We start from the raw sequence: 55,987 nt of genomic DNA on the forward strand, positions 1-55,987 counted from the left end.
GGAGAAGGATTCGAACCTTCGAAGGCAGAGCCGTCAGATTTACAGTCTGATCCCTTTGGCCGCTCGGGAACCCCTCCGTTACGTCAATGTCACAACGGTAATTCTGCTTGCACCCGTTGATTTGTCGCTTTTGCTGGGCAAATAGACGACAGACATCTAAGCGTCGCGCATTTTATGGTAAGGATTTTGGGGATGCAACCATTGCGCCTTGCAAAATGTGCATTATTGCCAGGAACCAGGCAAAAAAGGACTCACTCTCCGCTCGAAACCGTCGCTTCTCTTGTCGCTCCCGCCCCCCTTGGTGTATGGTCGCCCTGCCCAAGAAACAGTGACGACACCATGACGACAGAGCATAACCCCTATCTGCAATTCACCCGCGAACAATGGGCGTTATTGCGCGACTCGGTCCCTTTGACCCTGACCGAGCACGATCTGCAGACCCTGCGCGGGATCAACGAGAAGGTGTCATTGCAGGAGGTGGAAGAGATCTATCTGCCCCTCTCCCGTCTGCTCAATCTCTACGTCAAGGCCAAGCAGCGCCGCAGCCGGGTGCTGGAACAGTTCCTCGGTCAGTCTCGCGGCAAGGGCACCTACATCATCAGCATCGCCGGCAGTGTGGCAGGCGGCAAGAGCACCACGGCGCGCATCATGCAGGCGCTGCTGGAGCGCTGGCCGGAGCACCCGCGGGTGGAGCTGGTCACCACCGACGGCTTTCTCTACCCCAACAAGGTGCTGGAAGAGCGCGGCCTGATGCGCCGCAAGGGGTTCCCGGAGTCCTACGACATCCGCCATCTGGTGGAGTTTGTCGCCAACATCCGCGCCGGCCACGAGAAAGTCGAGGCCCCCGTTTACTCCCATCTCATCTACGACATCATTCCGGATGAGAAGAAGGTGGTGGAGCAGCCGGACATCCTGATCCTGGAAGGGCTCAATGTGCTGCAAAGCGGCATGGACTACCCGCAGGATCCGCACCGCGTCTTCGTATCGGACTTCGTCGACTTCTCCATCTATGTGGATGCCGACGCCGAACTGCTGCGCACCTGGTATATCGAGCGTTTCCTCAAGTTTCGCAGCGGCGCCTTCTCGGATCCGGACTCCTACTTCCACCACTACGCCAAGCTGGCCGAGAGCGAGGCGACCAAGATCGCCAGCAACATCTGGCAAGATATCAACTATCTGAATTTGAAAGAGAACATCCTGCCTACCCGGGAGCGGGCCAACCTGATCCTGACCAAGGGCAACGAGCACGCCATCGAGCAGATCAAGCTGCGCAAGTAACGGCGGCAGCTCACGCATCAATGAAGAGGGGGCCCGCAGGCCCTCTCTTCATTGGGTGACGGTCAGCGCCGTCATCAGTCGCCCCGACGCAGGGAGATCTCCCCGCCCAGATAGAACTTGATCCCCTCCTCCGTCTCCAGCCGCAGCGCACCGCGATCATCTATGCCGCGCGCCACGCCGCGGATCTCCTGCTCGCCCATCAGCAGTCGTACCGGCCGGCCGGCGAAATGGTCGAGTCGGTTCCAGTCCGCCACGAAGCTGGCGAGCCCCTCCTGTTCGAAGGTGAGCATGGCCTGCTGCAGATGTTCAATCACCCGGCCGCCCAGCAGATTGCGATCCACCAGTTCCGGCTGGATGTGGCGCAATTCGGACCAGGCCTGATCGATCCGCTCCGCCTCCCGGCTCGGCATCGCCAGGTTGAGGCCGACCCCGATCACCAGGTGGCAGCTGGCGCCGGCACTACCGCTCATCTCCACCAGGATCCCCGCCAGCTTGCGGCCCTGATAGTAGAGATCGTTGGGCCACTTGAGCTCAACGCCCGGATAACCGAGGGACTCCAGCGTCTGCACCACGGCCACCCCGACCGCCAGACTCAGCCCCATGGCGGCCGCCATGCCCTGCTCCAGCCGCCAGTACATGCTCAAGATCAGCTGGCAGCCGAAGGGAGAAACCCAGGGCTTGCCGCGCCGGCCGCGCCCGGCGGTCTGGCACTCGGCCAGGCAGCTCTCGCCCGACTGCAGCTGGTTGACCCGCTCCAGCAGGTACTGGTTGGTGGAGTCGATGACCGGGAAGCAGTGCACCGGTGCCATGGGCGCCAGCGCCTGCAGCTGCTCTTCGTCATAGAGCGCCATCGGCACCGCCAGCCGGTACCCCTTGCCGGTCAGGCTGAAGAGATCCAGCCCCAGCTCCTTGAGAGCCGCCATGTGCTTGCTGACCGCCGCCCGACTGATGCCGAGCTGCTCGCCAAGCTGCTCACCGGAGTGGAACTGCCCGTCGCTGAGCAGGGAGATCAGAGTTTGCCGGATGGGAGTCAGGGTCATGCCAGTACCTCGTCGAGCCAAGTTTCACCACGGCGGCCCATGAAGCGCACTTCGTGCTCCAGCACCACCCCGAATTTCTGCTCCACGCTGTCACGCACGTGGGCCGCCAGCGCGATCAGCTCCATGGCGCTGGCGCCGCCCAGATTGACCAGCACCAGCGCCTGCTCCTGATGGACGGCGGCGCGGCCGATGGCAAAGCCCTTGAGGCCGCACTGGTCGATGAGCCAGCCCGCGGCCAGCTTGGCCAGCCCTTCACCAGCCGGATAGAGCGGCATCTGGGGATATTTCAGCTTGAGCGACGTCGCCAGCGCGGCAGGCACCACCGGGTTCTTGAAGAAGCTGCCCGCGTTGCCGAGCACGGCCGGATCCGGCAGCTTGGCCATGCGGGTGGCGCAGACGGTGTCGAAGATGGCCTGTGCCGAGGGCTGTTCGCCCAGTGCGGCCAGCGGACCATAGCCCTGGCTTGGTTGCCAGGCCTTGGCCAGTTGCAGACCGACCGCAGTGATGAAGTGGCTGTCCTGATAGTCGTGCTTGAAGATGCTGTCGCGATAGCCGAAGCGGCAGTCAGCCGCGGCGAGGCGCTCCATCTCGCCGCTCTGCCAGTTGAACGCCTCGACGTAGGCACAGACGCTGGCCAGTTCGACCCCGTAGGCACCGATGTTCTGCACCGGCGCCGCCCCGACCGTGCCGGGGATGAGCGCCAGGTTTTCGAGACCGTACCAGCCCTGCTGCAGGGTGTGGCACACCAGCTCGTGCCAGTTCTCGCCGGCGGCCACGTGCAGCAGCCAGTGATCCCCCTCGTCGTGCAGCGCTATCCCCTTGAGCCGGTTGAGCACCACCACCCCGGCGAAGTCATCGCAAAACAGCACGTTGCTGCCACCGCCCAGCACCAGCCGCGGCAAGCCGGCCAGCTCGGCGTTGGCAACCAGCTGCGGCAGGTCGTCGGTTTGCTCCACTTCGGCCAGCCAGTGGCAGTGGGCATCGAGGGCGAGGGTGTTGAGCGTCAACAGGGAGGCGTGCGGGGTGAGTTTCATCTGCGTGTTCCGACAATGGCAAGCGGGCAGTCTACCTTATATTGCCGCCGGACGAAAAATCCCGCCCTCTTTTCGGACTCATATAGCTGGAGTAGAGTATCCCGCTCCGACTCTTGAGGAAGTACTCATGAACAACCAATTTGCCGTCATCGGCCTGGGGCTGTTTGGCAGCGCGCTGTGTGAAGAGCTGCAGCGCCAGGATGCCGAGGTGCTGGCGATTGACATCGACGAGAGCAAGACCCGCCAGATCGCCACCCTCTGCAACCACGTCATCGTGGCCGACGCCACCGACGAGGCCACCGTCGCCGAGCTGGGCCTGGCCGACTTCGACATCGTCTTCGTCGCCATCGGTGACAACCTCGAGACCAGCATACTCACCACCCTCGTCCTCAAGGAGGCGGGGGTGAAGAAGGTCTGGGTCAAGGCGCGCGACAAGTTCCACGCCAAGATCCTGCAAAAGGTGGGTGCCGACAAGGTGATCAACCCGGAGTGGGACATGGGTCGTCGGGTCGCCCAGAGCATGCTGGATAACCGGCTGTTCGACTATCTGGAGCTGGGTCACGACATGGTGCTGACCGAGTTCGTCATCGGCCTGCAGTTGAACGGTCGGGCCCTCAGCGACTTCCATCTGCTGCAGCAGAGCGAATTCCAGCTGCTCGCCATCAAGCGTGGCGAAACCCTGCACAACGTGCTGACCGGCAAGATGGAGCTGCAGCTGGGTGACATCCTGATCCTGGCCGGCAACAAGCACGCCATCGACCACTGGCTGGAAACCCTATGACCCGCTGGCGCAGCAGCTACGCCTTTGCCCTGCAGCGGGAAGATGAGTCCCGCTGGAGTGAAGCCAAGCTGATCCTCGGCAGTTTTCTGGTCATCCTGCTGATCGGCACCCTGTTTCTGGTGCAGCCTTCCAGCCACAACGGCCAGGTGAGCTTCATCAATGCCCTGTTCACCGCCACCTCGGCCATCAGCGTGACCGGGCTCGGGGTGGTGGACACCGGTACCGCCTTCACCCTGCAGGGGCAGATCTTCCTGCTGATGCTGATGGAGATTGGCGGCCTGGGCCAGATGACCATGACCCTGCTGCTCATCGCCATGTTCAGCAAACGGGTCGGCCTGCGCCAGCAGGTGCTGGCCAAGGAGGCGCTGGGCCAGGAGGGCTCGGTCAACATCATTCAGCTGGTGAAGCGCATCGTGCTGTTCGCCTTCATCGCCCAGCTCATCGGCACCGCCCTGATGGCCATTCGCTGGGTGCCCGAGATGGGGTGGGAGCGCGGCCTCTACGTCAGTTTCTTCCACGCGGTATCGGCCTTCAACAACGCCGGCTTCTCGCTGTTTGCCAACAATCTCATGGACTACCGGGACGACCCCGTCATCAGCCTGACCATCGCCGGTCTGCTGATCCTCGGCGGGATCGGCTTTACCGTCATCGTCGATCTGGTGCGCAACCGCCGCTGGCGCAAGCTCAAGCTGCACAGCAAGCTGATGCTGATCATGACCCCGGGCCTGCTGCTGCTGGGAACCCTGATGTTCTGGCTGCTGGAGCACAACAACCCTGGCACCCTCGGCAAGGTCTCCTTTGGCGGCCAGTGGCTGGCGGCCTTCTTCCAGTCTGCCAGCGCCCGTACCGCGGGTTTCAACACCATCGACATCGGCCTGATGACCCCGGCCGCCCTGCTGTTTCTGATGATGCTGATGTTCATCGGGGCGGGTGCCACCTCCACCGGTGGCGGTATCAAGGTGACCACCTTCGCGGTGGTGCTGCTGGCGACCAAGGCGTTTCTGACCAAGCGCCCCCACGTCACCGCCTTTGGCCGCACCCTCTCGTCCCAGATAGTGACCCGATCGCTGGCCATCATCATGGTCAGCACCATGGTGCTGATGCTGGCCATGTTCCTGCTGATGCTCACCGAGCAGTTGCCCTTCGACAAGATCATGTTCGAGACCATCTCGGCGTTTGCCACCGTGGGGCTCTCCACCGGCATCACCGCCACCCTGAGCGAGCCTGGCAAGCTCATCCTGGTGCTGTTGATGATCTGCGGTCGTCTCGGCCCGCTCACTCTGGCCTTCATGCTGGCTCGCCCGGTCGAAACCCGCATCAAGTACCCGGAAGAGACAGTCTACACCGGCTGATGACACCGGGGCCCGTCGCGGCCCCGGTCACTCGCGCTGCCGCGCCTTGAGCCAGCGCCCCGGGCTCATGCCAAACTCCCGCTCGAACGCCCGCCCGAAGGCGGTGCCCCCGCTGTACCCCGCCCCCAGCGCCACCTGGGTAATGGACTCCCCCGCCAGCAGTTGCTGACTGGCCAGCACCATCCGCCAGCGCGTCAGATAGTCCAGCGGCGTCTGCCCGGTCAGCGCCTGAAAATGAGCGGCGAAGCGGGCGCGCGACATGCCCGCCTCCCGCGCCAGGGTCGCCACCGTCCAGGGCTCGTCCCCGCGCTGATGCATGACCGCGATGGCCCGTGCCAGTCGCGGGTCGGAGAGACCGGCCAACATCCCCTGCCGACAGATCCCCTGTTCCACCAGATGGCGCAGCAAGAGGATCAGCAGCACTTCCAGCAGACGGGAGAGGATCGGCGGCTGACCGTAACGCTCGGCGAAGGCCTCCTCGAACAGCAGGGTCAGTACCGGCGCAATGGCCGGGATCGTCTGCAACGGCAGCACCAAGGTATCCGGCAACGCCAGCTGCAGTGGTGAGTCTCCTGCCGGCCCGAACGACACGCTGGCACACACCAGGTCGCAGCCCGCCAGCTGGCGGGGTTCGAGCCTGTGAGCCTGCCCCCTGGCGTAGAGGATCAGGGTCGGCTCGGTCAGCAACAGGGGTTCACCCCCCTCTTCGCGCAGCAGCAGTTCGCCACGGCGCAACAAGTGCAGATGGCCGCCGGCGGGATAGTCGCTGCTGTGAGAGTGCTGACACAGGTTGCCGGCGAAAAAGAGACTGGCCTGGGGAGCGGCATGGGCCAGCAATATCGAGAGTGGATCCATATTTGAGACGCCTGGTAGTCAATGATGGACTCTGGGTGATAAACCGTACCATTAAAACCGGCATAGTGTCTCCCGTACCCAACCCAAATAGGAGCACATCATGAGTCGCATTCACGCCGTCGTGCAGCCCAAACCGGCAGCCGCCCCCACCTTCGCCGCTCTTAAAAGCAGCCTGGGCATGGTCCCCAACCTCTACGCAACCCTGGCCCACTCACCGGCCCTGCTCAACGGTCTGCTCGGCTTTGCCGACGCGCTGGGCAAGGGGCGGCTCAGCGCCCGCCAGCGGGAGCTGCTGGCACTGGCCATCGGTCAGGCCAACGCCTGCCAGTACTGCCTGTCGGCCCACACCCTGCTGGCTGGCCGGGCCGGTTTCGATGACGACGCCATCCGGGCTGCCCGTCTCGCCCAGGCGACGGATCCGCTCGATCACGCCCTGTTGCAGCTAGCGGTCGCCCTGGTCACCCAGCGCGGCGTCATCAGCGATGCGCAACTGGCCGCCGCCCGGGCGGCGGGCGTGGATGATGAGCTGATGATGGAGGTGCTGGGGCAGGTGGTCATCAATACCCTGACCAACTACGGCAATCATCTGGCGGAAACCGACATCGACTTTCCGCCCGTCACGCTCACCCCCTGACAGAGGAGCAGAAATGGAACGCCATGACCGAGGTTTTCTGATCGCCCTCGCGGGGGTGGTACTGACCCTGCTCTGGATCGGCGTGTTCAAGTTCACACCGACCGAGGCGGCGGCCATCCGGCCGCTGGTGGCAAGCCACCCGCTGATGAGCTGGCTCTATGCCGTGCTCTCGGAGCAGGCGGTCTCCAATCTGATCGGGCTGGTCGAGATCCTGATCGCCTGCGGCCTGATTGTCGGCCTGTGGCGGCCACGTCTGGGCTACTGGAGCAGCCTGGGGGCCATCCTGACCTTCCTCGTGACCCTCAGCTTTCTGCTGACCCTGCCGGGCGTCTGGAAGCTGGTCGACGGAGTGCCGGTCACCGAGTTTTTCATTTTCAAGGATCTGGTGCTGCTCGGCGTTGCCTGGCACTACCTGAATTTGAGTCGCGCCAGACTGGCCGACGCCTGACGACAATGCCTTTTTGCGCCCCGACAGGGGCGTTTTTTTATCAGGCGGCCCGGGCTGGCCGCTTGCTCCCCCGCTTGCCTGCCCCCGTCGTGCCACCACTCTCCGGGCTGCGCTTGCGTTTGGTGACGCGACGCTTGTCGGCCCCGGGCGCCGCCTTGGGCAGGGCGCTGAAGCTGGCCCCCGAATCCTGCCTGGCGCCGTCGATCAAACCGTTCAACTGCTCGGTGAGCGGCCCCATGAACTGCTGATAGCTCGCCTGCCGCTCGGCAATCCGGCCGAGGTGCTGCTCCCACAGCGCCGTCATGTCCGGGGTGGTGGCCGTGGCCGGCAGGGCCTGGATCAATGCCCGCCCGGTCGGGGTCGCCTTGATGCTCTTGCCCTGGCGCACCAGAAAGCGGCGCTTGAACAGCAAGTCGATGATGCCGGCCCGGGTCGCCTCGGTGCCGAGGCCGTCGGTTTCGCGCAGGGTCTTGCGGATCTCGGGATCCTGCACGTAGCAGGCGATGCCGGTCATGGCGGCCAGCAGGGTGGCATCGGTGAACGACTTGGGGGGCTGGGTCATCTTCTCCAGCAACTCCCCCCGCTCGCACAGCAGCTGCTCGCCCTGACGCAGGGCAGGCAGGGTTCCCGCCTCCTCCTCGTCATCTTCCTCCACCCCCAGCAGCGCCTTCCAGCCCGCCTTGAGGATCCGCCGCGCCTTGGCCTGAAACTGCCCGCCGGCGATGCGCAGCAGCACCTTGCTGTCGTTGTACTCGAACGGCGGGTAGAACTGCAGCAGATACTGGCGGGCAATCAGGCCATACAGCCTGGCTTCATCGCCACTCAGGCTCCCCTCGTTGCCGTGCTTCTCGGTGGGGATGATGGCGTGGTGGGCATCCACCTTGCTGTCGTTCCACGCCTTGCTGCGGATCTTGCCGTCCGCTTCGCTTACCGCCCTGGCCAGCGCCGGCGCCGTGCTGGCGATGGCCTCCCGCACCTGGCCGGCCCGATTGAAGTGCTCGCTCGGCAGATGGCGGCTGTCGGATCTGGGGTAGGTGATGAGCTTGTGCCGTTCATAGAGGCTCTGGCAGACGTCCAGCACCCGCTTGGCGTCCATGCCGAACCGCTTGGCGGCATCGATCTGCAGGCTGGAGAGGTTGTAGGGCAGCGGCGCCGCCTGCTTGCGGGCCTGCTCCTCCACCTCTTCCACCAGTGCGGGTTGACCCTGGATCCGCTCCACCACCTTGGCGGCCAGTGCCCGGCTGAGCACCCGCCCCTCCTCGTCCTGCCAGGGCAGGCAGGCCTCGGAAGGCAGCCACTTGGCGCTGAAACGCTCGTTGCCTTCGGTCTGTAGATGGGCCAGCACCTCGAAGAAGGGTTTGGGCACGAAGGCTTCTATCTCGAGATCCCGCCTTACCACCAGCCCCAGTAGCGGTGTCTGTACCCGGCCGACCGAGAGCAGCTCGCTGCAGCCCCCCTTGCGACCAAGCAGGGTATAGGCGCGGGTCATGTTGATGCCGTAGAGCCAGTCGGCCCGGCTGCGGGCCAGCGCCGATACCGCCAGCGGCACGAACTCCTTGTTGTCTCTGAGCTTGTCGAGGGCGCGGCGCACTGCCGGCGGGTTGAGATCGCTGATGAGACAGCGCAGCACCGGCCGGGTTTTGCCATAGCCGAGAAAATCGATCACCTCGTCCACTAGCAGCTGCCCCTCCCGGTCCGGGTCACCGGCGTTGACCACGCAGTCGGCCTGCTTGAGCAGGCGCTTGATGACGGTGAGCTGGGTCTTGGTCTTCGGCTTGGCCACCAGTTGCCACTGGCTCGGGATGATGGGAAGGGATTCCATGCGCCACTGCTTGTAGGCGGCATCGTAGGCATCGGGCTCGGCCTGCTCCAGCAGGTGGCCGATGCACCAGGTCACTACATCCCCCTGCGCGGTTTCGATGAAGCCCTCCCCCTTCTTGTGGGGTTTGGGCAGCACGTCGGCAATGGCGCGCCCCAGACTGGGCTTCTCGGCGATAAAGAGTCGCATGGCAAACACCTGAACACTGTATATTCGAACAGTATATACCGGGCCCAGGGCAAAGCCCAAGCCCCTGCCAGGCCCGAGACGACAGGCTACTGCACAGGCGCAGGGAGTCATGGCCCAACGATAAAAAGTGGAGAGAAAGTGGCGCAGCGGCATCAATTACGCCTCAAACGAGGAGCAAAAAGACGGTAAAATCGCAGGATGTTAAATTAAATTCAGTTAAATGATAAATAACAAAATAATAATTGCATTTAAAATAACAATACAAAATATAAATCATGATAGAGGTCAATCAACTACCTCTCCATGGATACTACTATATTGGTAATATTTGAACGTAGGAAAACGCCGTCATGCTTGGAAAACTGTTGAGAAAAACCTGGTTCTGGCTACTGCTGCTCGGAGCCCTCTTGGGCGTTGCAGCGCTGGGGGTCACGGTGACCGTCATGCACAAGACCAGTTCCACCGAGTTCTGCGTCTCCTGCCACTCCATGCAGACCCCGCTGGCCGAGTATCAGGGCAGCGTCCACTTCCTGAACGTGAAGGGCATCCGCGCCGAGTGCGCCGACTGCCATATTCCGGGTGATCCCACCTCCTATCTGTGGACCAAGATCCGCGCCGTGAAAGACATCTATCACGAGGCGATCGGCACCCTCGACACGCCGGAGAAATACGAGGCCCACAAGCTGCGCATGGCGCAGTCGGTGTGGGACGAGCTGAAGGCCAACGACTCCGCTACCTGCCGCAGCTGCCACAGCTACGCGGCGATGGACATCCTGGCTCAGCGCCCCAACGCCCGCGCAGAGCACCCGGTCGCCATCAAGGAGGGCCAGACCTGCATCGACTGCCACCGCGGCGTCGCCCACATCATGCCCGACATGAGCGGCCTGGCCGCCGCCGGTGCCAGCGAGCTGGCGCAAGCCGCCGCCCAGACCCCGGCCAACGTCACCACCCGTTACGCCATCGCCACCACCCCGCTCTATCTGGATGCCGGCGCCAAGACTGACGAAGGCACCCTGATGCCCTCCACCCAGGTGGAAGTGCTGGCCAACGACAACGGCCGTGCCCAGGTGCGCATCGACGGCTGGCAGCAGGACGGGGTTAGCGAGGTGTTCTACGCCGCCCCCGGCAAGCGCATCCTGAGCACCCTGCTCGGCGACAAGGCCAAGGCGCAGCTCACCACCGGCAAGAGCGAAACCGACAGCGCCACCAACCTCACCTGGCATCAGGTCAGCCTGACCGCCTGGGTGGATCAGAGCCAGCTCATCGGCGATCAGGGCAAGCTGTGGCAGTACGCCTCCACCCTGATGTCCAACAACTGTACCGGCTGCCACGGCCTCACCGCACTGGATCATTTCAACGCCAACCAGTGGATCGGCGTCATCAAGGGGATGGAATCACGCACCTCCCTGACCCCGGAACAGGCACGCATGTTGACCCAATACGTCCAGAAACATGCCAGTGACATGAACGCGGCGCACTAAGGCTGGCACAGAGGAAATCGTCATGACTTTTTTTACCGATAAGCAAACCAATCTCTCCCGCCGCAACCTGCTCAAGGGGCTGGGCGCCTGCGCCGCCCTGCCGCTGCTGGCCGGCGTCTTCCCGAAGAGTGCGCTGGCCCAGGCCATCAGTACGGCCCTTGAACAGTTCCCGACCCTGGTGCCCGCCCAGAAAGGCATCCTCACCGGTGCCCACTGGGGGGCTTTCGAGGCCATCGTCGAAGAGGGCCGCATGGTGCGGGTCCAGCCGGTGGCCGATGATCCGGCCCCCAACGATCTCATCGACATGGCGCCGTTCCAGGTCCACGCCAAGAACCGCATCAAGTACCCCATGGTGCGCAAGAGCTGGCTGGAGCAGGGCCCGGGAGCCAAACCCGAGCTGCGCGGCGCCGACGAGTGGGTGCGGGTAAGCTGGGAGAAGGCCATCGCCCTGGTGGCCGGCGAAATCAGCCGGGTGCAGAGCGACTTCGGCCCGCAGGCGATCCACGCCGGTTCCTACGGCTGGAAGAGTGTCGGCATGTTCCACAACAGCCGCACCCTGCTGCACCGCCTGATGAACCTGGCGGGCGGCTTCACCGGCTATGCCGGCGACTACTCCGCCGGCGCCGCCCAGGTGATCATGTCCCACGTGATGGGTTCAATCGAGGTATATGAGCAGCAGACCGCCTGGCCCAACGTCATCGAGCACGCCGAACTGGTGGTGCTGTGGGGGGTCAACGCCCAGGTCACCCTGAAGAACAGCTGGAACATGCCGGATCACGAGGGTCAGGCCGGCTTCAAGGCGCTGAAAGATAAAGGCACCCGCATCATCAGCATCGACCCTGTCTACAACGAAACCGCCAAGCTGGCGGGGGCCGAGTGGATTGCGCCGAACGCCTACACAGACGTAGCCATGATGCTGGGGGTGGCCCACACCCTCTACAGCGAGCAGAAGCACGATCAAGCCTTCCTCGACCGCTACACCACCGGCTTCGACAAGTTCCTGACCTATCTGCTCGGCAAGGAAGACGGCCAGCCGAAGAGCGCCGAGTGGGCGAGCACCATCTGCGGCGTCGATGCCAAGGTGATCCGCCAACTGGCCCTCGACATGGCGTCCAAGCGCACCATGATCATGGCGGGCTGGGGCATGCAGCGGCAGCAGCACGGCGAGCAACCCAACTGGATGCTGGTCACCCTGGCCGCTATGCTGGGCCAGATCGGCCTGCCGGGCGGCGGTTACGGCTTCAGCTACCACTACTCTTCCGGTGGCAGCCCCACCGCCAAGGGCGGCATCCTGGCGGGCATCTCCGCCGGCAATGCACCGAAGAACGGGCCGGCGCCGATCCCGGTGGCCCGCATCGCCGACTGTCTGGCCAACCCCGGCAAGACCATCGACTTCAACGGCCGCAAGGTGACCTACCCGGACATCAAGCTGGTCTACGTGGCGGGCGGCAACCCCTTCCACCACCACCAGGACACCAACAACCTGGTCAAGGCCTGGCGCAAGCCGCAGACCGTGATCGTGCACGAGCCCTACTGGACCGCCACCGCCAAGCACGCCGACATCGTCCTGCCGGCCACCACCAGCTACGAGCGCAACGATCTGGAGATGGGCGGCGACTACTCCCAGCGCTACGTCTTCCCGATGCACCAGTGCGTGCCGCCCCAGTTCGAGGCGCGCAACGACTTCGACATCTTCCGCGACGTGGCCGCCAAGCTGGGCCTGCAGGAGCAGTACACCGAAGGCAAGGACGAGATGCTGTGGCTCAAGCAGATGTACGACGGCATGGCCGCCCAGGCCCGCGGCGCCCGGGTGGCGCTGCCGCCGTTCAACATGTTCTGGGAGTCCAACAACTACATCCGCTTCCCGGTGCCCGAGGCGAACCGCCAGTGGATCCGTCACGCCGATTTCCGTGAGAACCCGCTGCTCAACCCGCTCGGGACCCCGTCCGGCAAGATCGAGATCTTCTCCAGCACGGTGGCCGGCATGGGCTATGCCGACTGCGCCGGCCATCCCAAGTGGTATGAACCCAAGGAGTGGATCAAGAGCAAGGAGGCGACCCGCTATCCACTGTCGCTCAACACCTCCCACCCGACCCAGCGGCTGCACTCCCAGCTCGACAACACCCCGCTGCGGGACAAGTTCGCCATCGCCGATCGCGAGGCGATCCTGATCCACCCGGACGACGCCAAGGCGCGCGGCATCCAGGATGGCGATCTGGTGCGGGCCTTCAACGACCGCGGCCAGATCCTGGTGGGGGCCCTGCTCTCGACCGACATCCGCCCGGGGGTGGTGCGGGTGTGCGAAGGGGCCTGGTTCGATCCGGCCAAACCGGGCGAGGCGGGAAGCCTGTGCAAGAACGGCAACGTCAACTGCCTCACCTTCGACGAGGGCACCTCCAGCCTGGCGCAGGGCAACTGCGGTCACATGGCCCAGCTGCAGATCGAGAAGTACCAGGGCCCGGCCCCGGTCAACACCGCCCATGCGGTGCCGGCCAACGCCTGAGCAGAGGACTGAGCAACAAAAGCGGCGCCATCAAGGCGCCGTTTTCTTATCGCGGTTTGTGGTGTGACTAAGAAGTCACTCTCAACCATCTACTCTTCCGCATACTCCACCCGCCTTGCAGCCAGAGCGCAGACCAGGTGGCTTAGAAGTCCCCTTCCACCATGTACTCTTCCGCACACTCCACCAGCTGGGGCCAGAGTTCTTCCGGCACCCAGGCATCCGGGTCATCTTCATCCCCGTCGTACTGGCTCCAGAAATAGCGGCGCAGGCCGGAGGCGAAGTCATCGCTCAGCTCGGCCAGCTCGGAGAGCGGCCCCAGCCAGGCGATGCGGCGCAGGCCGGAGGCGAGATCGTTGATGGCGTCCATCAGGCCGCGATCGTCGAAGCTCTGCTCCACCAGCAGGGTGAAGCGCTCGCGCGCCCGCTCGGTCTGATCCTCATCCAGCTCGCCCACGTCGGCCAACAGGTCGACGAAATCTTCCAGCAGGAAGGCAATCAGGCTGTCGCGATCCTCAAACCACTGGATCTGGGCCCCCTTGGTGCCCAGCACGGAGGCATCGAACGAATCGTCGAGGTGACACAGTGCCCATGGATCATCGGTCATGGTTCTCTTCCTCAGGCTAAAACAGGTGCCATATCTTATGCCTAGCTCTCCACTCTTGCCACCTTGGGCAGCGAGAGGGAAGCAGCCAGCCCGCCCAGTTCGGCGCGTCCCATGATGAGGCTGCCGCGGTAAGCTTCCGCCAGATCGGAGACGATGTTGAGACCCAGGCCCGAGCCCGGCACCTTCTCGTCGAGGCGCACCCCGCGCAGCACCGCCTTGGCGATCTGATCCTCGCTCATGCCGGGGCCGTCATCCTCGATGCGCAGGGTGATCCAGCCCCCCAGCTCGGCGCTGGAGATGCGCAGCCGGCCGGCCGACCACTTGAAGGCGTTCTCCAGCAGGTTGCCCACCATCTCGTCGAAGTCCTGCTCCTCCACCCCGACCGCCAGGGTGGCCGGCACCTGCAGGTCCACTTCCCGGCCCGGATAGAGGCGGGAGAAGGCGCGGCAGATGTACTCCACCCGCGCCCGCACCGGGGTCGACACCCCGAGGATCTTGGCGGCGCCGGTCACCCTCGCCTTGCCGAGGTGGTAGTCGATGTGGCGCTGGATCTGATCGAGCTGCTCGCCGAGGGCGGCCTGATCCTCCGGTGGCAGCTGGGCCACCTGATTGCGCATGATGCTGAGCGGCGTCTTGAGGGCGTGGGCCAGGTTGCCGGTGTGGGAGCGGGCCCGCTGCAGCAGCTCGCCGTAGTGGTGCAGCAGTCGGTTGATGTCCTCCACCAGCGGCTGGATCTCCAGCGGATAGCGCAGCCGGAACCCCTCCTGATGGCCCTGATGGACCCGGCTCAATTCGCGCCGCAACAGATGCAGCGGCCGCAGGCCGTAGACGATCTGGAACATGAAGCCGAGCACCAGCCCGGTCGCGGCAAAGCCGAGGCCGAGGAACAGGCTGATGCGGGTTTTCTTCAGGGTCTGGGTCAGGGCGCTGCTGTCCTTGGCCATCACCAGGGTGAACACCCGATCCGAACCGGGCAGCAGCACGGTTCGGGTCATGATCAGCAGTGGCTCCTTGTTGGGCCCCTTGCCGACGAACAGATCAGGGTCGCCGAAGGCCGACTTCAGGCCGTGCACGTCGAGGTGCACATCCCACAGGGAGCGGGAGCGGCTGACCACGCTCTCCCCCAGCTCCAGCTGCCAGTAGTAACCGGAGTAGGGCTGGCGGAAGCGGGGATCGGCCATGGGTTCGGTGACCACCGGCAGGCCATCCGGCTGGATCTCGAGGCGGGAGAGCAGATCGTAGAGCTGCAGACGCAGGCCGTCGGCCTCCGCCTCCTGCCAGTAGTTGCGCATCATGGTCTGCAGGCTGAAGCCGGTGGCAAACAGGAACAGGCCGCACCAGACCATGGCGATGACCACCAGCCGCCCCCGCAGGGTGCGCACCAGCCTCATTCAGCCACTCCTGCGCAAGGGGGCATCAAGAGCTGGTTCATTCGTTGATCCGGTAGCCAAGACCGCGCACCGTCTCGATGAGATCGGCGTGGGTCTTCTTGCGGATCCGGCCGATGAACACCTCCACCGTGTTGGAGTCGCGGTCGAAATCCTGGGCGTAGATGTGGTCGATCAGCTCGCTGCGCGACACCACCTTGCCCCTGTGCTGCATCAGATAGCCGAGCACCCGGAATTCGTGGGCGGTCAGCTTGATGGGGGTGCCTTCGTACCACACCTGGGAGGCCGCCATGTCGAGCCGCACCCCGCCGATCTCCAGGATCGAGCTGGCGTTGCCCGCCGCCCGCCGCACCAGGGCATGGACCCGGGCCACCAGCTCGGCCACCTGGAACGGCTTGGTGAGGTAGTCGTCGGCCCCGGCGTTGAGCCCCTCGATCTTCTCGTGCAGCTGGCCACGGGCGGTCAGCACCAGCACCGGGGTGTCGATCCCCTTGCTGCGCCACTCTTTCAGTACGCTCAGGCCGTCGCGGCCCGGCAGACCGAGATCCAGAATGATGGCGTCGTAGGGTTCGGTCTCGCCGAGAAAGCCGGCCTCGTTGCCGTCGTGGCAGAGGTCGGTCACGAAACCGGACAGGCGCAGCTGTTCCGCCAGCTGGCCAGCCAGGGTCTTCTCATCTTCAACTATCAGAATTCGCATAAATGGGTATCCAAAGCAGGGTTGTGCCGGTACCGGCGGCGGTTGGGGGGACGAACCGGACGGTGGGTTCGCGGGCTCACGCCGTTACTCCTCTTCCGGGGGCGGACGCGGTTCGAACAGCCGCTCCAGATGGTGACCCTTGAGCCACACCATCTCCAGGTTGTCGGCCCGATAGCCCACCTTGATGACGCTGTTCTCGCTGTCGATCAGCTTGAGTTCGTACAGCCAGATGCCGTCCTCCTCCCCCAGATCGACCCGCAGCACCCGTACCGGCAGGCGAGAAGCCACCTCCATCACCTCATGAAAGGGGCGCACCCGTCCCTCGCTGACCGCCTGCTGCAGCAAGGCCTCGTTCGGCGTGGCCGCCTGTGCCAGTGCCGGCAGCAGCAACCCAAGCAGAGACAGGGCTCTATTCATGGATGATTCATCTCCCAAAACCTAACATAATGCCGTTTATAGTCTGCCAGCCATGAATCCGGAATGAATATGATCCGACGCAGTTTCCTGCTGATCCTTTGCCTCTTCTCCACCCTCGGCTGGGCGGCCGAAAGCCGTCTCGACATGGCCGGTCTGGTCAAGCTGCTGGTGGCCCAAGGGTATCACGACATTCGGGAAGTGGAGCTGGAAGGGGACAAATTCGAGGTGGAAACCCTGGATGCCCAGGGGCAGCGGGTGCGACTCCTGGTGGACGCCCATACGGGTGACATCAAAAAAGAGGCCGACTAGGCCTCTTTTTTATGGCAGGTTGCCGGGGCGGCGCACTGCCGGCCTCATGCCTCCCTCAGTTTCTGCGGCCGAAGCCGGCGCCAGGGGCGCAGCAGCTTGTCACGGCGCGGCACCAGCAGGGCGCAGGCCAGCAGCAGATAGATGAGCGGCTCCTGCCAGCCGCTCTTGAGCGACCACCAGTAGTGCACCGGCACCAGCAGGGCCACCGCATAGATCCAGTTGTGCAGCTTCTGCCAGGCCGGCCCCATGCGCCGCAGCAGGGCCGGGATCGAGGTGAAGCTGAGCGCCAGCAGCAACAGCAGCGCCACCATCCCCACCACGATATAACTGCGCTTGACCAGCTCGCCGCCAATCAGCCGCCAGTCAAACTGCAGATCCAGCCCCAGCCAGACCATAAAGTGCAGACCGGCCCAGGCGGCGCACCAGAGCCCGAGCGGGCGGCGCAGCTTGATGATCTGCCCCTGCCGCCAGCGTTTGGCCAGCGGCGACACCAGCAGGGTGAGCAACAGCAGATTGAGCGCCCCCTTGCCCAGATAGTGGGTCAGTCCCTGTACCGGATCCCCTCCCAGCAGGCCGCCGGGCACGGCCACCAGCAGCCAGAGCAGAAATCCCAGCGAGGCGAGGTGTACCAGCGCCCGCAGCAAGGTGATGTGACGCGCCGTCAGTCGCAGAGTCATGATGTCAGCTCCTTTCGTCTCAATACCACTTGCGCAGATCCATGCCCTGATAGAGGGACGCCACCTCGTCGGCATAGCCATTGAACATCAGGGTCGGCTGGCGCTTGGCGCCGAAGATGCCCCCCTCGCCGATGAAACGCTCGCTCGCCTGGCTCCAGCGCGGGTGATCCACCGCTGGATTGACGTTAGCGTAGAAGCCGTATTCGTTGGGGGCCAACAGGTTCCAGGTAGTGGGCGGCATCTCCTCCACCAGCCGAATGGAGACGATGCTCTTGATGCTCTTGAAGCCGTACTTCCAGGGCACCACCAGCCGGATCGGCGCACCGTTCTGGGCCGGCAGCGCCTTGCCGTAGAGCCCCATCGCCAGGAAGGAGAGCGGGTGCATCGCCTCGTCGATGCGTAGCCCCTCGACATAGGGATAGTCGATGCCGCCGCCGAGGGAGCGGGAAGCCTGACCGGGCAGCTGCTCCGGATCATAGAGAGTCTCGAAGGCCACGAACCTGGCGCGGCTGGTGGGCTCGGCCCGGCGAATGAGGTCCGCCAGCGCGAGACCGCTCCAGGGCAGCACCATGGACCAGGCCTCCACGCAGCGCAGCCGGTAGATGCGCTCCTCCAGCGTGCTCTTGTTGATGAGATCCCACACATCCAGGGTAAACGGCTTGGCTACCTCCCCTTCCACCTTCAGGGTCCAGGGCTCGGGTTTGAGGTAGTGGCCGTTGCGGGCCGGATCCCCCTTGTCGGTGCCGAGCTCGTAGAAGTTGTTGTGGGTGGTGGCCTTCTCCTCCGGCGTGAGGATCAGCCCCTCCGGCCGGGCGGCAGCGTGGATGTTGAGCGCCCGGGTGGAGACCGGTGCCGGCTTGTCGCCAGAGAAGAGATCGAGCACCCCGGCCTGGGTCGGCAACGCCAGGGTGGCGGCGCCGAGCCCCAGCCCTTTCAGGATCAGGCGACGATCCTGATAGACGGCTTCCGGCGTGACATCCTGTTCGGTGAGGTGATGGGCAGAGCGGCGCTTGAGCAACATGGAAAAACTCCCGGGGCGATGAGGGTAACAATCATAAGACCCGCCCCGGCCGAGTTTTATTTCACGGAAAATTACATGAACTGATAGAGGGGCAGTGCCTTGGCCATGGTTCCGACCAGAAACAGCACTACGAACACCAGCAGGGGAACGATCACATTTGGCACCATCAGACTCACTCCATGAGCAGGACAGGGCCTCTAACTATGGTGCAGACACGACCGCCTCACCATGAATTTTTTTCGCGAGCGCAAGCGTATTCCTGAGTTGAAATGAGTGATGCAGATCACACACAATTCCGCCCCTGCTTGCCGCCCCCCCTGCGCGGGGTAGGCTCCCCTTTTTCCGGATTTCACTACTGAAGAGTCACGCCATGAGCCCATTGATCGCCATCGCCATCACGACCGGGATCCTCTCCGCCGTCTGGGGCTGGGTCGCCGTCACCCTCGGCCTCATCTCCTGGGTCGGCTTCCTCGGCTGCACCAGCTACTTCGCCTCCAGCGGCGGCTACAAGGCGCTGCTGCAGACCCTGCTGTGCAATGCCAGCGGCATGCTGTGGGCCCTGTTGCTGATCCATGGCGACGCCTGGTGGGGCGCCGGGGTGGCGGGCTACCTGATGACCGGGGTGGTGGCGACCCTGATGTGCGTGCAGGCCAGGCAGCAGTGGCTCTCCTACATTCCCGGCACCTTCGCCGGTTGCTGCGCCACCTTCGGAGCGGCGGGAGAGTGGCGACTGATCCTGCCATCCCTGGTGATAGGTGCGCTGTTCGGCTACCTGATGAAGGCGAGCGGCCTCTGGCTCTCCCATAAAACCCAGAAAACCCAGAAAACCCAGAAAACCCAGAAAACCCAGGCCACGGCGGGCGTCACCGACCCGGCTTGAACCGGCCTAACGTGACCGATCCGGTCTGAAACCAGAGGGGCGGCCCGTCATCAACGGGCCGCCCCTCTGTCATTTATCCCTTCGACTTGAAGTTCGCCGCTTCGATGCCGTGCCGGTTCAACAGCTTGTAGAAGTCGGTGCGGTTTCTGCCCGCCATGCTGGCCGCCAGGGTGACATTGCCCTCGGTGGTGCGCAGCAGCCGGATCAGATACTCCTTCTCGAACTCGGCCCGCGCCTCGTTGAACGAGGGGATGCCACCACTGCCGCCACTCAGGGCAGACTCCACCATGGCGGCGCCGATCACCGGGCTGCAGCAGAGACTGGCCAGCTGCTCCACCACGCTGTAGAGCTGGCGCACGTTGCCGGGCCAGGCCGCCGCCGCCAGCAGCGCCAGCGCCTCCGGCGAGAAACCGAGGGCGGCGCATTCGCCGTGGCGGCTGCGATACTCGTCCAGCGCCTGCCTGGCCAGCAAGGGGATATCCTCGCTGCGGGCACTGAGGGGCGGCATTGTGATGTTGGCCACGTTGAGCCGATAGAAGAGATCTTCCCGAAAGCGCCCCTCCTCCATCGCCGCCACCAGATCCTGATGGCTGGAGCTGATGACCCGCACCTCAGGCGTGCCCTGGCCGTACTCCTGCAATACCTGCAGCAGCTTGGCCTGCAGCGACTCCGACAAATCCCCTATCTCGTCGAGAAACAGGGTCGCCCCCTTGGCCTGCTCAAACAGGCCGGACTGGCCATCCTCGCCGAACAGCTGCAGATCCAGCGCCGCCCAGGGCAGCGCGGCACAGTTGATCACATACAGCGGCTGATCACGCCGGCTGCTGGCCTGGTGCAGGGCCTGGGTCATCACCCCCTTGCCGGAACCGGAAGGGCCCATGATCAGCACCGGCACCTCCATGGTGGCGATGCTGCTGGCCTGGATCAGCAACTGCTCCATCTGCGGATTGCGGGTCAGGATCAGCGACTGCCACTCCTGGCGCTGCTTTGGGCGCGTCAGGCTCAGCGCATGCTCTATGGTGGCGAACAGCTCGTCCTTGTCGATGGGCTTGGTCAGAAAACTGAATACCCCGGAGCGGGTCGCCTGAATGGCGTCCGGGATGGTGCCGTGGGCGGTCATGATGATGACCGGCAGCCCCAGCCACTGGGACTGGATCCGCTCGAACAGCGCCAGCCCGTCCATGCCGGCCATGCGCAAGTCGCTCAGCACCAGATCGGCCCGTTGCTGACGCAGCCGGTCCAGCGCCCCTTCGGCGCTGTCGGCGGTATCCACCTCATAGCCCTGGCTGCGCAGACGCATGCTCATCAGCTTGAGCAGGCTGGCATCATCATCAACCAGCAGGATGCGACTCATTTCAGCGCCTCGCCGTTGCCATTCAGCTTGCGCTGATTGAGCTGCTCATCGATGGCGGAGAGCTGCTCGATCTGGCGGCGCAGACGCTGCACCTCCTGACTCTGATCGTCGCGCCGGCTGTCACGGGCCAGCAGCTCCTCGCCGAGGGCAATCCAGCTGCGCAGGAAGGCCTGGGCATCCAGGCCGAGCTCGGGCAGCAGGCTCTTGAGCTTGTCCAGACCGGCTCGCCGGCTGGCCACCGATTCGGATGGGTGGGTGTTGACCATGGCCAGGCTGACCCGGCTCTCGAGGTCGGTAGCCCCCTTGAGGCGCTGGCGCTCCTGGGCCCGTTGCTGGGCATGGCTGGCCAGCAGCCAGTCCGAGTATTGCAGGCGCACCTGCATCTCCTTGTTGGCAAACTCCATCCGCTTGGCGAGGGCAAGATCCGGCGACGCCGCCGGGTCACGCGCTGGCAGCAGGGAACAGCCTGTGAGCAGGCTCATCATCAATACCGGAACAACACATTGTTTCATCTTGGGCTTCACTTCAACGTCAACCGGAAACAGACATCCGCCTGTTCATCTTCAACCAATACCAACTCGCCGCCAAGGCTCATCGCCGATTCCCGGGCGATGGAGAGCCCCATTCCGGAGCCTTTCAGCAAGCCCTGGCGCACAATACTGCCCTGCTCGAAGGGTTCGAAGATCCGCTCCCGTTCGGCCACGGGAATGGCGGGCCCCTCGTTGGCCACCTCCAGCCAGCTGCCGTTGCCATCCTGCCCGGCACGGATCCAGATCTGCCCTCCCTTGGCGCCGTAGCTGACCGCATTGGAGAACAGATTATCGAGGATCAGCCGCAAGCGATATGGCTCAGCTTCCAGCGTGATCGGATCGGTCGGCAAGTGTACACTGATTTGTTTGGATTCCAGCGCCAGCCGGTATTCTGCAGATAATTCTGACAGCAGGGGCGCCAGCGCCACCGGCGTCAAAGTGAACACCTCCTGCTGGCTGAGCCGGTTGAAATCAAGCAGTCGCTCAATAAGGGTCTGCAGACGCCGGCTGTTCTCCTCCAGCATCTGGCAGATCTCCTGCTGATCCTGGGTGAGCGGCCCTACAAGCTGCTCGGAGAGCAGATCCGCCCCCTCCCGCAGCACTGCCAGCGGGGTCTTCAGCTCGTGGGAAACGTGGCGCAGGAACTGGTATTTCTGCTGCTCCAGCTCCTTCAGTTTGTCGTGCAGCCAGCCGATCCGCTCCCCCAGCAGCACCAGTTCGGCCGGCCCGTCCACCGGCCGCTTGTCCGGCTCCACACCGGCCCCCAGACTCAAGATCCGCGACTCAATCTGACGCACGGGGTGGATGATCAGGTAGGTAAACAGCAAGACCAGCAGCAGGCTGAGCACCGCCACGAAACCGCTGACCCACCAGATCTCGGTCATCAGGGCGGCGATGGTGGCCCGCACCTTGCTGACGTGATCGTCTACCTGACTGCGAGTGATGATCTCGAGCTGCTGGTTGGCCTCGTTGAACTCGTCAAACTTGGGGCTGTTGGACTCGGCCTTGGCACGGGCAAGATCCTGCAGGCTGTCGAGCCAGACGAGGGCCTGCTCGATGCTTCCATAAGCCTCGGCGTCAGGAATGGAACTCTGGTGGGCGGCCAGCTGGTCGCGGTAGCTCGCCAGCTGCTGCTGGTAACTGGTCAGGATGCGCTCATCCCCGAGCACCGCATAACGGCGCAGGGTGCGCTCAAGATCGATGGCCTGGGTGGTCAGCAGAGTGGCCCGGCGGGTATCGCGCACCGCCCGCTCCAGCTCATCGCTGGTCAACTGGCTGAGGTGGTCAAGGGCCTGGCTGTCATGCCAGATCATGCCGCCCAGCGGCATCAATACCAGGACGAACCCCATCAATACCACTTGCAGCAGGGAGCGTGGGCGTACCTTGGTCATCTTGTGCGGTCTCACTTCATCTGGGGTGGGTCAGCATATCCGCACTCCCCCAAAAAGCAAAACCGGCCAGAAGGCCGGTTCATGCTCTCTTCCGGGGTCATGCCAGACCCACGGATACCACACAGATAATCAGGATCATGGCCAACGCACCCGAGGCGGTCAGCAGTGCCCATTTCAGTTCCACACTCATGCAAATCTCCTTTCTTGCCAAGATGATAGAGCCTGATCACAACAGACGAACAGATGTTAATGCATAGTTAAGCCGATAACCGTGAGCTGTGTAAGAATTTCAGATGAGCCCTATCAAAGGACTGATGACATGTTCTATCTGTGTAGCATAGGGTCGAATCTTGACCCCCACCAGCATGTCGGCCAGGCGGTTGCCGAGCTGCTTGCCCACTTTGGCCGCCTGCGGCTCAGTTCGGTGATCCAGACCAAGCCGGTCGGCATGCATTCAAGCCATGACTTTCTCAACTGCCTGTTTGTCGCCGAGAGCGAGCTGGCCCAACCCAGACTCAAGGCACACTTCGTCGCCATGGAGCTGGCCCACGGCCGGGATCGCAGCGATCCGCACTGCAAGGTGCGGGACCGCCCGCTGGACATCGACATCCTGGCCAGCAGCGAGGACGACGACTTCTCCGCCGCCCGGGTTGACGCCTACCTCGACGAGCTGTTGGCAGAACTCTACGGCAAAGGAGAGGTGCACGACCCCAAGGTGACCCTGCCGCTGCACACCCGGCTGATGGCGGGCAAGGTGATCGAGGAGGGGCAGGTCGGCCTGGCCCCCGTCGCCCTGCAGCGCGACATGGCCATCCCCTGTTGATGGCTAGATGACGGCCAGACCGCGGCCACCATCCACCCGGATGCTGGCCCCGGTCATGTAGTCGTTCTGCATCAGCAACTGCACCGCCTGCCAGATGGGCGCCAGCCCCCCTTCCCGCGCCAGCGGCGTCTTCGCCAGCACCTGTTCACGCCACTCATCCCCATGCTCGTCGAGAAACAGAATGGGGCCAGGCTCTATGGTGTTGACCCGGATGGCCGGCGCCAGCTCGCGGGCAAAGCTCATGGCGAGCGAATGGGCCCCCGCCTTGGTGGCCACATAGCTGGCGAACTGGGGCGCCGGGGCGTGGATATAGATGTCGGTGATGTGGATGATGCTGGCGTTGGGATGGCGCGCCAGCTGAGGGGCCAGCCCCCGGTTGAGCTGGAAGGGGGCCGCCATGTGCACCCGATAGAATTGATCAAACTGGGCCAGCTGCGCCGCCGGCTCGCTCGCCTGCGGTTCAAAGGCCGAGGCGTTGTGGATCACCAGCGCCAGATCCGGCTGGGAGGCCAGCACCTCGATGAGCCGGCCCACCTCTTGCTCCCGGTTGAAGTCGGCCTGCACCAGCGTCACCCCCAGCGCCCGCAACCGCGCCAGCTCCGGTCGCTCGCTGCGATAGCTGCCGGTTACCTGCCAGCCTGCCGCCACCAGCTGTTCGCACAGATAGAAACCGAGCCGACGGCCACATCCTGTCACCAATGCACGCATAATCCCTCCTCTCTTATCCGCAGGAATGCCTATCGATCCCCACGGCACAAGCCATTGGCCGTTGCCGCCATCCGGCGGGCATAGTGGCCCCATCATCACCTTACGGAGCCACTTCCATGTTGCAGATCCGCGATCACATGAGCCGTCTGACCCACTCCCTCACCCCGCAGCTCGGCCTGGCCGAGGCGCTGGACCGACTGCATGACGCCGGCCTGAGCGGCCTGCCGGTGCTGGACCCGCAGCAGCAGCTGATCGGGTTTCTCTCCGAGCAGGATTGCATCCCGAGCCTGCTCACCGGCAGCTATCACTGCGATACCCGCACCCGGGTCGAGGATCTGATGAACCGAACCCCGCTCTCGGTCAGCCCGGACGACAGCATACTGGAGCTGGCCCGCCAGATGACCGGGGCCAAACCCAAGGTCTATCCGGTGCTGGAGGGCAATCGGGTAATAGGCATCATCAGCCGCCGGCAGGTGATGCAGGCCCTCAACGCGCAGATGAAGGCCTGCCTGCCCACCTAAATCTGGTAACGCCCCTTGTCGCCGATATCGAAGTGCAGGGGCATCCGCCACTTGGCCAGCGCGAGCAGGCAAAGCAGCGCGCCACACACCAGCGCCACCAGGGCGGCGGCCCAGCCGATGCCGGCCAGCTCCAGCAGCCATAGCAAAGGCAGCAGCAAGGGGACCGCCCTGATCCCCGGAATGGCGAAGCAGAACTGCTCCTTGAAGGCCAACCCCGCCAGCGTGGCCAGGGCCGCACCCAGCACCAGCACATCCGGCGCCCCGCTCGCACTGAGCAACAGAGCGCCCCAGCCCAGCCCCTGCAGCAAGAAGCGAATGCGCTTGTCATAGACATGCAGGCACAGGCCGCATACCCCGCTGGCCACGGCCAGCGCCGTCAGCCACTGTGCCGGCGTCAAAAAATCCTGCCCGATCAGCAAGCTTGCCCCTCGACACAGCAGCAGCAAGGCTGCCAGACTCAAGCCCAGGCGATAGAGGCAGACCGACAGCCTGTCGATGCCGTCCAGCTCGCTTTCAATTTCAGGGTTTGCCATATACAGTCGCCTCTACGAATCAGGGGCAACCCAATATACTGGTATCAGGTGCCAAATAATCTTCAAATGGGTTCAGGAGAGGTAGTTTGCGTGTAATCCACCTGCTTTGGCTACTGTTCCCGCTCAGCCCCTTTGCCAGGGAGCTGATCGTCTGTGGCACGATGGAACCCCCGCTCAAATACCTCGATGCCGCTCAGCAGCCCAGGGGGCTCGATGTCGACATCGTCACCGCCATCTTTGGCAGACTCAAGATCCCCATCAAGATCGAACTGGCCGATTCCGGTGCCCGTCTCACCCGCAACGCAGAAACCGGTGTTTGCGATGTGGTGATGACCCACTCCTACAAGGCGGAGCGGGAGCGTTACCTCATCTACGCCCAGCAGGCCCATATCCGCCACAGCTGGCACTTTTTCGTGCGCAAGGCCGACCTGCTGAAGATCCGCTACGAGACGCTGACCGACCTCAAACCCTGGCGCATCGGAGTGACCAAGGATTTCTCCTATACCCCCGAGCTGGCCGCCGCCCTCACCGATCCCTCCTATCACTTCCAGGAGATCACCATGAACCAGCTGCAGCTGCGCAAGCTGCTGGCCGGACGAATCGATACGGTCCCCATGCCGCTGGTCACCGCCTTCGCCCAGATCAGGGAGGAGGGACTGGAGGGCAAGCTCGACTACCTGCCCAAACCGCTCAAGAGCAGCCCCTACTTCAACACCTGGGCCCGCACCCGCGCCGACCAGAATACCCCGGCCCAGATGGCGGCCTATGACGCCGAGCTGCTGCGCATGAAACGCGACGGCCGGCTCAAGGCCCTCTACGACAAGTACGGCATCCCCTATATCGAACCCTGATCGGCCGGTCAGGGCTTCATATCCCGCAAGCTCGAGTTTTGCAGCGAGACAAGCGTCTCGTACGGGAGTGGATCTCTACATCCCTCTCATGCAACCCGGCTCAAGGCTTCACATCCCGCAGGATCGGGTTCTGCAGCGAGATCAGGGTCTCGGTGGACTGTATCTCGTCGATGGTCTGGATCTTGTGGATCAGCACGGTCTGCAACTCGTCGATGGAGCGGGTCATCACCTTCATGAAGATGCTGTAGTGGCCCGTGGTGTAGTAAGCCTCCACCACCTCGTCCAGCGCCTGCAGCTTGGCCAGCGCCGAGGGGTAATCCTTGGCGCTCTTGAGGTTGATGCCGATGAAGCAGCAGACGTCGTAGCCCAGCTTCTTCGGGTTCACCTGCACCCGCGTTCCCTCGATGATGCCCGCCTGCTTCATCTTCTCCACCCGCACATGGATGGTACCCGGGCTGACCAGCAGTTGTTTGGCCAGCTCGGCGTAAGGCAGCCGTGCATTCTCCATCAGGGCGGTGAGGATGGCCTGATCGAGATTATCGATCCGATAATTTTCCGGCACTTTTTTGCACTCCCTTTGATGATTCATCATTAATCACCGGTGTATTTTGAAGAAAAAAATACACAAAGCCTATTTCTATTATCGAATATTGAATTTAGTTGGCGATCTGTTGAAGAATCCTCACATCCAACGGGTTCAAGACAGGTATTCAGCATGAAACAGCACTACATTCGCAGCCAGCAACAGATCAGCTTCGTCAAAGAGATGTTCTCCCGCCAACTCGCCCAGCAACTGGGTTTGATGGAGGTACAAGCCCCCATCCTGAGCCGGGTCGGTGATGGCACTCAAGACAACCTCTCTGGCCACGAGAATGCGGTGCAGGTCAAGGTGAAGACTCTGCCGCAGCACAGCTACGAAGTGGTGCACTCACTGGCCAAATGGAAGCGCCAGACCCTGGGCCGCTTTGGCTTCGGTCCGGGCGAAGGCATCTACACCCACATGAAGGCACTGCGTCCGGACGAGGATCGCCTCACCCCCATCCACTCCGTCTACGTGGATCAGTGGGACTGGGAGAAGGTGATGCCGAGCGAGCGCCGCGATCTGGCCTACCTGCAGGAGACGGTGCGTGGCATCTGGGCCGCCATCAAGGCCACCGAGCGCGCGGTCTGTGCCGAACATGAGCTGACCCCCTTCCTGCCGGCCGAAATCCAGTTCGTGCACAGCGAAGAGCTGCTGACCCGCTACCCGGATCTCGACGCCAAGGGGCGCGAGCGCGCCATCGCCAAGGAGCTGGGTGCCGTGTTCCTGATCGGTATCGGCGGTGCCCTCTCCCACGGTGAGCGCCACGACGTGCGCGCCCCGGACTACGACGACTGGAGCAGCCACAGCGAGCTGGGTCTGGCAGGTCTGAACGGCGATATCCTGGTGTGGAACCCGGTGCTGCAGGACAGCTTCGAGATCTCCTCCATGGGGATCCGGGTCGACGCCGAGGCGCTGCGCCGCCAGCTCGCCATCACAGGTGACGAGGATCGCCTGCAGTACGACTGGCACCAGGATTTGCTGGCAGCGCGGATGCCGCAAACCATCGGCGGCGGCATCGGCCAATCCCGTCTGGCCATGCTGCTGCTGCAAAAAGAGCACATAGGTCAGGTCCAGGTCGGCGTCTGGCCGGCCGAGATGAAGGCCGCCGTGCAAGGCATGCTGTAACGAATGAAGGCCAGGCCGGCGCGATCGCCACCGGCATGGCAACAGGCAAGTGGCCATCGGGGTTGAGCGAGCGCAACCCCGGCAGGCTGTAAGAGGCAAGACCGGCAGCGGCCTTGCTTCGCCATCGGGGGCTTGCCCCTGCGACCCGCTCAACCCACGTCAGGTCGCTTCACTACATTCCTCCCGGCAATCTTCGGATTGCCGTTTTTTTACGCCGAAAACCGGTATTCGAAACCGGCTCCGATCTGGCACTGGCGCGGCAGATCCGCTTTCCTGCTGCCGGTGCAGTGGCAGGCAAACAGTTTCTCCACCGCCTCCTCCTGCAGATAGGCGCCAAGCGCCGCCGCCCGCTGCGGACCGGAAAACTTCAGGTGCAGGCCGCCGATGACGGCGTGGATCCGCTCATCGCCACACACCTCCCTGGCCCGTTCGATGATGTTCTCGGTCCCGGCGTGACCACAGCCGATAAAGACGATGAGCCCCTGCTCACTCTTGTAGGCCAGCGCGGAGTCGTCGCTGATTAGGTCTTTTTCCACTCGTCCGTCCCGCATGATGTAGCCAAGCAGCGAGGGGGCGGCCCGCTCGCGCCGCGCAATGCTGCCTAGGAACACCAGACGCTCCGAGAGCCACACCGGCTCGGCCGAGCAGTGGGGGAGCAAGCCTCTGGCTGCCAGCGACTCCCGCTCCAGCACTCCCGACAGGCGATAGAGGTTGCGCCGCCAGAAGGGAAGCGGCAGGAAGTAGCCCCGCTCGCAGAACACGTCCGGACAGGCGATGAGAGGAATGGGAGTCGGATAAACGGGCAGCGAGCCTACCCCGCCCACATGGTCGTAGTGACCGTGAGAGAGCACCACATGGGTGAGCGAGGCGAGATCGATCCCCATCACGGCGGCGTTGTGGCACAGCGCCCGGCCACGGCCGCTGTCGAACAGCACCCTGAGGCCGTCACACTCCAGCAGCAACGCCAACCCTCGCTCGGGCAGACAACCAGGCAGATGGACATCATCATCCACCAGTACGGAAAAGGTGAGCATGCAATTATCCCTCAAAAAAAACGCAGGCTCGGGGCCTGCGTTTTTATCAGCGATCCAGTTATTGGGTCATGGTCAGGCCGTTGCTGTCGGCCCCCAGCAGCAGTTTCTTGCCGGGGACGATGCGGCCGGAGAGCAGCGCCTGCGCCAGCGGGTTCTCCACCTTGTGCTGGATCGCCCGCTTGAGGGGACGCGCACCGTAGACGGGGTCGAACCCGGCGTGCACCAGCTTGTTCAGCAGCGCTTCGCTCACCTCCACCTCGTAGCCCTGGGCCTCCAACCGGCTCATCAGGCTCTTGAGCTGGATGCGGGCGATGGACTTGATGTGCTCCTCGCCAAGCGGGTGGAACACCACTGTCTCGTCGATCCGGTTGATGAACTCCGGCCGGAAACTGCGTGCCAGCACCTCCATCAACATGGCCTTCATCTCGTCGTAATCCTTCTCGGAGTGGTGCTCCTGAATCAGATCCGACCCCAGGTTGGAGGTCATGATGACCACGGTGTTGCGGAAGTCCACGGTACGACCCTGACCATCGGTCAGGCGGCCATCATCCAGCACCTGCAGCAGGATGTTGAACACATCGGGGTGGGCCTTCTCCACCTCGTCCAGCAGGATCACCGAGTAAGGGCGACGACGCACCGCCTCGGTCAGATAACCGCCCTCCTCGTAACCCACGTAGCCGGGAGGCGCCCCCACCAGACGGGCCACGCTGTGTTTCTCCATGAACTCGGACATGTCGATCCGCACCATGGCATCCTGGGTATCGAACAGGAACTCGGCCAGCGCCTTGCACAGCTCGGTCTTGCCCACCCCGGTGGGCCCGAGGAACAGGAAGGAGCCGATGGGGCGGTTCGGATCGGAGAGACCTGCGCGGGAGCGGCGAATGGCGTTGGAGACCGCCTCGACCGCCTCCTCCTGGCCGATCACCCGACTGTGCAGTTGATCTTCCATCCGCAGCAGCTTCTCGCGCTCCCCTTCCAGCATGCGGGCCACCGGAATCCCGGTCCAGCGTGCCAGCACGTCTGCGATCTCCACGTCGGTGACCCGGTTGCGCAGCAGGCTGGTCTCCTGCATCTCGGCCTGGGTGGCGAGATCCAGCTGTTTCTCCAGCTCCGGAATGCGGCCGTACTGCAGCTCGGACATGCGGCCCAAGTCCCCTGCGCGGCGCGCCACGTCGAGATCCTGACGGGCCTGCTCCAGTGCCGCCTTGATGTGCTGGGTGCCGGCGAGGGCGGCCTTCTCGGCCTTCCACACCTCTTCCAGCTCATTGTATTCCCGATCTTTTTCACCGATCTCCTGGTTGATCAGCTCGAGCCGTTTGCGGCTGGCGTCGTCATCCTCCTTCATCAGCGCCTGCTGCTCCAGCTTCAGCTGGATGATGCGCCGCTCGAGCCGGTCGAGGGACTCGGGCTTGGAGTCGATCTGCAGCCGGATGCTAGCCGCCGCCTCGTCGATGAGGTCGATGGCCTTGTCCGGCAGCTGACGATCCGCGATGTAGCGGTGCGACAGCTGGGCCGCTGCCACGATGGCCGGGTCGGTGATCTGCACGTGGTGGTGCAGCTCGTAACGCTCCTTCAGGCCGCGCAGGATGGCGATGGTATCCTCCACGCTCGGCTCTTCCACCAGCACCTTCTGGAAGCGGCGCTCCAGCGCGGCATCCTTCTCGATGAACTGGCGATATTCATCGAGCGTGGTAGCCCCGACGCAGTGCAGTTCGCCCCGCGCCAGCGCCGGTTTGAGCATGTTGCCCGCGTCCATGGCCCCCTCGCCCTTGCCGGCGCCGACCATGGTGTGCAGCTCGTCGATGAAGAGGATGACGTTGCCCTCCTCCTTGGCCAGGTCGTTCAGCACCGCCTTGAGCCGTTCCTCGAACTCGCCGCGATACTTGGCACCGGCCACCAAGGCCCCCATGTCCAAGGAGAGCACCCGCTTGTTCTTGAGCCCCTCCGGCACCTCGCCGTTGATGATGCGCTGGGCCAGCCCCTCGACGATGGCGGTCTTGCCGACGCCGGGGGCCCCGATCAGCACCGGGTTGTTCTTGGTACGGCGTTGCAGCACCTGAATTGTGCGGCGAATTTCGTCATCCCGGCCGATCACCGGGTCAAGCTTGCCGATCTCGGCCCGCTCGGTCAGATCGATGGTGTATTTTTCCAGCGCCTGGCGATTCTCCTCGGCGTTGGCATCCTCCACCTTCTTGCCGCCACGCACCTTGTCGATGGCCGCTTCGAGTTTCTCCTTGGTCAGCCCCTGGGCACGCAGCAGCTCGCCCAGCGTGCCCTTCTCGTCGAGGGCAGCCAGCACGAACAGTTCGGAGGAGATGAACTGATCCTTGCGCTGCTGGGCCAGCTTGTCGCAGACGTTGAGCAGCCGGCCGAGGCCGTTGGAGAGCTGCACATCTCCCTCCACGCCGCTGACACGCGGCAGGCGGTCGAGTTCTTCACCCAGACGCGAACGCAGGGCATTGATGTCCAGCCCGGTCAGGGTCAGCAACGGGCGAATGGAGCCGCCATCCTGATTGACCAGGGCGGTCATCAGGTGAACGGGTTCGATGAATTGGTGGTCACGACCCAGCGCAAGAGACTGGGCATCGGAAATAGCAATCTGGAATTTGCTGGTCAGGCGATCGAGGCGCATTGCACTCCCCCTTCAAACAGGCAGACGCCGCTTGCGCGGCAAACAACATAACTTTCTGAGATGAAAGATGAGGCCCGTACGGACTATTTCAAGGGGTGAGGCTGGTTATTTTTTCTGCAGATGCAGGCGTGAGGGGATCACGGCCCCTTGGCAAACAAGGGGCCGCTCAGTGTTTATTCGACCAGCCAGATGATGGAAGCCATGCGGCCGGTCTGGCCGTCGCGACGATAAGAGTAGAACTGCTCGCTGTCGCTGAAGGTGCAGTGCTCGCCACCATATACGGCGGTGACGCCGGCGCGGGCGAGGCGCAGGCGGGCCAGCTGGTAGATATCCGCCAGCCACTTGCCCTCGTTGGGCGAAGGGACGAACGCTGCCTCTGCTGCAGCCTGCTCCGCCATAAAAGCCTCGCACACCTCGCCACCCACCTCGAAGGCCTGCGGGCCGATGGCTGGGCCAAGCCAGGCCAGGATCTCGTCCGGCTCGCAGCCCATGGCGGCGATGCTCGCTTCCAGCACGCCGCCCTGCAGCCCGCGCCAGCCGGCGTGAGCGGCGGCCACCACGGTGCCAGCCCGATCGCAGAACAGCACAGGCAGGCAGTCGGCGGTCATCACGATGCAGGCCTGCCCCGCGCCTCGGGCGTAGGCGGCATCCGCATCCGGCGCGCAGCCATAGTCGCTGCTGACGGGATGCACCGCGGTGCCGTGCACCTGATTGAGCCAGTTGAGAGTGCCGGGGATGGTGGCCGCCTGCTGCAGCCGGGCCCGATTGACCTCGACCCGTGCCGGCTCGTCCCCCACGTGGGCCCCCAGGTTGAGGCCGGCAAAGACCCCCTCGCTGACGCCGCCGTCACGGGTGGTCGACAGGGCTCTGACCCTGGCCGGGGCCGGCCAGTCGGGTTCGATCCATTTCATCTGTGGCTCCTTTCGTTCATATGAAAACGGGGCCCCTTGGCTGCAACCAGTCAAGGGGCCCCATATCAGGTCATGCAGGGCGGGTTACGGCAGGAATCGTCGCAAGCGCGCCCTCTTTATTATCAGTTCCAGACCAGATCATCCGGATTGGCCAGGGTATCAGCCCGCAGCACTTCCATCAGATCCAGCATGTCCTGCGGCGTCGGCGAGTGCCACTGCATCACCTCACCGGTGATGGGGTGCGCCAGCTGCAGCATGGTGGCGTGCAGCGCCTGGCGATGGAAGTTGCGCAGGGCCTCGGTCAGCTCGGGGATGGCGTTGCGCAGCGGACGCAGACGACCGCCGTAGGCCGGATCACCCACCAGCGGGTGCTTGATGTGGGCCATGTGCACACGGATCTGGTGGGTACGACCGGTTTCCAGCCGCAACCGCAGCCGGGTGTGACCGCGGAACTTCTCGTGCACCCGGTAGTGGGTCACGGAAGGACGGCCATTGGGCACCACGGCCATGTGGGTGCGCTGGGTCGGGTGACGGCCGATGGGGGCATCGACGGTGCCGCCGGCGGTCATGTGACCGATGGCGATCGCTTCGTACTCACGGGTGATCTGGCGCGCCTGCAGCGCTTCCACCAGATGGGTCTGGGCCGGCACAGTCTTGGCGACCACCATCAGACCTGTGGTGTCTTTATCCAGACGGTGCACGATACCGGCGCGGGGCACTTCGGCGATGTCCGGGTAGCGGTGCAGCAGGGCATTGAGGATGGTGCCATCGGGCGTACCGGCGCCCGGGTGAACCACCAGACCGGCCGGCTTGTCGATCACCAGAATGTGTTCATCTTCGTAAACGATGTTGAGCTCGATATCCTGCGCATCGAAGCGGGTGTCATCTTCCAGCTCGACATCCACATGTACCTTCTGCCCGGCCAGCACCTTCTCGCGCGGGGTATTGGCAACCTGACCATCCAGGGTCACTCTGTCCTGTAAAATCCACTCCTTGATGCGGGTGCGGGAGTAGTCTGGAAACAATTCGGCCAGGGCCTGGTCGAGTCGCTGCCCGAATTGGTGATCCTGGAATTCGCCTGTCAGTTCAATATGCTGGCTCATGTATGGTCTCTTGAGCGGGGGGTATCAATTCGAAATAATCCGGGTATTCTAGCTTTTCTTTTAGCCAAGCATAACGGATACTTTGCCAATTTCGTGGAAATGGACCGGATGTTGTTGATGGGAAAGAAGTCTCACCTGCTGATGTCACTCGCCTTGGTCGCTACCTTGATCACAGGCTGTTCCAGCACCAAACCCAAGGTACCGGACGAACCGCCGGAGACCCTGTACCAGAAAGCACGCGTCAAGCTGGATGCCGGTAACTACCTGAATGCTATCGAGTTACTGGAAGCGCTGGATTCTCGCTATCCTTTCGGTGCCTACTCCAACCAGGTTCAGCTCGACCTCATTTACGCCTACTACAAGCAGGATGACACTGCCCAGGCGATCGCCAATATCGACCGTTTTATCCGCCTCAACCCGGCGCATAAAAATATCGATTACGTCTTCTATATGCGCGGTCTGACCAACATGGCCGGCGATTACAACTTCTTCCAGGACTTCCTGGGCATCGATCGGGACGACAAAGACCCCTCCTATGCCCGTCAGGCCTTCCAGGATTTCAAGACCCTGTTGCAGAACTACCCCAACAGCGTCTACGCCGCCGATGCTCGTGCCCGCATGATCGGTCTGAAGAACCGGCTCGCCCGCTACGATCTGAGCGTGGCCGAGTACTATGTGAAGCGTGATGCGCTGATCGCCGCCGCCAACCGCGCCAAGCTGATCGTCGAGACCTATCCCGACACGGCCGAAACCGAGAAGGCGCTGGAGATCATGATCAACTCCTACGACACCCTGAAGATGCCGACCCTGGCCCAGCACGCCCGCGAAGTGCTGGCCAAGAACTACCCGGACAATCGTCTCGGTCGCAGCTGATCGCTTGCCGCGCAATGAAAAACCGGAGCCTTGGCTCCGGTTTTTTTATGGGCGCGGTTCATGAACGAGATGCCCCTTTACCACCCCGTGCCGGCGGCATGGGGAAAGACGGCACACATCAGCCACGCCGTCATGCCGTGTATTACTTGGCGACGTTGCCTGCCACGTTGAGCACATCCCAGGTGCGGGAGAAGGGCGGCGCGTAGGCAAAGTCCAGCATGCCGAGCTGCTCCGTGGTCACCCCCATGGTAATGGCGACCGCCAGCGCATCGATGCGGTGCACCGCCCCCTTGCGCCCGAGGATCTGACCACCCAGCAGCCGCTTGCTGCCCGCCTCGTAGACCAGCTTGACGTGAATGTCGGACTGGCCCGGGCAGTAGTTGGTGTGGCACTTGTCCTTGATCACCACGGTGCGATAGTCGATCCCCATCGCCTTGGCTTCCTGCTCGGAGAGGCCGGTACGGCCCGCCTCCAGCCCCAGCACCTTGAGCGCCGCCGAGCCGAGGGTGCCCGGGAATTCCTGCTCGGCGCCCGCCAGGTTCTCGCCCACCATGCGCCCCAGCTTGTTGGCGATGGTAGCGAGCGGCACATAGACCTGCTGCTGCTTCACGCTGTGCCAGACGCTGGCACAGTCACCGGCCGACCAGACGTTGGCCAGCGAGCTGCGCCCCTGCCGGTCCACCTTGATGGCGCCGTTGCCGAGCCGCTCGATGCCGGTATCGGCCAGGAACTCGGTATTGGGTTTGACCCCGGTGCAGACCACCACGATATCGGCCTCGTACTCGCCATGGCTGGTGCGCACGCCGGTCACCCGGCCCTCTCCCAACAGGGCTTCTACCCGCTCGCCGAGATGGAGGGAAACCCCCTGCTCGCGCAGTTCGGTCTCGATATGCTGGGTGATCTCGCTGTCGAACGCCTCCGGGATGACCCGCTCCGCCAGCTCGATCAGACGCACCTCCTTGCCCTGATGGACCAGCGCCTCGACCACCTCCAGCCCGATAAAGCCGGAGCCGATCACAACAGCACGGGTGTTGGCCTTTTCCTGCACGGCGGCCTTGAGGGCCAGCCCATCGGCCATCCGGCGCAGGCCGAATACCCCTTCCTGCTGCAGGCCCGGGATGGGCGGCATCACTTCGCGGGCGCCGGTGGCGATCATCAGCCGATCGTAGCGATCGGTTAAGGTGTCGCCGTTATGTTCGACCTTCAGCGTCTGGGCGGCGGCATCCAGGCTCAGCACCCGGTGGCCGGTCTTGACCTCGATCCCCTTGGCGGCGAACTGCGCCGGGGTGAACTCGGCCATGTAGCCGGGCTCCTGAAACTCGTCGCCGACGAAATAGGGCAGACCGCAGGCACCGAAGGAGATCACCTCGGACGCCTCATACACCACGATTTCGGCATCAATGGCCAGTCGGCGCGCCTTGGCGGCTGCACTCATGCCGGCGGCTTCGCCACCGATGATCACGATTCTCATACTTGCTCCTGTCAATGACGCAGGGAGGGCATGCCCTCCCTGTGGTTGATGGCGGAAGGGATCCCCTCCCGCGGCGGATCAGATGGTGGACTCTTCGCCGTCCAGACAGACTTCCTGCTCGCTGTTGAACACCGCCATGTCGGTCTCCCCCAGCAGACGGCTGGTGACGGTACCGGCGGTGATGGAGCCGGAGACGTTCAACGCGGTACGGCCCATGTCGATCAGCGGCTCGATGGAGATGAGCAGACCGGCCAGCGCCACCGGGAAGTCCAGCGCGGAGAGCACGATCAGCGCGGCAAAAGTGGCGCCGCCACCAATGCCGGCCACCCCGAAGGAGCTGACGGTGATGATGGCGATCAGGGTCATGATGAAGCCCGGATCCATGGGGTTGACCCCCACGGTCGGCGCAATCATGACCGCCAGCATGGCCGGATAGATGCCGGCGCAGCCGTTCTGGCCGATGGTCGAACCGAACGAGGCGGCGAAGTTGGCGATCCCCTCAGGAATGCCGAGCGCCTTGGTCTGGGTCTGCACGTTCATCGGGATGGAACCCGCGCTGGTCCGGGAGGTGAAGGCAAAGGCCAGCACCGGCATGATCTTCTTCAGGAAGCGGGCCGGGTTGATGCCCACCAGCGCCACCAGCAGCAGGTGCACGGCGAACATGATGGCGATGGCACCGTAGGAGGCCAGCACGAAGTTGAGCAGGTTGATGATGTCGGCGTAGTTGGAACCGGACACCACCTTGGTCATCAGCGCCAGCACGCCGTAGGGGGTCAGGCGCAGCACCAGGGTCACCATCCGCATCACGATGACGTGGGCCACCTGCATGAAGTGGCCGAAGCTCGCGAAGATCTCCGGCTTCTTGCGGGCGATGCCGGTGGCGGAGAGGCCGATGAAGATGGAGAAGATCACCACGGCGATGGTGGAGGTCTTGCGCGCCCCCGTCATGTCGAGAAAGGGGTTGGCCGGGATGAACTCCAGCACCATCTTGGCAAAGGACATGCTCTCGACGCTGCCGAGGGTAGTCTGCAAGGCCGCCCCGCGGGCGGTTTCGGCGGCGCCGGCGGTGAGCCCCTCGGCGGTCAGACCGAACAGGTTGGACATCAGGATGCCCGCCCCGGCGGCAATCATGGTGGTGAAGATCAGCACCCCTATGGTCATGGCGCTGATCTTGCCAAGGGCGGTGCCACCGTTGAGCTTGAGGATGGCCCCTATGATGGAGACCATGATGAGCGGGATGATGATCATCTGCAGCAGCTTCACGTAGCCGCTGCCGACGATGTCCAGGTAGTCGCCGGTCTGCACCAGCACGTCGGAACCGGCCCCGTAGAGCAGCTGCAGGGCGGCACCGAACAGGATGCCCAGCCCCAGCCCCGAGAAGACCCGGCGGGTGAAGCTGACGTGGGTCTGCTGCAACCGATAGAGAAACAGCAGCAACATGGCCAGGATGGCCAGATTACCTATAACGCTAAGAGTCATGACGATATTCCCCAAAATGATCGGGCCAGGCCCGAAGTGTGCGGACGAGTGCCCAGTACGCACTCCTCCCTGAAACCTGCCGCGTCGTGGCGGCGCGCCCCCCGGTATGGCCGGGGTGGCGTCAACTGGCAGAAAAACGGAGGGTGGCCTGCGCCACCCTCTTGCATCACTCGGCCTTGCCTTGCTGCTTGGCCCGCATGATGTTGATGATCTCGATATCGGTATCCAGCATCCCCTGTTTGGAGAGGCGGCCCAGGTTGGCGATGGTCTGATCCACGTCGTCGGAGACGATGCCTTCGCTCTGGGGGACCCGCAGATTGTTGATGGCCATCAGCGAGGATTTCACCGCCGCCGAGGTGGAGGTAGAGACCTTCATGGAACAGGCGCTGCCGGCACCGTCGCAGATGATACCGGAAACGTCGCCAATCATGTTGTTGATGCAGTGACTAATTTGCTCGAACTGACCGCCCAGCAGCCAGGTGATGGCGGCCCCCGCCCCCATGGCGGCGGTGCTGGCGGCACAGAGGGCCGACAGCTTGTTCTGGTAGGTCTTGATGTAGATGGCGACCAGGTGGCTCATCACCAGCGCCCGGGTCAGCTGCTCGTCGCTCGCCTTGAGGAAGCGGGCGGCGGCCACCACCGGCATGGTGGCGGCAATGCCCTGGTTGCCGGAGCCTGAATTGGACATGGCGGGCAGCATGGCACCATCCATCCGCGCGTCGGAGGCGGCGGAAGAGAGGCGCATGGCCAGGGTCATCAGGTCATCGGAGAGCAGCTTGCGCTCCACCTGCTCGGTGAGGATCTTGCCGATGCGCAGGCCATACCCCTGCAGCCCTTCGTCCGCCAGCGCCTGGTTCATGGTGGCCGCCTCGCGGATGAAGTCGATCTCGGCCAGCGGCACCTGCAGGGCGAACTCGACGATCTCGCGCAGGGTCATGGTGGGCTTGCTGGCAGGGGCGGCCTGGATCTGCACACCAGGGGCACTGTCCTGCGCCATCAGCACCTCGCCATCGCGCTCCATCAGGATGATGCGGGTGTGGTCGGTACAGATCACCACCCGGGCGCTGTGGCCCTCTACCTCTGCCAGCACCTCGGCGTAGAGCACGTCCGGCACGTCCTTCACGTCCACCTTGATGGCGGGCAGCAGCGCCTTGGCGGCTTCGACCTGATCCGGCGTGAGGGTCTTGAGCACCTCCAGCCCGGCATCCGGGTTGCCGCCGGTGATACCGACGGCCGCTGCCACCGGCAGCCCTATCATGCCGGTACCCGGCACCCCTACCCCCATGCCGTTCTTGAACAGGTTGCCGCTGACCCAGACGCTGACGCGGGTCGGCACCTGCCCCAGCAGCTTGCGGCAGTTGGCCGCCGCCAGCGCCACCGACATGGGCTCGGTGCAGCCAAGGGCCGGCACCACTTCACGCTTGAGCAGGGTAATAAAGTCGGTCCATTGTGCGTTCATTGCGATGTGTCTCATGTTCATGGTGCCCGCATGGGGGCGTGTATTGTGCAGTCCGGCCGCCATGCAACGGCGGAGCGACATATAACCAGTATGGCGGGAGATGCCGGTCTGGCGGCAGCCGAATGAGGGCCGCGCCTATGATCGGAGCCGCTGCGGCGCTGGGTAATCCGATCAACTTTTGGTAACTCTAAAGCAATAGGACTCAAATAAAATTGAGCCGACTCGCTTTTTGCGCAGGCATTATGCCCCACTGGCGGTGAAGTGCCACAAAATGTGAACAGGCGCACAACAGGGTGATAGCGGCCCGGTACCGCCGGTTCAAGACGGGGTCAGAGCCCGTAGCGGGTCAGCAGGGCCTGATACTCGGGGGTCTGCTTGAAGGCCTTGAGGGCGAGGGAGAACTGATAGGCCAGCCGTTCGTTGCCGGGCCTGTGGGTAAAGGCGAGAAAGTTGCGGTTGCTCTCGGTCACCATCTTCTCGCTGTGACCGATCTGATCCTGCAGACCCTGCCCCTTGAGCAGGTAACGGCCCACTATCTGGTTCATCACCACCGCATCCAGCCGTCCGGCCATCATCAGGTGCAGCTGCTTGATCATGTTGTTCTCCCCGGTCATGGGCACCCGGGTGAACAGGGCCGAGGTCAGGAAGGGTTCGCCATAGGCGTAATCGGACTGAATACCAATGCGCAGCCCCTTGAGGCTCTCAAGGCTCTGATAGTCGACAGGCTTGCTGAAGGGGAAGAAGATCACTTCACCGCTCTGGGAGAGGGGCTCATCAGGATAGTGCAGCCACTCCAGCCGCCGCTCCTCGAAGAAGGCGTCGACGATGGCATCGCCGCGCTGGAACCTGGCCTCCTGCAGCACCCGCTTCCAGGGCAGCACCTTGACCGTGGTCTGGTAGCCCATCCGTTTGAGCACGGTGCGGGCCAGCTCAAGATCGGCACCACCCAGACTGCCGTCGTCGAGGCGCATCACATAAGGCGGCCACAGCTCGGTGAGCAGGGTCAGGGTCGGCGGCTCGGCGGCCTGCACCAGGCTCCCCCACCAGAGACAAAACAGGATCCATCCTTTCCGCCACACCATGCCGCGCTCTCCCTCTGTGCATTGGCTGAGGATATACCAAAAAGTAAGTAATAAAAAAGGAGGCCGCAGCCTCCTTTTTGCTTTCCTCTCCGGCGCTTACAGCGCTTTCAGGATGGCCTCGACGCTGGCCTTGGCATCGCCGAACAGCATCTGGGTGTTCTCTTTGAAGAACAGCGGGTTCTGCACACCGGCATAGCCAGTGTTCATGGAACGCTTGAAGCCGATGACGTTCTGCGCCTTCCACACTTCCAGCACCGGCATGCCGGCGATGGGGCTGCCCGGATCTTCCATGGCAGCCGGGTTGACGGTGTCGTTGGCACCGATCACCAGCACGGTATCGGTATCGCTGAAGTCTTCGTTGATCTCGTCCATTTCCAGCACGATGTCGTACGGGACTTTCGCTTCCGCCAGCAGCACGTTCATGTGGCCAGGCAGACGACCGGCAACCGGGTGGATACCGAAGCGCACCTTGACGCCGCGATCACGCAGCTTCTGGGTGATCTCGGCCACCGGGTACTGAGCCTGTGCCACCGCCATGCCGTAGCCCGGGGTGATGATGACGGAGCTGGAGTTTTTCAGCAGCTCGGCCACGTCTTCGGCGCTGGTCTCGCGGTATTCGCCCATCTCCTGGTCGGCCGTGGAGGCCACACCGTCGGAGCCGAAGCCACCGGCGATCACGGAGATGAAGGAGCGGTTCATCGCTTTACACATGATGTAGGAGAGGATCGCACCGGAAGAACCCACCAGGGCACCGGTGACGATCAGCAGGTCGTTGGAGAGCATGAAGCCCGCCGCCGCCGCCGCCCAACCGGAGTAGGAGTTCAGCATGGAGACCACCACCGGCATGTCGGCGCCGCCGATGGAGGCAACCAGGTGCCAGCCGAAGGCGAAGGCGATCAGGGTCATCACCAGCAGGGCGAAGGTGGAGCCACCGGCGTTGACGAAGTGGATCATCAGCGCGATGGAGACCACCACGGCCAGCAGGTTCAGCTTGTGGCGATGCGGCAGCATCAGCGGCTTGGAAGAGATCAGGCCACGCAGCTTGCCGAACGCCACCACGGAACCGGTGAAGGTCACCGCACCGATGAAGACGCCCAGGAACACTTCCACCAGGTGGATGTTCAGCATGGCGCCGGTCAGGTGCTCGACCTGGGCGACGCTGTTGGCCTGTTCGAAGGCGGCGCGGGCCGCGGCCAGAGTGGCATCCAGGTTGGAACCGACAGAGACCACCACTTCAGCCGGAGCAGACGGGTGCAGATCGATGAAGCTGTTGAAGCCCACCAGCACGGCCGCCATACCCACGAAACTGTGCAGCACGGCCACCAGCTCGGGCATTTCGGTCATCTCGACCTTGAGCGCCAGACGCACGCCGATGGCACCGCCGATCACCATGGCCAGGATGATCCAGTGAACGCCACTGGTTTCCGGGTTGAATACGGTGGCGAGCAGGGCGATGGCCATACCCGCGATACCGAACAGGTTGCCATGTTTGGCCGTCTCTTGCTTCGACAGTCCCGCGAGACTGAGGATGAAGAGCACGGCGGCAACGATATAGGATGCTGTTACCAGTCCTTGAGACACGTTAAACCCCCTTAATCCTTACGGAACATCTTCAGCATGCGCTGAGTGACGGTGAAGCCGCCGAAGATGTTGATACTGGCAATCAGCACGGCGATGAAGGCCAATGCGGTGACCAGGGTCGACCCTTGCCCAATCTGCAGCAGGGCACCGACCACGATAATGCCGGAGATGGCATTGGTGACCGACATCAGCGGCGTGTGCAGGGCGTGAGAGACGTTCCACACCACGTAGTAACCGACCACACAGGCCAGGATGAATACGGTGAAGTGAGAGAGGAACGCGGCAGGCGCCACGGCAGCAACCCAGCCGAAGGCGGCGATGCCGAGGGCACCGAACACGAACTTCTTGTTGGAGGGTTTGGCCTCTTCTTTCTTGGCAGCCGGTTTGGCGGCGGCCGGCTTCTGCGGAGCGGCAGAGACGGAGATGGCGGGCGGCGGGAAGGTCACTTCACCGGCCTGGATCACCGTCATGTTGCGCTGCACCACGTCTTCGAAGTCGATGGCGACGTTGCCGTCCTTCTCCTTGCACATCAGCTTCATCAGGTTGACCAGGTTGGTACCGTAGAGCTGGGAGGATTGGGCAGGCAGACGACCCGGCAGATCGGTGTAACCGATCACCTTGACGCCGTTGTCGGTGACATGCAGTTCACCCGATACCGTGTATTCGCAGTTGCCGCCAGCCTGGGCAGCCATGTCCACGATGACGGAACCCGGCTTCATGCTGTCCACCATATCTTTGGTGATCAGCTTGGGTGCCGGCTTGCCCGGGATCAGGGCGGTGGTGATGATGATGTCCACTTCCTTGGCCTGCTGGGCAAACAGCGCCATCTCGGCCGCGATGAACTCTTCGCTCATGACCTTGGCGTAACCATCGGAGGAGGAACCATCCTCGCCGCCGAAGTCGAGCTTGAGGAATTCGCCACCCATGGACTCAATCTGCTCGGCCACTTCCAGACGGGTATCGAACGCACGCACGATGGCACCGAGGGAACCGGCAGTACCGATGGCGGCCAGACCGGCGACACCGGCACCGATCACCAGCACCTTGGCGGGCGGCACTTTACCGGCGGCGGTGATCTGGCCGGTGAAGAAGCGACCAAACTGGTGCGCGGCTTCAACGACGGCGCGATAGCCACCGATGTTGGCCATGGAGGAGAGGGCATCGAGGGACTGGGCACGGGAGATCCGCGGCACCATGTCCATCGCCATCACATTGATGTTGCGCATCGACAGCTTTTTGACCAGCTCAGGGTTCTGGGCGGGCCAGATGAAGCTCACCAGAGTGGCACCATCTTTAATTTGTGCGATCTCGGCATCGGTCGGCGCATTGACCTTGAAGATGAGGTCGGCTTGCCAGACGCTCGGCACCACGCTGGCACCGGCAGCCTCGAAGGCGGCATCATCGAAGCTGGCCAGCAGGCCGGCACCGGCCTCGATAGCGACCTCGAAGCCGAGCTTTTTCAGCTGCTCAACGGTGGCCGGGGTCGCTGCGACCCGGGTCTCACCGGCGAGACTCTCTCTCGGTATTCCAATCTGCATGACTATTCCCTGATGGTTAATAAACAATCGCTGCCCAGTGTCGCATTTCTGGCGAAACAAGACATGACCAAAGTGCAGGTCACGGGCCCTTTGTTATGAAAATCAGTAGGCTTTACCTCAACCTCCTGTCATGGTCAGGCCCCCGCTTTTCAGGCGCGAAGGTGATTAGTATCAAATTTTGGAGTTTTATTACAACCGCAGTCCCGGCAGCGCGCGTACAGAATTCAGCCCGTCCCGGACCATGATTTAAAAAAACAAACCAAATTAGCGACTTATACCAGTAAAAAGCGCTGGAAAAAGTGATCCAACCAGTCAAAAAAAATGTTTTACCGGCCCTCTATCTTAGCGCTTTTTGTTCTTACGAAATCCGCACGGATCACAGATATCAGGCCGAAAACGAAAAAAGTAACTGTTTTGTAACAGACAAGGGGCCGTCTACCCGCCAAATAGGCGGATCCGGCCCCTGTTATTTAATCGTTTCGATGGTGACTGACCGGTGTGCCCGGCTTACCAGGCCGCCTCATAAATATGCTGGCTCTGCACCAGGTCGATATCGCCGTGCTCGCCGATGGCGATCATGCCGTGTTCCGCCAGCTTGCCGAGCAGGGTATCAATTCCTGCGTCCGCCACGCCGTAATCCCGCAGCCGGGTCTTGATCCCCATCCGCTCGAAGAAGTCGCGGGTGGCGGCGATGGCGTCGTCGATGCGCTCAGCCTCGCTGCCACTGCGCAGATCCCACACCCGCTCGGCGTATTGCAGCAGCTTGGCGTGTTTCTGCTGGCGCTTGGCCTGCAGCAGGGCCGGCAGCACCACCGCCAGGGTCTGGGCGTGGTCGAGGCCGTGCAGGGCGGTGATCTCGTGGCCCAGCATGTGGGTGGCCCAGTCCTGCGGTACACCGGCTCCGATCAGGCCGTTCAGCGCCAGGGTGGCACTCCACATGATGTTGGCGCGCACCTCGTAGTTTTCCGGTTCCACCAGCGCCTTGGGGCCCTCTTCCAGCAGGGTCAGCAGCAGGCCCTCGGCGAAGCGATCCTGCACCTTGGCGTTGACCGGGTAGGTGAGGTACTGCTCCAGGATGTGCACGAAGGCATCCACCACCCCGTTGGCCACCTGACGGGCCGGCAGGGTGTAGGTGAGCACGGGGTCGAGCACGGCAAAGCGCGGCATCACGAAGGGCGAGAAGAAGTGCACCTTGTCGCCGCTGCTGCGCCGGGTCACCACGGCACCCATGTTCATCTCGGAACCGGTGGCCGGCAGGGTCAGCACGGCGCCGAGCGGGATGGCGGAGCGCACTTCGTTGCCCACTGTCTCGAGGATGTGCCAGGGATCCCGGGCCGGATCATAATGGGCAGCCGCGGCGATGAACTTGGTGCCGTCCAGCACGGAGCCGCCGCCGACGGCCAGCAGGAAGTCGACCCGCTCGGCGCGGGCCAGCTCGACCGCCCCCATCAGGGTCTCGTAGGTGGGGTTGGGCTCGATGCCGCCGAATTCAAACAGGGTCATGCCGGCCAGTTCGCTGCGGATCTGGGCCAGCAGGCCGCTGCGCACCACGCTGCCGCCACCGTAGGTGATGAGGATGCGGGCGTCGCGCGGCAGCTGTTCACGCAGCTGGGCGACCTGGCCCTTGCCGAACAGGATCTTGGTCGGGGTATGCAGGGTGAAGTTGTTCATCGACATTGCCTTTTTAGTCTCTGGCGGCCAGGCCGCAAAAATTTAATTGCATTTTTCTCCAGACAACCAATACCATCAAGACAACATCCTGCTAGTTCTTTGCCTATTTCTACAAAGCAGCCAGAACAGACTCCAAGAGCATCCCATGCAGACACGCTACACCGACCTCGCCGCCAAGCTGACTCGCCACGTCACCGCTCCCGGCATCACTCCCTCGCCGGTGGATCAGGTGAGCCTCATCTACACCACCGAATACCACGGCCGCACCCCTGTACTCTACCAGCCGCGGATGATAGTGATCCTGCAGGGACACAAGGTGGGCTATCTGGCGGACCAGGTGTTTCGCTACGACCCCAACCACTACCTGCTGATGACCCTGCCGCTGCCCTGCGAGTGCGAGTGTTTCGCCTCCCCCGAGCAGCCCCTCATCGGCTTCTCCCTCGAGATCAACCTGGTGACCCTGCAGGAGCTGTTGCTGGAGCTGGGGGATGCCCTGCCTGCTCCCGCTCCGCAGAAGAGCGGCGTGCATTCGGTGCCCCTGTCGGAGGCCATGTTCTGCGCCGCCGAACGGCTGATCGATCTGATGGACAAGCCCCATCACGCCCGGGTGCTGGGGCCGCAGACGGTACGGGAGATGCTGTTCTACGCCCTGCACGAAGGGGGTGGCCCGGCGCTGCAGGCGCTCGCCAACCGCCACAACCATGTGGGCCAGATCGCTCGGGTGCTGCGTATGATAGAGCAGCGTTTCGCCGACAACCTGACCATGGAGGAGCTGGCGCGGGAGGTGAACATGAGCGTCTCCGCCTTCCACCACCACTTCAAGGCGGTCACCGCCACCTCGCCGCTGCAGTACATCAAGTCGTTTCGCCTCCACAAGGCGCGGATGATGATGCTGCACGACGGCATCAAGGCGGGCACCGCGGCGGCCAGGGTCGGCTACGAGAGCAACTCCCAGTTCAGCCGGGAGTACAAGCGCTTCTTCGGCAGCACGCCGACGGATCAGGCCTCCCGCTTTCGGGAAGGCCAGCTGCGCATCATAGAGGGATAACCAGAGAGGAATTGTTCATGCGTGCACTGCTTTGCCTGCTCACCGCCTGCCTGCTGACGGCCTGTACCGGCCTCGCCGACGGCATCCGCCCCGTTACCGGCTTCCAGCTCGACCGCTACCTCGGCACCTGGTACGAGATCGCCCGCCTCGACCATAGCTTCGAGCGCGGACTGGAGCAGGTGAGCGCCACCTACAGCCTGCGCGACGACGGCGGCGTCAGGGTGCTCAACCGCGGCAAGCAGAGCGATGGCAGCTGGCGCAAAGCCGAGGGCAAGGCCTACTTCGTCGACAAGCCGGACGAGGCACGGCTCAAGGTGAGCTTCTTCGGCCCCTTCTATGGCGGCTACAACGTCATCGAGCTCGACCCCGACTACCAGCTCTCGCTGGTGACCAGCTACAACCACGACTACCTCTGGATCCTCGCCCGCTCGCCCAATCCACCCAAGGCCAACGTGGATGCGCTGGTCGCCAAGGCGGCATCGCTGGGCTTTGCCACCGATCAACTCATCTGGGTCAAGCAGACCTCTGAGCCTGTCGTGAAATAACAAAGGGCAGCCCGCGGGCTGCCCTTTTTCATGGAAGATTGTCTAAGGATCAGAGCCGGAAGCGGCCAATCTCCTGCTCCAGCCGCTCGGTCAGCCCCTTCAATTCGGCCGCCTGCGCCGCCTCCTGATTGGCCTGCTCGGCCAGCTCCTGGGAGACGTGGCGGATGTTCTCGGTGTTGCGGCTGATCTCGCTGGTGACCGAGGTCTGCTCTTCGGCCGCCGCCGCAATCTGGGTCGCCATGTCGCTGATGGAACCGATCGCCTCGTTGATCCGCGCCAGGCTCTGGTTGGCGGACTCCGCATCCTCCACGCTGGTCCCCGCCAGCTGGCGGCTGGTCTCCATGCCGCCCACCGCCCGGCGGGTGGTCTGCTGCAGGGTCTCGATCATCTGCTGGATCTCGTCGGTGGAGTCGTGGGTGCGGCGCGACAGCACCCGCACCTCGTCCGCCACCACCGCAAAGCCGCGCCCCTGCTCGCCGGCCCGGGCCGCTTCGATGGCGGCGTTGAGCGCCAGCAGGTTGGTCTGCTCGGCGATGCCGCTGATGGTGGCCAGAATGCCGCTGATCTTCTGGGCATGGGCATCCAGCTCCACAATGATCTGGCTGGCGTCGGCCACTTCGTCCGCGAGCCCCGTGATGCTGCGCTGACTCTGGCCGACCTGCGACTGGCCGGATACCGCCAGCTTGACCGCATCGCCCGAGGTAGTGGCGGCAAACTCGGCGTTGCCGGCGATCTCCTGGGTGGCGGAGGCCATCTCGGTCACCGCGGTGGCCACCATCACGATCTCGTCCTGCTGCTGGCGCACCCGCTGGCTGCGGGACTGAGCCCCGGCCGCCTGGGCGCGGGACTGGGCCGCCAGCTCGACGGTGACGTCACGCAACCGGCTGACGATGCCGTGCAGCCGCGCCACGAACTGGTTGAAGCTCTCCGCCAGCTGACCCACCTCGTCCTTGCTGCGGGTGTTGATGTGGACAGTGAGGTCCCCCTCGCCGTGGGCGATGTCGTGCAGCGCGCCAGCGACCCGGCCCAGATCGGCAAACAGATACTTGAACATGGCGGTGAGCAGGGCGCTGAACACCAGCATCAGTACCAGGGTCAGCCCCACCAGTTGCCACAGCAGGGTGGCGAGCGGTGCCTCCAGCACGTCGCGATACATCACCATGGCCAGCAGCCAGTCGGTGCCCGCCACCGGTTGCACTGCCAGCAGCACGTCGCGCCCGTCGAGGGTGGCGGCGTGCAGCTCGTTGTTCTCGCGGCCCCACTGCTGGAAGGTGGCCGCCGACAGCTCGGGGGAGAGCTCAGCTATCTGCTTGAGCGCCAGCTCCTTGTTGGGGTGACCGACGATGAGGCCGCTGCTGTCGAGCAGCATGGCGTACCCATCCCCCTGCACCTGCATCGCCAGTACCTCGTCGATCAGCTTGTCGAGCGCCAGGTTGGCCCCCACGGCGCCGACCAGCTCGCCCTGATGGCGTACCGGTTCGGAGAGGGTGACCACCAGCTTCTGCATGGTGACGCTGACATAGGGAGCGGTGACGATGAGCTGCCCCGCCTTCACCGCGTCCTGATACCAGGGGCGCTCGCGCGGGTCATAGTTGCCGGTATTGAGGGAGGGGTCCTGGCGGGTCATCACCCCCTGGGTCGAGCCAAAGTAGGTGAGCCCGAACCCGCCCGAGGTGTAGGCCTGCTTCAGGTGCGGCACCAGCTCGGCCTGCGGGTTGTCGGCGATCAGGTTCACCAGCGCGTGCACCGTGTTCTTGCGATCCGCCATCCAGTCGCCGATGGCGACCGAGTAGGCGTGGCCATAGTTGACCGCCTCGCTCTGGATGGCGCTCATGGTGCGGGATTTGAGGGTGTGAAAGGCAACGATGCCGAGCAGTGAGGCCATCAGCAGCACCACCCCCAGACTGGTGGCCAGCAGCTTGCCGCGCAACGAAAGTGTCATGACTACGGATCCTTGTTGTTGTGACGGGCCAGGGAGAGACCCTTGTTTAATCAAGGCTATCGGCCACATGCTGAACAGACTTTAGTGAATCCTGTCGATTTATCATGACTCGGCAACAGGTTGTGCCACAGCTCACGAAAAACCACCCACTCTTCGGCCGATATCCATCTCGACAAATGGCTATGCAGGGACGCAATCCGTGCTAGGTTGGACTCCTTCAAACCCTGATGGATAAGCCTGCCATGCCCCGAAATATCGAGATAAAAGCCAGCATAGAGCGGATAGATGACCTGCTCCCCAAGGCACTCGCCATCGCCGATCAGGGCCCCGTCGAGATCGAGCAGGATGACACCTTCTTTCGCTGTGACGCCGGTCGTCTGAAGCTGCGAACCTTGTCCCCCTCGGCCGGCGAGCTCATCTTCTACCGCCGCGCCGATCAACAAGGCCCCAAGGAGAGCTTCTATCAGCTGACCACGACACATGAACCGGATCGCCTGCGGGAGACCCTCAGCCTGGCCTGGGGCCAGATCGGCAGGGTGCAGAAGAAGCGCACCCTGTTGCTGGTCGGCAGAACCCGGATCCATCTCGATCGGGTGCAGGGGCTCGGCCACTTCCTCGAACTGGAGGTGGTGCTGGAGGAGGACGAGCCGCTTGAGGCGGGGATGCAGGAAGCCAACGACATCATGGCGCAGCTTGGAGTTGAGCCCTCCCGGCTGATAGAAGGCGCCTATCTGGATCTGCTCCTCCGGCAGCAGGCCTGAATGCAACAAGGCCGCCCGCAGGCGGCCTCCCATACTCTGCCCGGCAGGGCTACTTGACCCGGGCGATGGCGGTATTGAGCCGCATATTGGTCGCATCCAGCCCTGGGGTCTGACCATGAAAGTCAAACTCCAGCCTGACGCCGGGGCGAAACAGCAGACAGTGGGTGGAGCCGCCGAAGTGGAACATGCCGAGCTGATCCCCCTTCTTCACCCTGTCCCCCGCCTGCACCGTGATCTCGCAGCTCGACACCTCGGCCATCCCCACCGGTACCACGCACATCAGGCCGATTTTGGGGTTGTCCGCCTCGATGAAGATGAGTGCCCGGGTCGCCACCGAGGTGAGGAACGGCTGGGAGTTGTTGGGGGCGCTGGGATCCGCCCCCTGCGGGTCGGCAAAGCCTTCGAACTGGTTCTCCAGATAGTAGGTGCCGTTGACGACGCGTACCTTGCGGATGGTGCCGCTCACCGGGCTGTGCCAGCGGTGGTAGCTGAGCGCGCTGAGGAAGGCCTGATAGACGGTGCCGCCCTCGAAACGGGGGGCCAGATCGTCAAAATCGAGCATGTTCTCCAGCGAATAGGGCTGCCCCTTGAGCCAGAACTGATCGCTGCGGCTCACCTCTTTGCGCACCTGCAGCGGCGCCGATTCGCAGGCGTTGACGATGACATTGTCATCCGTTGGCGCCGAGACCGGCCGCACTCCGGCCCGAAAACGTCGGGTGAAGAAGTCATCCCAGCAGCCGAAGCCGTGGTAGTCGGCCGCCGGCTCGCACTCGAAGATCTGCTCGAAGCTGCCCGGAGTGGGGTTGGGCCCCTCCCCGACCGCTTCGTCGCCACCTGCACCATCTCGGCCTTGGCCGCCTTGCCGAGCCAGGGCACCACCAGGGTCTCGCGATCCAGCCGGCTTACCGGCTCGGTCAGCACATAGCGGGAAGCCGGGCTTTGCAGGAACTGGGCCCAGTAGTCGAGGATCTTCTTGAACTGCTGGTTGACCAGGGCATTGGCAAAAAACTGGTAGCCGGAGCGGGTGGCCATGGGCCAGTCGAGCAGGGCATTGATGGGAAAGCCGATGAGGCCGGACGGTTCCTGGCTGGGGATGTCCTGATAGGCCTCGGGGGCCGTGGTCATGATGCCGTTGAGCAGACCGAGGAACTCCTCGAACGAGCGCACCTCAGGCTGACCGAGCGGGGTCTGGTGCTTGTGGCGCCAGGCCTCCTTGAACATGGCCTCGGCCTGGGCATGCAGCGCCGGGTCGGCATTGACCAGATCCCGCAGCTCGGCGATGGGGGGGACCAGCGCCCTCGGCTGCTGGTTCACGTAGTGCTTGATCCGCCGGATCCAGCGCTCGACATGGGCCCCATCCTGGGGGATCCAGCCGCCGGGTCGGGACTTGTTCAATCGGGTTTCCACTGCCTTGTTCATGGTTCGCTCTCCTCAGCTGATGTTCACGCCCACAATCCACGGCTTGAGCATTGAGTGCCGACCTGCCAGCGGCATGCCAGGGCACCGACCCTGTTATGTAGCACAGGGGGCCCGGCAGCACGATTGCCAGAAACGACAGGGCAGAGTGGCGCAATAGCGACTAGCGGTTGGGATAGACGGGTATGGAGAGAGCAACCAGGCCAGGAGAGCAGGCGGCACAAGGGATGTGCAAAAGGAGAGTGGCAGGCCCGGAAAAGCGAAAAGCCAGCTCAATGAGCTGGCTTCTCTGAAAATGGCAGGGGCGGCAGGACTCGAACCCGCAACCATCGGTTTTGGAGACCGCTGTTCTACCAATTGGAACTACGCCCCTGCAACAAACGAGGCGTAGTATACAAAGCGGGTTTCAAAGGTAAAGGCTTTTTTCTCACTTTTGGTGCGATTGCGCAAAGGACGAGCAGATCCTGCCAATTTATGCAGCTCCAATGGGTAACTTGCTGTATTTACAGCCTTGTTTGGGTAGGAAACTGACCGCAATGGGGGTAGGGTTAAGCTTGGGGCCAGGCAAGAAGGGGGTTGCACATGCTCAATTACCGGTTACTGCAACAACTTGCACCGCTCAACTTCAGGGATGAAAGCAAAACCGAGACACTGCCCGACTATCTGGCACGGGTCGCCCCGCTGGTGCCCTTCATTCCCGAAAATGTGCTCATCCAGTGGATTTATCGCCATTGGCGCGGTTTTGAGTCCAACTGGAGCTTTATCGATCTCGCCCGCCATCAGTTCGAGTGCGAGAGCTGGCCCACCGCACGGATCATCGACCAGATAGACTCCCGCCATATGGAGGTGATCGAACGCTGGGGCGAGATGTTGCGCAGCAACCGCTACGTGCGCAGCTCCTGGCTCGGGGAGAGGATGTTGCGTGAAGGGAGTTGGCCAGAACCCATCATAGTGCTGGCATCGACGGCAGGGGACAGCTACCCGAACGGACAACCCCTGCCCCACCCCTACTGTCTGCTGGAAGGGCACCACAGGCTCGGCTATCTGCGCGCCATGGTGCATGATGACGAGCCACTGCAGCCCCAGCATCAGGTGTGGGTTTGCCGACCTGTTCGCAGCACTTAAACGTTTTTCTGTGCAAATCTTGCCTTTGAAATAAATTTTTGACAATTCAAAATGCGACTCTATAATCTGTCCGGTTTGAAAAAAGGTCAGGACAGGACGATGCAGTTTTTGATGAAAAAAACAGCCTTGCAGACGGGTGGAGCGCACCAGAGCGGCCCCGTTGTTTCCGGTTCCCGACCCACAGATCCCCAATTGTTTTCAAAAAAAGCCCCTGTTTCAGGGGCTTTTTTTTGTGCCCGAAAAACCTTCATTGATGTCAAAGGGAATGCAGACGATGACCAATCCACTCTATAAGAAACATGTCATCTCCATCACGGACCTGACCCGGTCTGAAATGGAACTGGTAGTCTCAACCGCACAACGGTTGAAGGCCGAGCCCGACACCCGCTTGCTGAAAGACAAGCTGGTCGCCAGCTGCTTCTTCGAAGCCTCTACCCGCACCCGCCTCTCCTTCGAGACCGCGGTGCAGCGCCTGGGTGGCAACATCATCGGCTTCGCCGACGGTGGCAACACCAGCGCCAAGAAGGGTGAAACCCTGGCCGACTCCATCAAGATCATCGGTTCCTACACGGATGCGGTGGTGATGCGTCATCCGAAAGAGGGGGCGGCCCGCCTCGCCTCCGAATTCTCCCGGGTGCCGGTCATCAACGGCGGCGACGGCTCCAACCAACATCCGACCCAGACCCTGCTCGACCTCTTCTCCATCCGTGAGACCCAGGGCAAACTGGACGGCCTCAACGTCGCCTTCGTCGGCGACCTCAAGTACGGCCGCACCGTGCACTCGCTGGCCCAGGCCCTCAGCCTGTTCAACTGCCGCTTCTTCTTCATCTCGCCGGAAGCGCTGGCGATGCCGGACTACATCTGCGAAGAGCTGGAAGAGAAGGGCATCCAGTTCAGCGTGCATGAAACCATGGAAGAGGTGATGCCTGAGCTCGACATCCTCTACATGACCCGGGTCCAGAAAGAGCGCTTCGACGAGACCGAGTACAAGCACATGGCCGCCAAGTTCGTGCTGGAACTGGCCACCCTGGAAGGGGCCAAGCCAACCATGAAGATCCTGCATCCCCTGCCCCGCGTCGACGAGATCGACGTCGCGGTCGACAAGACGCCCCACGCCTACTACTTCCAGCAGGCGGAGAACGGGGTCTATGCGCGCCAGGCACTGCTGGCTCTGGTACTGAACGAAACTGTCTAACGGAAAGGGGAACATCATGTCTGACAAGAACCAACTGCAAGTCGAAGCCATCCGTCACGGCTCCGTCATCGACCACGTCCCCGCCGGCCAGGGCATCAAGATCCTCAAGCTGTTCCAGCTGGTAGAGACCCAGGAGCGGATCACCGTCGGCTTCAACCTCAAATCCGGCGCCCTCGGCAAAAAGGATCTCATCAAGATCGAGAACACCCGCCTGACCGAGCAGCAGGCCAACCAGCTGGCGCTGTTCGCCCCCAAGGCGACCGTCAACATCATCGAAGACTTCGCGGTGGTGAAGAAGCACCAGCTCAAGCTGCCGGAGTTCATCGCCGGAGTGTTCCACTGCCCCAACTCCAACTGCATCTCCCACAACGAGCCGGTGGAGAGCTACTTCCGGGTGCGCGAGGTGAAAGGCGCGGTACGGATGAAGTGCAAATACTGCGAGAAGTCCTTCACCCAGGACATCGTCAGCGAACGCTACTGAGAACCAGACTCAAAAAAATATCCAGGTGGGCCCCAAGGGGCCCATTTTTGACCCCTGTCACATCACCAAATAACCAGTTGGTTATAATTTGCCATCCAAAGAGAGCTATTCCCGCTCATTTCCTGCCAGTGCATTGATTGCCAGTATTTTTTGCTGATATTCAGCAAATGCGGCAGATATCGAGCGTTTAGCGTCGGTCATCGTCAAAGGAATTCGCCGTGGTCAAGACCCTCAGCCGTCCCGTTGCCCAAGAGCCCGATCTGGCCCAGCTGGATGCCTGTCGCCAGATCATCGGCCAGCACTGCTACAGCACCCAGGAAGAGATCCGCCGCGAGCTGTCGGAGCGCGGCTTTGCCGACATCAGCCAGTCCACCATCTCCCGCCTGCTGCGCCGTCTCGGCGTCGCCAAGGCGCAGAATGCCAACGGCAAGAAGGTCTACACCCTGGTGGACGAACAGCTGGAACCCGCCGGTAGCACTCGCTCCATTCACGACATGGTGCGCGCCGTGGTGCACAACCAGCAGATGGTGTTGATCCATACCACACCAGGGGCCGCCACCGTGGTGGCTCGTCTGCTGGATCGCAACGCCAATCCCGAGATCATGGGCGCCGTCGCCGGCAACGACGTGGTGCTGGTCGCCCCGCGCCACATCAGCCGCACCCGTCAGGCCCACGCCGCCGTGGTGCGCACCCTGGAACAGGCGCGCTAACCCTCCCCCAATGCAGCAAGGCGACCCAGGGTCGCCTTTTTGTTGTCTGCCAATCGGCTTTTTATCCCATCTGTGCGCTGTCTGGGCCCGCCTCCTGGTCGGCCATAAAAAACGGGAGCCAGCGGCTCCCGTTTTTGCGGCTATGTCTGTCGGTGTTTATGCCAGCACGGCACCCAGGCTCAGGCAGACCACGATCAGCACGGTCAGCAGGCCGAGCAGCGGGGCTACCCATTTCAGCCAACGTACATAGGGAACCTTGGCGATGGCCAGGCCACCCATGACCACGGCGGAGGTCGGAGTCACCAGGTTCACCAGACCGGAGGCAGACTGATAAGCGGTGACCACCAGCTCGCGACCCACGTTGGCGAAGTCGGCCAGCGGCGCCATGATCGGCATGGTCAGCACGGCCAGGCCGGAGGAGGACGGCACCAGGAAGGAGAGCACCACTTCCAGCACGAACATCACGTTGATGAACACCACGGTGGAGAGGCCGGTCACTATCCCTTCTGCACTGTGCAGTATGGTGTGGGTGATCATGCCGTTGTCCATCACCACCACGATACCGCGGGCGATACCGATGATGAGGGCCACGCCGAGCAGGTCGCGGGCACCGTCGATGAAGTTGGAGGTCAGCTCCTCCTCGCTCATGCGGGAGATGACGCCGACTATGATGGCGGCAGCCAGGAACACACCGGAGATCTGCGCCATCCACCAGCCCAGCACGGCCACACCGTAGATCATCACGGCGAAGGCGGCGACGAAGATGCCCAGCACTATCTTGCGGGTCAGGGTGAACTCCAGCATCTGGTCGCTCTTGTTGCCGAGGAAGTGGGCACGGTTCTCCTCCCACTTGTCAGCCACCAGGGACTTGCTGGGGTCGCTGCGCACCATCTTGGCGTAGCGCATCACATAGGCCACGCAGAGCAGCCAGCCGGCCACCAGCATGGCGACGCGCAGCCAGATGCCATCGGTAAAGGAGATGCCGGCGGCGTTGGCGGCAATCACGGTCGCGAACGGGTTGATGGTAGAGCCCAGGGTACCGATACCGGCCCCCAGCAGCACAGTTGCAGCAGCCACCACCGGGTCGAAGCGGGCGGCCATCATCACAGGCACCAGCAGGGTGTAGAACGGCAGGGACTCTTCCGCCATGCCGTAGATGGTGCCCCCTGCGGCGAACAGCGCCATCAGGATCGGGATCATCCACTCTTCCCGGCCGCGCAGGCGGTCGGTCACCCGTTCGATACCGGCATCGATGGCACCGGTCTTGGTCACTATGCCAAGAAAACCACCGATGATCAGGATGAAGAGGGAGACGTCGATGGCGCCTGCCTCGTAGGTGTCATGGTTGTAGAGACCATCGATCGGCGCCAGCAGCACGTCGACGATCCCCTGGGGATTGCCCTCTACCAGCTTGTAGGTGCCAGCCACCGGCACTTCCTTGCCGAGGGCTTCATTCATGGTCATTTCGTATTTGCCGGCCGGCACTATCCAGCTCAGGGCGGCCACCAGGGCGATCAGCACGAACAGTATCGTGTAGGCTGACGGGAACTTGAATTTGGTCATGGTCCAGCTTCCTTCTGTGGGTGTGGTATCCATGCAGGCTGCGGGTCGTAGGGTTGGAGGTATTATGCCGCTGTCACATGGTCGAAAAGCCGGGGGTCACCCCCCGGCACCACTACTGCGACCTTAGTCGCCCAGCGTAGCAACCATCACTGCCTTGATGGTGTGCATCCGGTTTTCGGCCTCGTCGAACACGATGCTGTGCTCGGATTCGAACACGTCCTCGGTCACTTCCAGGCCTTTCATGCCGTATTTGTCTGCCACTTCCTTGCCCATGGTGGTCTCGTCGTTGTGGAACGCCGGCAGGCAGTGCATGAACTTCACATCCGGGTTCTTGGTGGCGTTGATGACGTCCATGTTGACCTGATACGGGGTCATCAGTTTGACGCGCTGATCCCAGGCTTCTTTCGCTTCACCCATGGAAACCCAGACGTCGGTGTAGAGGAAGTCGGTACCCAGCACACCCTCTTTCACATCTTCGGTCAGGGTGATGCGTGCGCCTGTCTCTTCGGCGATCAGGCGGCACTTGGCAACCAGCTCTTCT

General features: G+C 63.0%; 53 protein-coding genes, 1 tRNA gene and 1 pseudogene (1 of these 55 cut by a window edge). 22 read left to right on the top strand and 33 right to left on the bottom strand.

All coding sequences use genetic code 11. The features are described from left to right. Window positions 1-339: 339 nt before the first annotated feature. Entirely contained in the window at window positions 340-1,278 is a 939-nt protein-coding gene (gene coaA / locus PG897_RS14540) for a type I pantothenate kinase (RefSeq protein ID WP_005306328.1), read from the top strand. Window positions 1,279-1,352: 74 nt separating this feature from the next. Here coaA and birA read toward each other — a convergent pair whose 3' ends face one another. After that, entirely contained in the window at window positions 1,353-2,318 is a 966-nt protein-coding gene (birA, locus tag PG897_RS14545) for a bifunctional biotin--[acetyl-CoA-carboxylase] ligase/biotin operon repressor BirA (protein ID WP_201880970.1), read from the bottom strand. Beyond that, window positions 2,315-3,352, bottom strand: coding sequence for a UDP-N-acetylmuramate dehydrogenase (murB, locus tag PG897_RS14550; protein WP_201880978.1), 1,038 nt, complete (start codon window positions 3,350-3,352; stop codon window positions 2,315-2,317). Before murB ends, birA begins: the two co-directional genes overlap by 4 nt. Before the next feature lie 127 nt (window positions 3,353-3,479). Here murB and PG897_RS14555 point away from each other — a divergent pair, with 127 nt between their 5' ends. Together PG897_RS14555 and PG897_RS14560 are read left to right on the top strand one after the other, a co-directional pair. Next, complete coding sequence (locus tag PG897_RS14555) at window positions 3,480-4,133, top strand: potassium channel family protein (RefSeq protein ID WP_005306338.1); 654 nt, start codon at window positions 3,480-3,482, stop codon at window positions 4,131-4,133. Continuing rightward, window positions 4,130-5,485 (top strand): TrkH family potassium uptake protein, encoded by a 1,356-nt coding sequence (locus tag PG897_RS14560; protein WP_270829155.1) that lies wholly within the window; start codon window positions 4,130-4,132, stop codon window positions 5,483-5,485. The genes PG897_RS14555 and PG897_RS14560 overlap by 4 nt, the downstream gene beginning before the upstream one ends. 27 nt (window positions 5,486-5,512) lie before the next feature. On the opposite strand, the gene PG897_RS14565 is transcribed toward PG897_RS14560, so the two are convergent. After that, window positions 5,513-6,340 (bottom strand): AraC family transcriptional regulator, encoded by an 828-nt coding sequence (locus PG897_RS14565; protein WP_095591599.1) that lies wholly within the window; start codon window positions 6,338-6,340, stop codon window positions 5,513-5,515. A gap of 100 nt (window positions 6,341-6,440) precedes the next feature. Here PG897_RS14565 and PG897_RS14570 point away from each other — a divergent pair, with 100 nt between their 5' ends. Further along, entirely contained in the window at window positions 6,441-6,974 is a 534-nt protein-coding gene (locus tag PG897_RS14570; protein ID WP_005306347.1) for a carboxymuconolactone decarboxylase family protein, read from the top strand. Window positions 6,975-6,987: 13 nt separating this feature from the next. Next, window positions 6,988-7,422 (top strand): DUF417 family protein, encoded by a 435-nt coding sequence (locus PG897_RS14575; RefSeq protein ID WP_095591600.1) that lies wholly within the window; start codon window positions 6,988-6,990, stop codon window positions 7,420-7,422. A gap of 40 nt (window positions 7,423-7,462) precedes the next feature. On the opposite strand, the gene PG897_RS14580 is transcribed toward PG897_RS14575, so the two are convergent. Then, window positions 7,463-9,430 carry a DNA topoisomerase III gene (locus PG897_RS14580; RefSeq protein WP_270829157.1) on the bottom strand — a complete coding sequence of 656 codons (1,968 nt, stop codon included), beginning with the start codon at window positions 9,428-9,430 and terminating at the stop codon, window positions 7,463-7,465. A 350-nt stretch (window positions 9,431-9,780) separates the two neighbouring features. Here PG897_RS14580 and PG897_RS14585 point away from each other — a divergent pair, with 350 nt between their 5' ends. Further along, window positions 9,781-10,911: a NapC/NirT family cytochrome c gene (locus PG897_RS14585; protein WP_201880988.1), complete on the top strand. Its 1,131-nt coding sequence runs from the start codon at window positions 9,781-9,783 to the stop codon at window positions 10,909-10,911. 22 nt (window positions 10,912-10,933) lie between these two features. Continuing rightward, on the top strand, window positions 10,934-13,414 hold the full coding sequence (torA, locus tag PG897_RS14590) for a trimethylamine-N-oxide reductase TorA (protein ID WP_017781183.1): 2,481 nt from the start codon (window positions 10,934-10,936) through the stop codon (window positions 13,412-13,414). A 142-nt stretch (window positions 13,415-13,556) separates the two neighbouring features. Here the strand turns inward: torA and PG897_RS14595 are convergent, their stop codons facing one another. From PG897_RS14595 to PG897_RS14610, 4 genes are all read right to left on the bottom strand, one after another. After that, on the bottom strand, window positions 13,557-14,018 hold the full coding sequence (locus PG897_RS14595) for a hypothetical protein (protein ID WP_010635837.1): 462 nt from the start codon (window positions 14,016-14,018) through the stop codon (window positions 13,557-13,559). 41 nt (window positions 14,019-14,059) lie between these two features. Continuing rightward, window positions 14,060-15,409: a sensor histidine kinase gene (locus PG897_RS14600; protein WP_005306363.1), complete on the bottom strand. Its 1,350-nt coding sequence runs from the start codon at window positions 15,407-15,409 to the stop codon at window positions 14,060-14,062. Between the two features lie 37 nt (window positions 15,410-15,446). Continuing rightward, window positions 15,447-16,103, bottom strand: a complete 657-nt coding sequence (locus tag PG897_RS14605) for a response regulator transcription factor (RefSeq protein ID WP_005306366.1) — start codon at window positions 16,101-16,103, stop codon at window positions 15,447-15,449. Window positions 16,104-16,187: 84 nt separating this feature from the next. After that, on the bottom strand, window positions 16,188-16,520 hold the full coding sequence (locus tag PG897_RS14610) for a PepSY domain-containing protein (RefSeq protein ID WP_011707718.1): 333 nt from the start codon (window positions 16,518-16,520) through the stop codon (window positions 16,188-16,190). 63 nt (window positions 16,521-16,583) lie between these two features. Here PG897_RS14610 and PG897_RS14615 point away from each other — a divergent pair, with 63 nt between their 5' ends. After that, window positions 16,584-16,829: a PepSY domain-containing protein gene (locus tag PG897_RS14615; RefSeq protein WP_010635834.1), complete on the top strand. Its 246-nt coding sequence runs from the start codon at window positions 16,584-16,586 to the stop codon at window positions 16,827-16,829. Window positions 16,830-16,873: 44 nt separating this feature from the next. On the opposite strand, the gene PG897_RS14620 is transcribed toward PG897_RS14615, so the two are convergent. Continuing rightward, a complete protein-coding gene (locus PG897_RS14620; RefSeq protein WP_201885267.1) occupies window positions 16,874-17,506 on the bottom strand; it encodes a protein-methionine-sulfoxide reductase heme-binding subunit MsrQ in 633 nt (210 codons plus the stop codon). 19 nt (window positions 17,507-17,525) lie between these two features. Continuing rightward, a complete protein-coding gene (gene msrP, locus PG897_RS14625; protein WP_201885268.1) occupies window positions 17,526-18,527 on the bottom strand; it encodes a protein-methionine-sulfoxide reductase catalytic subunit MsrP in 1,002 nt (333 codons plus the stop codon). Between the two features lie 370 nt (window positions 18,528-18,897). Here msrP and PG897_RS14630 point away from each other — a divergent pair, with 370 nt between their 5' ends. Beyond that, entirely contained in the window at window positions 18,898-19,407 is a 510-nt protein-coding gene (locus PG897_RS14630; protein WP_270829159.1) for a DUF1097 domain-containing protein, read from the top strand. A 73-nt stretch (window positions 19,408-19,480) separates the two neighbouring features. Here PG897_RS14630 and PG897_RS14635 read toward each other — a convergent pair whose 3' ends face one another. The 4 genes from PG897_RS14635 to cydH form a co-directional block, all read right to left on the bottom strand. After that, a complete protein-coding gene (locus PG897_RS14635) occupies window positions 19,481-20,761 on the bottom strand; it encodes a sigma 54-interacting transcriptional regulator (protein WP_017779308.1) in 1,281 nt (426 codons plus the stop codon). Beyond that, complete coding sequence (locus PG897_RS14640) at window positions 20,758-21,273, bottom strand: hypothetical protein (protein WP_017764803.1); 516 nt, start codon at window positions 21,271-21,273, stop codon at window positions 20,758-20,760. The genes PG897_RS14635 and PG897_RS14640 overlap by 4 nt, the downstream gene beginning before the upstream one ends. Before the next feature lie 8 nt (window positions 21,274-21,281). Beyond that, window positions 21,282-22,682: a sensor histidine kinase gene (locus tag PG897_RS14645; protein ID WP_270829160.1), complete on the bottom strand. Its 1,401-nt coding sequence runs from the start codon at window positions 22,680-22,682 to the stop codon at window positions 21,282-21,284. A gap of 97 nt (window positions 22,683-22,779) precedes the next feature. Next, the gene (cydH, locus tag PG897_RS14650; protein ID WP_005306410.1) at window positions 22,780-22,872 is read right to left on the bottom strand and encodes a cytochrome bd-I oxidase subunit CydH; all 93 of its coding nucleotides are present in this window, start codon (window positions 22,870-22,872) and stop codon (window positions 22,780-22,782) included. 129 nt (window positions 22,873-23,001) lie between these two features. Here cydH and PG897_RS14655 point away from each other — a divergent pair, with 129 nt between their 5' ends. Then, a complete protein-coding gene (locus PG897_RS14655) occupies window positions 23,002-23,505 on the top strand; it encodes a 2-amino-4-hydroxy-6-hydroxymethyldihydropteridine diphosphokinase (protein ID WP_010635829.1) in 504 nt (167 codons plus the stop codon). A gap of 3 nt (window positions 23,506-23,508) precedes the next feature. Here PG897_RS14655 and PG897_RS14660 read toward each other — a convergent pair whose 3' ends face one another. Continuing rightward, window positions 23,509-24,213 carry an SDR family oxidoreductase gene (locus tag PG897_RS14660; RefSeq protein WP_017779306.1) on the bottom strand — a complete coding sequence of 235 codons (705 nt, stop codon included), beginning with the start codon at window positions 24,211-24,213 and terminating at the stop codon, window positions 23,509-23,511. 116 nt (window positions 24,214-24,329) lie between these two features. Here PG897_RS14660 and PG897_RS14665 point away from each other — a divergent pair, with 116 nt between their 5' ends. After that, window positions 24,330-24,734: a CBS domain-containing protein gene (locus PG897_RS14665; RefSeq protein WP_017779305.1), complete on the top strand. Its 405-nt coding sequence runs from the start codon at window positions 24,330-24,332 to the stop codon at window positions 24,732-24,734. Here PG897_RS14665 and PG897_RS14670 read toward each other — a convergent pair. Then, complete coding sequence (locus PG897_RS14670) at window positions 24,731-25,267, bottom strand: DUF2301 domain-containing membrane protein (protein WP_005306418.1); 537 nt, start codon at window positions 25,265-25,267, stop codon at window positions 24,731-24,733. The genes PG897_RS14665 and PG897_RS14670 overlap by 4 nt on opposite strands. Window positions 25,268-25,353: 86 nt before the next feature. Here PG897_RS14670 and PG897_RS14675 point away from each other — a divergent pair, with 86 nt between their 5' ends. After that, complete coding sequence (locus PG897_RS14675; RefSeq protein ID WP_270829164.1) at window positions 25,354-26,118, top strand: substrate-binding periplasmic protein; 765 nt, start codon at window positions 25,354-25,356, stop codon at window positions 26,116-26,118. 100 nt (window positions 26,119-26,218) lie between these two features. Here the strand turns inward: PG897_RS14675 and asnC are convergent, their stop codons facing one another. Then, window positions 26,219-26,680 carry a transcriptional regulator AsnC gene (gene asnC, locus PG897_RS14680; RefSeq protein WP_005306422.1) on the bottom strand — a complete coding sequence of 154 codons (462 nt, stop codon included), beginning with the start codon at window positions 26,678-26,680 and terminating at the stop codon, window positions 26,219-26,221. Window positions 26,681-26,833: 153 nt separating this feature from the next. On the opposite strand from asnC, the gene asnA reads away from it, so the two are divergent. Next, a complete protein-coding gene (gene asnA, locus PG897_RS14685; RefSeq protein WP_010635824.1) occupies window positions 26,834-27,826 on the top strand; it encodes an aspartate--ammonia ligase in 993 nt (330 codons plus the stop codon). A gap of 209 nt (window positions 27,827-28,035) precedes the next feature. On the opposite strand, the gene PG897_RS14690 is transcribed toward asnA, so the two are convergent. The 4 genes from PG897_RS14690 to rluD all read right to left on the bottom strand — a co-directional run bounded on the left by PG897_RS14690 (window position 28,036) and on the right by rluD (window position 33,506). Continuing rightward, entirely contained in the window at window positions 28,036-28,860 is an 825-nt protein-coding gene (locus PG897_RS14690) for an MBL fold metallo-hydrolase (protein ID WP_043170617.1), read from the bottom strand. A 58-nt stretch (window positions 28,861-28,918) separates the two neighbouring features. Next, the gene (clpB, locus tag PG897_RS14695; protein WP_010635822.1) at window positions 28,919-31,492 is read right to left on the bottom strand and encodes an ATP-dependent chaperone ClpB; all 2,574 of its coding nucleotides are present in this window, start codon (window positions 31,490-31,492) and stop codon (window positions 28,919-28,921) included. Window positions 31,493-31,665: 173 nt separating this feature from the next. Further along, window positions 31,666-32,403 carry a peptidoglycan editing factor PgeF gene (gene pgeF, locus PG897_RS14700; protein ID WP_201881003.1) on the bottom strand — a complete coding sequence of 246 codons (738 nt, stop codon included), beginning with the start codon at window positions 32,401-32,403 and terminating at the stop codon, window positions 31,666-31,668. Between the two features lie 122 nt (window positions 32,404-32,525). Beyond that, window positions 32,526-33,506, bottom strand: coding sequence for a 23S rRNA pseudouridine(1911/1915/1917) synthase RluD (rluD, locus tag PG897_RS14705; protein WP_010635820.1), 981 nt, complete (start codon window positions 33,504-33,506; stop codon window positions 32,526-32,528). A 117-nt stretch (window positions 33,507-33,623) separates the two neighbouring features. Here rluD and PG897_RS14710 point away from each other — a divergent pair, with 117 nt between their 5' ends. After that, window positions 33,624-34,379, top strand: coding sequence for an outer membrane protein assembly factor BamD (locus PG897_RS14710; RefSeq protein WP_005306434.1), 756 nt, complete (start codon window positions 33,624-33,626; stop codon window positions 34,377-34,379). Window positions 34,380-34,521: 142 nt separating this feature from the next. Here the strand turns inward: PG897_RS14710 and PG897_RS14715 are convergent, their stop codons facing one another. The 7 genes from PG897_RS14715 to yqhD all read right to left on the bottom strand — a co-directional run bounded on the left by PG897_RS14715 (window position 34,522) and on the right by yqhD (window position 44,660). Continuing rightward, on the bottom strand, window positions 34,522-35,850 hold the full coding sequence (locus tag PG897_RS14715) for a CoA-disulfide reductase (protein WP_201885274.1): 1,329 nt from the start codon (window positions 35,848-35,850) through the stop codon (window positions 34,522-34,524). 78 nt (window positions 35,851-35,928) lie between these two features. Next, window positions 35,929-37,329 (bottom strand): L-cystine transporter, encoded by a 1,401-nt coding sequence (locus PG897_RS14720; protein WP_017779299.1) that lies wholly within the window; start codon window positions 37,327-37,329, stop codon window positions 35,929-35,931. Between the two features lie 166 nt (window positions 37,330-37,495). Then, window positions 37,496-38,803, bottom strand: a complete 1,308-nt coding sequence (locus tag PG897_RS14725; protein ID WP_043158750.1) for an L-cysteine desulfidase family protein — start codon at window positions 38,801-38,803, stop codon at window positions 37,496-37,498. 314 nt (window positions 38,804-39,117) lie between these two features. After that, the gene (locus tag PG897_RS14730; RefSeq protein ID WP_139724381.1) at window positions 39,118-39,870 is read right to left on the bottom strand and encodes a substrate-binding periplasmic protein; all 753 of its coding nucleotides are present in this window, start codon (window positions 39,868-39,870) and stop codon (window positions 39,118-39,120) included. A gap of 96 nt (window positions 39,871-39,966) precedes the next feature. Continuing rightward, the gene (pntB, locus tag PG897_RS14735; RefSeq protein WP_005306445.1) at window positions 39,967-41,451 is read right to left on the bottom strand and encodes a Re/Si-specific NAD(P)(+) transhydrogenase subunit beta; all 1,485 of its coding nucleotides are present in this window, start codon (window positions 41,449-41,451) and stop codon (window positions 39,967-39,969) included. Between the two features lie 11 nt (window positions 41,452-41,462). Then, a complete protein-coding gene (gene pntA / locus PG897_RS14740) occupies window positions 41,463-42,989 on the bottom strand; it encodes a Re/Si-specific NAD(P)(+) transhydrogenase subunit alpha (protein ID WP_201881021.1) in 1,527 nt (508 codons plus the stop codon). A 507-nt stretch (window positions 42,990-43,496) separates the two neighbouring features. Continuing rightward, window positions 43,497-44,660 carry an alcohol dehydrogenase gene (yqhD, locus tag PG897_RS14745; protein ID WP_043170614.1) on the bottom strand — a complete coding sequence of 388 codons (1,164 nt, stop codon included), beginning with the start codon at window positions 44,658-44,660 and terminating at the stop codon, window positions 43,497-43,499. 145 nt (window positions 44,661-44,805) lie between these two features. On the opposite strand from yqhD, the gene PG897_RS14750 reads away from it, so the two are divergent. Beyond that, entirely contained in the window at window positions 44,806-45,708 is a 903-nt protein-coding gene (locus PG897_RS14750; RefSeq protein ID WP_019839392.1) for an AraC family transcriptional regulator, read from the top strand. 17 nt (window positions 45,709-45,725) lie between these two features. After that, complete coding sequence (locus PG897_RS14755; protein WP_043170613.1) at window positions 45,726-46,253, top strand: lipocalin family protein; 528 nt, start codon at window positions 45,726-45,728, stop codon at window positions 46,251-46,253. Window positions 46,254-46,302: 49 nt separating this feature from the next. Here PG897_RS14755 and PG897_RS14760 read toward each other — a convergent pair whose 3' ends face one another. Next, window positions 46,303-48,195: a methyl-accepting chemotaxis protein gene (locus PG897_RS14760; protein ID WP_043170612.1), complete on the bottom strand. Its 1,893-nt coding sequence runs from the start codon at window positions 48,193-48,195 to the stop codon at window positions 46,303-46,305. A gap of 242 nt (window positions 48,196-48,437) precedes the next feature. Between PG897_RS14760 and PG897_RS14765 the strand changes: the two genes are divergently transcribed. Continuing rightward, window positions 48,438-48,956 carry a class IV adenylate cyclase gene (locus tag PG897_RS14765; RefSeq protein ID WP_043170611.1) on the top strand — a complete coding sequence of 173 codons (519 nt, stop codon included), beginning with the start codon at window positions 48,438-48,440 and terminating at the stop codon, window positions 48,954-48,956. Between the two features lie 49 nt (window positions 48,957-49,005). On the opposite strand, the pseudogene PG897_RS14770 reads toward PG897_RS14765, so the two are convergent. Then, a pseudogene (locus PG897_RS14770) lies at window positions 49,006-50,375 on the bottom strand (phosphatidylserine decarboxylase family protein). A 293-nt stretch (window positions 50,376-50,668) separates the two neighbouring features. After that, a tRNA-Trp gene (locus tag PG897_RS14775) sits at window positions 50,669-50,745 on the bottom strand. Between the two features lie 209 nt (window positions 50,746-50,954). Between PG897_RS14775 and PG897_RS14780 the strand changes: the two genes are divergently transcribed. From PG897_RS14780 to PG897_RS14800, 5 genes are all read left to right on the top strand, one after another. Further along, complete coding sequence (locus PG897_RS14780; protein ID WP_005306461.1) at window positions 50,955-51,497, top strand: hypothetical protein; 543 nt, start codon at window positions 50,955-50,957, stop codon at window positions 51,495-51,497. A gap of 99 nt (window positions 51,498-51,596) precedes the next feature. Beyond that, entirely contained in the window at window positions 51,597-51,791 is a 195-nt protein-coding gene (locus tag PG897_RS14785) for a hypothetical protein (protein ID WP_139431056.1), read from the top strand. Then, complete coding sequence (gene pyrB / locus PG897_RS14790; RefSeq protein WP_005306463.1) at window positions 51,772-52,692, top strand: aspartate carbamoyltransferase; 921 nt, start codon at window positions 51,772-51,774, stop codon at window positions 52,690-52,692. The genes PG897_RS14785 and pyrB overlap by 20 nt, the downstream gene beginning before the upstream one ends. A gap of 16 nt (window positions 52,693-52,708) precedes the next feature. Then, on the top strand, window positions 52,709-53,173 hold the full coding sequence (gene pyrI / locus PG897_RS14795; RefSeq protein WP_005306465.1) for an aspartate carbamoyltransferase regulatory subunit: 465 nt from the start codon (window positions 52,709-52,711) through the stop codon (window positions 53,171-53,173). A gap of 218 nt (window positions 53,174-53,391) precedes the next feature. Next, on the top strand, window positions 53,392-53,883 hold the full coding sequence (locus tag PG897_RS14800; RefSeq protein WP_005306467.1) for an arginine repressor: 492 nt from the start codon (window positions 53,392-53,394) through the stop codon (window positions 53,881-53,883). A gap of 156 nt (window positions 53,884-54,039) precedes the next feature. Here the strand turns inward: PG897_RS14800 and PG897_RS14805 are convergent, their stop codons facing one another. Next, complete coding sequence (locus PG897_RS14805; protein WP_005306469.1) at window positions 54,040-55,446, bottom strand: YfcC family protein; 1,407 nt, start codon at window positions 55,444-55,446, stop codon at window positions 54,040-54,042. A gap of 123 nt (window positions 55,447-55,569) precedes the next feature. Beyond that, window positions 55,570-55,987 carry the final stretch of an ornithine carbamoyltransferase gene (gene argF, locus PG897_RS14810; RefSeq protein WP_005306471.1) on the bottom strand. The gene runs 587 nt beyond the window's last position, so the window shows 418 of its 1,005 coding nt (coding positions 588-1,005); its start codon lies off the right edge, out of view — the gene reads right to left on this strand; its stop codon occupies window positions 55,570-55,572.

Origin of the sequence: Aeromonas sp. QDB20 (assembly GCF_027707805.1) — a bacterium.
Lineage (GTDB): Bacteria > Pseudomonadota > Gammaproteobacteria > Enterobacterales > Aeromonadaceae > Aeromonas > Aeromonas dhakensis.

What these genes read in the sequence shown, in the direction of transcription:
- coaA (WP_005306328.1), top strand. Translation starts at nt 340, where the DNA reads ATGACGACAGAGCATAACCCCTATCTGCAATTCACCCGCGAACAATGG.
- birA (WP_201880970.1), bottom strand. Translation starts at nt 2,318, where the DNA reads ATGACCCTGACTCCCATCCGGCAAACTCTGATCTCCCTGCTCAGCGAC.
- murB (WP_201880978.1), bottom strand. Translation starts at nt 3,352, where the DNA reads ATGAAACTCACCCCGCACGCCTCCCTGTTGACGCTCAACACCCTCGCC.
- PG897_RS14555 (WP_005306338.1), top strand. Translation starts at nt 3,480, where the DNA reads ATGAACAACCAATTTGCCGTCATCGGCCTGGGGCTGTTTGGCAGCGCG.
- PG897_RS14560 (WP_270829155.1), top strand. Translation starts at nt 4,130, where the DNA reads ATGACCCGCTGGCGCAGCAGCTACGCCTTTGCCCTGCAGCGGGAAGAT.
- PG897_RS14565 (WP_095591599.1), bottom strand. Translation starts at nt 6,340, where the DNA reads ATGGATCCACTCTCGATATTGCTGGCCCATGCCGCTCCCCAGGCCAGT.
- PG897_RS14570 (WP_005306347.1), top strand. Translation starts at nt 6,441, where the DNA reads ATGAGTCGCATTCACGCCGTCGTGCAGCCCAAACCGGCAGCCGCCCCC.
- PG897_RS14575 (WP_095591600.1), top strand. Translation starts at nt 6,988, where the DNA reads ATGGAACGCCATGACCGAGGTTTTCTGATCGCCCTCGCGGGGGTGGTA.
- PG897_RS14580 (WP_270829157.1), bottom strand. Translation starts at nt 9,430, where the DNA reads ATGCGACTCTTTATCGCCGAGAAGCCCAGTCTGGGGCGCGCCATTGCC.
- PG897_RS14585 (WP_201880988.1), top strand. Translation starts at nt 9,781, where the DNA reads ATGCTTGGAAAACTGTTGAGAAAAACCTGGTTCTGGCTACTGCTGCTC.
- torA (WP_017781183.1), top strand. Translation starts at nt 10,934, where the DNA reads ATGACTTTTTTTACCGATAAGCAAACCAATCTCTCCCGCCGCAACCTG.
- PG897_RS14595 (WP_010635837.1), bottom strand. Translation starts at nt 14,018, where the DNA reads ATGACCGATGATCCATGGGCACTGTGTCACCTCGACGATTCGTTCGAT.
- PG897_RS14600 (WP_005306363.1), bottom strand. Translation starts at nt 15,409, where the DNA reads ATGAGGCTGGTGCGCACCCTGCGGGGGCGGCTGGTGGTCATCGCCATG.
- PG897_RS14605 (WP_005306366.1), bottom strand. Translation starts at nt 16,103, where the DNA reads ATGCGAATTCTGATAGTTGAAGATGAGAAGACCCTGGCTGGCCAGCTG.
- PG897_RS14610 (WP_011707718.1), bottom strand. Translation starts at nt 16,520, where the DNA reads ATGAATAGAGCCCTGTCTCTGCTTGGGTTGCTGCTGCCGGCACTGGCA.
- PG897_RS14615 (WP_010635834.1), top strand. Translation starts at nt 16,584, where the DNA reads ATGAATATGATCCGACGCAGTTTCCTGCTGATCCTTTGCCTCTTCTCC.
- PG897_RS14620 (WP_201885267.1), bottom strand. Translation starts at nt 17,506, where the DNA reads ATGACTCTGCGACTGACGGCGCGTCACATCACCTTGCTGCGGGCGCTG.
- msrP (WP_201885268.1), bottom strand. Translation starts at nt 18,527, where the DNA reads ATGTTGCTCAAGCGCCGCTCTGCCCATCACCTCACCGAACAGGATGTC.
- PG897_RS14630 (WP_270829159.1), top strand. Translation starts at nt 18,898, where the DNA reads ATGAGCCCATTGATCGCCATCGCCATCACGACCGGGATCCTCTCCGCC.
- PG897_RS14635 (WP_017779308.1), bottom strand. Translation starts at nt 20,761, where the DNA reads ATGAGTCGCATCCTGCTGGTTGATGATGATGCCAGCCTGCTCAAGCTG.
- PG897_RS14640 (WP_017764803.1), bottom strand. Translation starts at nt 21,273, where the DNA reads ATGAAACAATGTGTTGTTCCGGTATTGATGATGAGCCTGCTCACAGGC.
- PG897_RS14645 (WP_270829160.1), bottom strand. Translation starts at nt 22,682, where the DNA reads ATGACCAAGGTACGCCCACGCTCCCTGCTGCAAGTGGTATTGATGGGG.
- cydH (WP_005306410.1), bottom strand. Translation starts at nt 22,872, where the DNA reads ATGAGTGTGGAACTGAAATGGGCACTGCTGACCGCCTCGGGTGCGTTG.
- PG897_RS14655 (WP_010635829.1), top strand. Translation starts at nt 23,002, where the DNA reads ATGTTCTATCTGTGTAGCATAGGGTCGAATCTTGACCCCCACCAGCAT.
- PG897_RS14660 (WP_017779306.1), bottom strand. Translation starts at nt 24,213, where the DNA reads ATGCGTGCATTGGTGACAGGATGTGGCCGTCGGCTCGGTTTCTATCTG.
- PG897_RS14665 (WP_017779305.1), top strand. Translation starts at nt 24,330, where the DNA reads ATGTTGCAGATCCGCGATCACATGAGCCGTCTGACCCACTCCCTCACC.
- PG897_RS14670 (WP_005306418.1), bottom strand. Translation starts at nt 25,267, where the DNA reads ATGGCAAACCCTGAAATTGAAAGCGAGCTGGACGGCATCGACAGGCTG.
- asnA (WP_010635824.1), top strand. Translation starts at nt 26,834, where the DNA reads ATGAAACAGCACTACATTCGCAGCCAGCAACAGATCAGCTTCGTCAAA.
- PG897_RS14690 (WP_043170617.1), bottom strand. Translation starts at nt 28,860, where the DNA reads ATGCTCACCTTTTCCGTACTGGTGGATGATGATGTCCATCTGCCTGGT.
- clpB (WP_010635822.1), bottom strand. Translation starts at nt 31,492, where the DNA reads ATGCGCCTCGATCGCCTGACCAGCAAATTCCAGATTGCTATTTCCGAT.
- pgeF (WP_201881003.1), bottom strand. Translation starts at nt 32,403, where the DNA reads ATGAAATGGATCGAACCCGACTGGCCGGCCCCGGCCAGGGTCAGAGCC.
- rluD (WP_010635820.1), bottom strand. Translation starts at nt 33,506, where the DNA reads ATGAGCCAGCATATTGAACTGACAGGCGAATTCCAGGATCACCAATTC.
- PG897_RS14710 (WP_005306434.1), top strand. Translation starts at nt 33,624, where the DNA reads ATGGGAAAGAAGTCTCACCTGCTGATGTCACTCGCCTTGGTCGCTACC.
- PG897_RS14715 (WP_201885274.1), bottom strand. Translation starts at nt 35,850, where the DNA reads ATGAGAATCGTGATCATCGGTGGCGAAGCCGCCGGCATGAGTGCAGCC.
- PG897_RS14720 (WP_017779299.1), bottom strand. Translation starts at nt 37,329, where the DNA reads ATGACTCTTAGCGTTATAGGTAATCTGGCCATCCTGGCCATGTTGCTG.
- PG897_RS14725 (WP_043158750.1), bottom strand. Translation starts at nt 38,803, where the DNA reads ATGAGACACATCGCAATGAACGCACAATGGACCGACTTTATTACCCTG.
- PG897_RS14730 (WP_139724381.1), bottom strand. Translation starts at nt 39,870, where the DNA reads ATGGTGTGGCGGAAAGGATGGATCCTGTTTTGTCTCTGGTGGGGGAGC.
- pntA (WP_201881021.1), bottom strand. Translation starts at nt 42,989, where the DNA reads ATGCAGATTGGAATACCGAGAGAGAGTCTCGCCGGTGAGACCCGGGTC.
- yqhD (WP_043170614.1), bottom strand. Translation starts at nt 44,660, where the DNA reads ATGAACAACTTCACCCTGCATACCCCGACCAAGATCCTGTTCGGCAAG.
- PG897_RS14750 (WP_019839392.1), top strand. Translation starts at nt 44,806, where the DNA reads ATGCAGACACGCTACACCGACCTCGCCGCCAAGCTGACTCGCCACGTC.
- PG897_RS14755 (WP_043170613.1), top strand. Translation starts at nt 45,726, where the DNA reads ATGCGTGCACTGCTTTGCCTGCTCACCGCCTGCCTGCTGACGGCCTGT.
- PG897_RS14760 (WP_043170612.1), bottom strand. Translation starts at nt 48,195, where the DNA reads ATGACACTTTCGTTGCGCGGCAAGCTGCTGGCCACCAGTCTGGGGGTG.
- PG897_RS14765 (WP_043170611.1), top strand. Translation starts at nt 48,438, where the DNA reads ATGCCCCGAAATATCGAGATAAAAGCCAGCATAGAGCGGATAGATGAC.
- PG897_RS14780 (WP_005306461.1), top strand. Translation starts at nt 50,955, where the DNA reads ATGCTCAATTACCGGTTACTGCAACAACTTGCACCGCTCAACTTCAGG.
- PG897_RS14785 (WP_139431056.1), top strand. Translation starts at nt 51,597, where the DNA reads ATGCAGTTTTTGATGAAAAAAACAGCCTTGCAGACGGGTGGAGCGCAC.
- pyrB (WP_005306463.1), top strand. Translation starts at nt 51,772, where the DNA reads ATGACCAATCCACTCTATAAGAAACATGTCATCTCCATCACGGACCTG.
- pyrI (WP_005306465.1), top strand. Translation starts at nt 52,709, where the DNA reads ATGTCTGACAAGAACCAACTGCAAGTCGAAGCCATCCGTCACGGCTCC.
- PG897_RS14805 (WP_005306469.1), bottom strand. Translation starts at nt 55,446, where the DNA reads ATGACCAAATTCAAGTTCCCGTCAGCCTACACGATACTGTTCGTGCTG.